Here is a 57,105-nt window from a genome sequence, read left to right on the forward strand (position 1 = left end):
CCCTACCTCTGAACAACCCCGACCGAGCCGCTTACACAGAGAACTTGACAAGCCCCGATCTTCGGGCTGTTCAGCTTCGCCGGCGCGGTCGCCGCCGACAGCATCGGCTCACGGCTCGGGTCGCACGGCCCCCGGATGGCGTCGACAGCGGCGCGTACCGCGTCCCGGATCCCGACCCGCATGGGCGGACTGCCCTCGGGGGTACGCCCGCCCGGGAACCACGCCGCATCCACCGGGCCCGGCCCGAAGTCCGCGTCGGGTCGGCCCGCGTCCGCTGGCGGCGCCGGGGGTGCTGCCAAGCCGAACAGCACGCGCACGTCGGGGGTTCGGGAGTCCGCCACCCGTCAGCGTTCCGAGTCGTCTCGCCCACCGTCGTCCCGCGTACCGCAGCCGATGTCACCGAAGCCTGATGGGAGTCCGTCATGACCGCCACACCTGAGTACGCGCGCCCGGTCCGGTTGCCGCGCCGGTCCCGGCAAGGGGTCGTGATGGGGATGGACCCGTGGCAGCTCGCTTTCCTCGCGGTCGCCGCGTTGATCGTGCTGGTGTGCGTGAACCGGTTCGGTCCGCTCGGGCTCCTCTACGGGGCGCCGCTCTACTTGGGGTTCGGGGTGACGGCGCTCACCAGCATCCATGGTGTCTCGACTCCGCGGATGGCGGGGCTGTGGTTGATGAAGCAGGCCCGGCAGGCGGTGGGGGCGACGACGCACACGTTCCGGCCGGAGCGGCCACGGCTGGTGGGCACGTTGAACCTGCCCGGTGTGCGGGCGTCGATCCAGTTGTGGGAGGAGAACGGTGTCGCCGCCGTGTACAACCCGCACGACCGGTCGGTGTCGGTGATCGCCGAGCTGGAGGTGCAGGGGTTCCTGATGCAGGACCTCGCGGAGCGGTTCGACCTGGCCGAGCAGTTCGACCGTGTCCTGGGCCCGTTCACGCAACGCCCCGGGATCAAGCGGGTGACCTTGCAGGAGCGCACCCTGCCGACCACGATCCGCGCCGCCCGCGAACATTACGACACCGTCCGCCGGGTTCACATCCTCGACCCCGATTCCCCGGTCGCGCACAACTATGAGGAGGTGATGGACCGGTCAGAGCGGTTCGAGGTCGCGCACCGCAACTACCTGATCCTGACCCTGGACCTCGTCGCCCTGGGTGCGCAGTTGAAGGCCCTCGGCGGCGGTAAGGATGCGATCATCGCCCTGGCGCAGATCGAGGGCGGCAACCTCGCCGACGCCCTCACCTCCGCGAAGATCACGGTGCACCGGTGGCTGTCCCCCCGGGACGTGACCGCGCTGGGCAGGTTGGCGTTCGACCCGGAGTTCGCCGCGACCGTGCAGAACCGTCCCGACGAGGTCGCCGGCGTCGACCCGGCCGGGATCGGGCCGATGTTCCTGGACGAACCGAAGCACCGTAACGGGATCGTGGTCACCGACTCCGGTGTGCACACGACCCTGTGGGTGCACGAGTGGCCGCGGTCGGATTCCCCGGTCGGGTTCCTCGCCCCGGTCGTGTTCGCCCGGCACCCGCACACCGGTGAAGCCATCACCCACATCCTGTCGATCGTGCTGACCCCGGTACCGGTGTCGAAAGCGCTGAAACGGATCCGGGACGAGAAGAAGATCTGGCGCGGCAACGAGAAGCTGCGCGCGAAACGGGGCGCGGACGGGTCGGCGGCGGATGCTGCGGACTGGCGGGCCCTGGAACAGCAGGAGCAGGAGATCACCGAAGGGCACGGGGAGTTCCAGTACGGCGCCTACCTGACCGTGACCGCCCCCGACGAGGAGCAGCTCGATCAGGCTGTCGCGGGGATGCGCAACGCCCTGTCCCGGGCGGGCATGGAGGCGCAGATCCTGTACTGCCAGCAGGCGGAAGCGCTCATGGTCAACGCGCTGCCGGTCGGGCTGGGGATGAAGTGATGACCCGCCACGCCGCCACCTTCACCCCCACAGGCCTCACCCGGCGTCAGAAGCGGGAGTTGCACCGCGAGATCGACCGTGCCCATAGGGATGAGAAGCCTGCGCGCACGAGCCGGGCGGAGCGTGGGCTGCCCGACCCGGCGGTGCCGGGCCCGTTCGGCCCCGGGATCACGCAGGGCGGGTACTGGAATCTTGCGAGAGCGTGGATCCCGCCGCACGAGGCGACCTCTCAGCACATCGCCGGGATCTACCCGTTCGTCGCCGACTCCGGCCTCGGCCACCGCGGCCCCATCCTCGGGGTGGATCTGAACGCCGACGCCCTGTGGCACTTCTCCCCCTGGGAGGCCTATGGGGACACCACCGAGCGAGGCACGTTCTCCACGAACATCCTCGTGCTCGGCGCGTACCGGGGCGGGAAATCCGCCACGGTGAAGACCCTCGTCACCCGGTCGATCGCGTTCGGACACCAGGTCGTGGTCCCCTCCGACCCCAAGGGCGAATGGGTGACCGTCGCCGACGCGATCCCGGGTGGGCGGGTGATCCGTCTCGGCGGGGGCACCGGCGCCCGCCTGAACCCCCTCGACCGCGGGCCGCGGCGTACCGGCGCGAGCGACGATCAGCACGAGCAGATGGTCAAGCAGCGCAGGATCGGCACCCTCGTGTCTCTGATCGAGATGACTCTCGGCGCGAAGCTGACCGCGGTCGAGCATGCGGCGATCCTCGACGCGCTGGACCGGTGCATCACCCGCACGGGCGACCAGCTGACGCTGCGCGGCGTGTACACCGAACTGGGAAAGGTCGCCGGGGAGAAGGATGCCGCGTACGGTGCCGCGGACGGTGCGATCCAGCCGTTGTTCGTGCTGCGCCGGTTCGTGGAGGGCGACCTGTCCGGGCTGTTCGAGGACGAGTCCACGGTGTCCTTCGATCAGGACGCCCCGATCGTGGTCACCGACACCAGTGAGCTGTTCGCGCGCGGGGATCTTGCCGCCCAGCTCACCCAGGTGTGCACGACCGCGTGGATCCAAGCCGTCATCAGCGACCGTTCCGCGCACCGCACCCGGTACGTGGTCCGCGAAGAAGGATGGCGGGACATGACCTCCCTGGCGTCGCTGCAGATGTTCCAGCAGTGGCTGAAACTGTCCCGCCACTACGGGATCAGCAACATCGTCATCCTGCACAAGATGGGCGACCTCGACGCCGTCGGCGACCAGGGCTCCCTGGAACGCTCCCTCGCGTACTCGATCGTCGGGGACATTGAGAACAAGTTCATCTTCCGGGTCAACCACCAGGAACAGGCCGCGCTGCGCACCCGGCTGAATCTGCCCGCCACGCATGTGGAGATGGCGCGCCGGCTGCGGAAAGGGGAGTTCCTCGCCTACGTCGGGCAGTACTCGTACCTGGTGGACTGTTTCGCCACCAGCACACCGTGGGAGTACGACCTGTTCACCACCGACGACGCCCTCACCCTCGGTACCGACCCCGACGACCTCGCGTTCGAGTTCACTGACCCGGGCATGCTCGACGACTACTGGCCCGACCCGGCCCGTCCCGAACTGGATGCCAGCATCGACGGCTGGCTGCACCCCGACATCCCCCACATCCCCGATATCCGCGACCGTACCGAGGAGCACCGATCATGAGCACCGTCATCAGCCACCCCCGCGCATACGCGACCGTCACCGGGCATGCCGCGACCTTCGTCACCCCGGCCGGGCAGTCGGTGCGCCTCGACGTGGCCGCAGGGGACGACATCCGCCAGCTGATCGTGTTCCACGCTGCCCGCCATGCCCGCGAGTACGGGGCACCGGTGGAACTGGTCACCGCCGGTGACCGTGGGGAACACCATCTTCTTGTCCACCCCGACGGTGCATTCGCACCCGCCGACACACACGCCCAGCCGCCCGCCAGCGACACCGGCCGGCACACACCACGACACGGCACGCACGGGAAGGAGGTGAGCGAACAGGCTCCACAGTCGGACTCCCCCGCGCACACGCCGGAGCCGGCTGTGGAGTCGCCCGCCCGCCCGTCCTTCCTCACCCCCGCACCCACCGTGCACACCCGCGCCCGCGGGTGGCGGGGCGCCCTGTCCAGCATCGGCATCCGCATCCGCCCCTCCGCCGCCCACCGGCGCCGCGCCGAATGGACAGCCACAGTGGCGAGGCAGTGGGCGGGATGCCGGACCATCGCGGTCGTCAACGGGAAGGGCGGGGTCGGGAAGACGATGACCTGTGCGATGCTCGCCGCCGTATACGCCCGTGAGGGCGGGGGGAACGTGCTCGCCTGGGACAACAACGACACCCGCGGCACCCTCGGCTGGCGCACCGAACCAGGCCAGTACGACACCACCCTGCGCGACCTGCTCCCCGCAGCCCCCACCCTGCTCGCCCCCACCGCGGGGGTCGCGGACATCGCCGGGTTCGTGCATCACCAGCAGGCCGACCGGTACGACGTGCTGCGCTCCAACCCGGAACTGCTCGCCACCGACCAGCGGATCACCGCCACCGACTTCGACCAGTTGATGCAGGTCGCCGCACGGTTCTACCGGCTCGTGGTCTTCGACTCCGGCAACGACGAGTCCGCCGACCGGTGGCTGCGGATGATCGACTACTCCTACCAGCTCGTCATCCCCACCCTGGCCACCCCCGAATCCGCCGAGTCGGCCGCCCTGCTGCTGGACGCGCTCCGCGGCCGGGACGAACGCGGCGCCGCCCTCGCCGCCCACGCCGTCGTCGTCGTCACCCAACCCGAACCCTCCGCCGTGGCCGCGCGGCGCATCGCCGACGGGTTCGCCGAGCACTCGCGGGCCGTGCACATCATCCCGTTCGACCCCGCCCTCAAAGCCGGCCCGTTGCGGTTCGACCACCTCCGGGCCCGCACCCGCGACGCCTGGCTGAGTGTCGCCGCATCCGCCACCGAGACCCTGTGACACCGGGGGCATCATGAATCAGGGTCTGCTCGGCAACACGATCGCCGTGATTATCGCGGGGGCGGTCGTGCTGGCGGTCGCGTTCGGATTCATCGCCGACGCCGTCACCACGTTCGTGTGCGGTTCCCGCCCGGCGGCCGCGCACCTGTTCGCCGGGCTCTGGCTCGCGCTCACCGGCAACACCACCGAATACACCCCACCTGCCGGGTGCATCATCCCGGTCGTCGGGATCCGGGTCGCCGATGCCGCCGCCGTTCTCCTCGTGGCGGGGCTGACCGTGTGGGTGTTCGTTGCGGTGCGCCGGTACCGGGAGTCGGACCGGTCGTTCGTGACCGACCTGCGCACCCGCCCCGGGTTCGCCACGGCGTCCGAGATCCGCGACCACCTATCCGCCAAAGCGGTCCTCCGCCGCGCCACACAGCTGCGGCCCGACCTCGCCAAACCGACCGCCACCGATGTCGGCTGGCGGGTCGGGAGGTCCCGTGGGCAGGACGTGTACGTGTCGATCGAGGACTCCGTCGCCCTGGAAGGCCCGCCACGTTCGGGCAAGGGGTACCGGGTACTGATCTCCGCGATCGTGGACTGGTCCGGACCGCTGATCACCACCTCCACGACCAACGACAACCTGACCGCCACCATGCGGATGCGAAAGGCCCGCGGCGACGTGCACGTCTTCGACCCGCAAGGACTGTCCGGCATCCGGCACCCCCTCCGCGCCTCCCCCATCACCGGCTGCGAGGACCCGCTGGTCGCGATGCAGCGCGGCACCGCCATCATCACCGGCACCGCCCTGGGCGCATCCACCACCAACGGCGAATGGGCGCAAGCCGCCGGAGTCGTCCTCGGCCGGCTCCTGCACGCCGCCGCCGTCGGGGGCAAGTCGATCGCGGAACTCTACGACTGGGGCACCAGCCCCGCCCAAACCCGCGACGCCGTCGAGATCCTCAAATCCGACGGCACCCCCGGGTGGGGCGACAACCTCGACGCCACAATCAGCGGCGACGAGAAGCTCGTCTCCTCCATCTGGTTCGGCGTGCAAGGGGCGGTCGCACCGCTCGCGGTCCCGCAGATCCGCGACGCCCTCACCCCACGCCCCGGCGACCCTGTGTTCGATCCGAGGGAGTTCCTGGATGCCGCGAACACCCTGTACCTGATCGGGTCCTCGTCCGGCGCATCCGCCATGGGCGGATGGCTCGGCGCCCTCCTCGACGACATCGTCGAGGTCGCCCGCACCACCGCGCTCACCTCCCCCGGCTCCCGGCTTCCGCACCCGCTCGGGCTCGTCCTCGACGAGATCGCGAACATGTTCCGGTGGGGCAACCTGCCCCGGATCATGGCCGACGGCGGCGGCCGCGGCATCTGCACCTTCATCGTCCTGCAAGCCCTCTCCCAAGCCGAGACCTCCTGGTCCCGTGCCGAAGCAGACACGATCTGGGCGGCCGCGACTGCGAAGGTGCTGCTGGGCGGTGCCAGCCACGTCAACCATCTCCGCGATATCGAGTCGCTGCTGGGCACCCGCGAGACCCGCCGCGCCCAACGCTCCTGGTCCACCCGCGAAGCGGGCCATTCCACCAGCGAGCAGCATGAGCGGCGGCCGCTGATGTCGGTGGACGAGATCCGCCGACTCCCGGAGACGACCGGACTGCTCGCGTACCGCAACCGGCGCAGCGTGCTCCTCGACCTCGCCGGGTGGGACGAGCGTCGTGACGCCTCCTCGATCAAGTCCGGGAAGCGCGAGACAGAGCAGGAGCAGCAGGGCGTGTTCAGCGACGCCCGTCGCGGCACGCCCGCCGCCACGGGATCGACGACGGAGGCGGTGATCGAAGAGTGAGTAACCGTCGCAGGCCGAGCCTGGTGAACATGTACCGGTCGGAGTTCCTCCGCTCCACCGTCTGGTTCGCCCGACGCGACCGGTGGTTCACAGAGCAAGCAGCCATCGGTGGCGGCGAGTACCGGTGCGCAGCGTGTGGGCGAGCCGCGAGCAAGCGTCAGCTGGAACTTCACCACCTCGACTACTCGGGTGTCGTGATGGAGGAGGGCCAGTGGCGGGCACTGGAAGCTCACGACGACTTGGTGCCGATGCATCCCTATTGTCACGACCTGCTGCACCGGCTCATCGACCGCGACGAAGTGCTCTCACACCACCGCACCCGGCGCGATGCGACCCGGCACGCTCTCACCAAGCTCCAGCGCACACTGCGAACACCGGAGGAGGCGACACCATGACCGACTATGAAGAACCCCCCGACCCCGACGAACTCATCGCTGCACAGATGAGCGGCTTCGACCCCGGAGACCGGCACGGCAGCTCCGGCCTGATCGGGACCGAGGTCGTCAACTGGCGAACCCTGGACGACGCGAAAGCCCGCGCTGCGTGGAACGCCCTCCGGTCGTGGGTGGAATGGTTCACCGTGCGGTACCGAATCTCCGAGTCCGTCGTCCCGGACTGCTGGTACCTGCACGGGCACCTCGTCGAAGAGCTCTCCGCCCTCCACATCGCCCACGTCGCCTCCTTCGACGCGTCCGACTCCGGATACGGACCCATCGGGTGGCACGAACGACTCAGCCTCGCACTCCCCCGGCTCGGGCACGCCTACTACGGAGGCTGCTCGCGCGGGCACACCACCCTCAAACCCCGCTCGTGGGCCGGCACAGTCGACGAACAGGAATGGGACGCGTGGACCAGCCAGGCCCACGCCCACTGAGATGCCGCCTCGGCATCTCCCAGAGAAAGGAAGAAGGATGAGCACCAGAATCCCGGTCACCATCGAGGGCAACCTCACCGGTGACCCCGAGCATGCCACCGGAGAATCGGGCAACGAGTACGCCCGCTTCACGGTCGCGGTCAACGACCGCCGCCTCAACGAGACGACCAACCGCTGGGAAGACGCCGGCACCGTGTTCCACCGCGTCGTCGTGTTCAACCAGCAGGCCCGCCACGTCGCCAACTCGCTCCGCAAGGGCGACAGCGTGGTCGTCGCCGGCGACCTCCGCTTCGGCACCTACACCGACAAGGACACCGGCAACAGCCGCGAGACCCGCGACATCATCGCCGACAACATCGGGGCATCGCTGAAGTTCGCCGACGTCAACGTGCAGCGCACCCCAAAAGCTAACGGCCCCGAGGCATACGCCACGGGGCCGACAGCAACGCCGGCAGCCACCGGCGTCGGGATCGCCCGCTGACCCATCACAACACGAGAGCGGGGCGAGAGACATCGTACTCTCACCCCGCTCTCCGCATTCGGACACGCCAGCGTGATCGGGTAGGCACCTCCGCTGTAGTGCTCCAGGCTCGACACCGCTCACCGTCTAGGCACAGCAGCCATTATTGACGATCTCTCGGGCTACGTGATTCATCGAGGCATGATGCCCGGAGCAGCGCCTGTGCCCCCGAACGTCAACGATCGCGGATCATGCCGATCTCACCCACACCCGTGCTCATCGGTGGATCCAGATTCAATGACCCGTCCACACGATTCGCGCTTGTGCGAATGCTCCCGCAGGCGGGCGATGCCGCTCCTCACCTCGACGAGTTCGCATTCGACTACGGCAACCACACGTCGGATTCTTGTATTCGATCAATTTGCTGTCTAGAGTTCTGCTGTGCAGATCTTTACTGATCCCGAGCGGCCGGTTCCCCAGTATCCGATCGAGTCCGTCGATCGTGCGCTGCGGCTGCTCAAGCTGTTCAAGGACCATGGTGAGCTGCGGCTGGCCGATGCCAGAGATGCTCTCGGGGTCGGGCAGTCGACGGCGCACCGCCTGATGGCGATGCTTCAGTATCACGGCTTCGTCGACCAGGATGCGGTGAGCAGGATGTATCTCGCGGGCCCCGCGCTGCTGGAAGTGGGCCTTGCGGCGGTGCAGAACCTGAACCTGCGCGCGGTGGCGCAGCCGATCCTGCAGCAGCTGGCGGATGAGTCGGGAGAGACGGTCCACCTGGGGGTGCTGATGGGCACCGAGGTCCTCTTCATGGACGCGATCGAGAGTGAGGCCGCACTCCGGGTCAGCGTTCGCATCGGTCGTCAGATCCCGGCGCACGCGACCAGCCTGGGCAAGGCGATGCTGGCCGCCCTTCCGCAGGAGCGGGTCGAGCACCTGTACCCGGACGACGACCTCATCGCTGTGACCGAGCGGACGATCACGAAACGTGCCGACCTGTTCGACGTCCTGGATCGAGTGCGCGAGCAGGGCTACGCGGAGAACCTCGAGGAAGGTGAACCAGGGGTCGGCTCGATCGCCGTCGCCGTGCGCGATGGTGGCACATTGATCGGGGGCCTGAGCATCGCAGCCCCGCGAAGCCGGATCCGGAAGGCCGAGCGCGACCGATTCGCAGCTCTGCTGATCGACGCGGCGGCGGAGCTCGTGACCGCGTTGCACGCCGGCGCGCAGTGACGCGACAACCGCTCGGTGTCAACGACTCTCGACGGTTCGCACGAGGTAGTCCCAGACCGCTGAGATCGCCCGGGCGTTGTAGATGTGATCCCGTTTCGCCGCTGACTCGTCCGCGTCCGACCAGGTCGGCCAGCCTCCGAACGCGTTCGTCCGCATCTGCTGCTCGCAGGCCCGTTCCAGCAGGAGGGCGGTGACCGTCGCCGACTTGATGTCCGGACCGACCGTGACGATGCCATGGTTGACGAGGAACAGCGCGTTCCTGTCGCCGAGGGCGGCCGCAACCTCGCGACCGAGGGGCCTGGTCATGATCAGGTCTGCGGTCTTCGTGAAGCGCGGCACATCCGGCGGCACGAACAGGTTCGCCGCATGACTCACCGGTCGAAGCGATTGGCCGGACGCGGCCAGCGCGACCGCATGAGGGGCGTGCGTGTGGACCACGGCGCCGACATCGGGCCGGGCGAGCATGATCTCGGTGTGGATCGGGTACTCGTTGTGCCGTGTGCCGGCTCCGCTCTCGACATTGCCGTCGGGCGAGACGAGGTGCACGCGATCGGCGGTGACCTCCTCCATGCCGTACTCGGCCTCCTTGATCCAGACGCCCCTGCCGTCTGGGTCCCTCATCGAGGAGTGACCCCAGATGAGGTCGCCTTGATGGTTGGCCGCCAGGATCCGGGATGACACGGCGACAAGTTCTCTGATGTCTTCTCTCATGGGTCGTCGACTCCTTCGTGCGCGCCGGGGCGCGGCTGATGACGCCCGTCGCGCGGGCAGGGAAAGAGGTAGGGTCAGGCAGGCGCGCGTTCCGGGAGGCCGATCATCTTCCGGTACTCGTTCGCCGTGGCGGGCGTTCTCCCCAGCTGCGCGGCGATGTCGCGAGCGCGCGTCAACAGCTCGAGATTGCTGGCGAGGAGTTCGTCGCTGTTCGGGTATCGCCAGCAGCTGTCCTCGAGCCCGACGCGGATGTTGAGGCCCATCATGGTCGCCAGCGTCGTCAGGTACAGGCCTGCGCGCCCGGCGACGCAGACGGTGATCGAGGCGGCCGGGTCGAGCCCGCGGATCTGACGGACCATGAGGAACAGGTGCGTGGCCATGGACTCCGTGCCGTCGACCCAGGCGCCCGAGATCAAGGTGCGTCCGATATCTACGGGCAGCCCATACAGGATGATCCAGTTCGTGGGACCGAGCTTCGGATCGACGACCCCGGTGTCGAAGAGGCGGCGCTTGGCGAACTCGACCTCGCCGGAGCTGTGGATGACGATCTCGGGGCTTGCTCCATGATCGAGGATGGTCTTGACGGCGGGGGCGACGAAGGACTCGGGGTGGCCGGCGGCGCAGGGAGCAACCTCAGCCTGCCCGGTGGTCACCGGGGCGAGGCACTCAGCGAAGGTGCTGCCGTTGAGCACGTTGAGATTGGACACGAAGTCGCTGCCGAAGCGTTCCCGCAGCGGCTCGAGAACCATCCCGTAGGCCTCGGTGGAGGGCAGGTCGCGGTCGAGGCGTCGCCCGCTCGAGTCGGTGACCCAGGTGAAGTCGATGTGCACTCCGCATGCGCCGGCTTCGATGACCTCTGACGCCGAGTCGATGAAGTCCTGCAGATCCATCCCGTAGCCTCCGGCGACCTCGCCCACACCTGACCTGCCGGCGACGGCGACGTTGATGGCGATCTTCTTGGGAATGTCCCATGCGGGCTGGAGCGTGGCATCCGCCGTGAATGCGTACTCTTCCATCTCTGTACGGGCGGCCTCCCACAGGGCCGGGGGCGTGTCAGTCACGACGTTCTCCTTCGGGTCTGAATGGAACAAGTAGACCACCGCACACGAGTCTCCGCAACCCAGAATTCTGCATAGCAGACAGAAAATCCCATCTAGGCATTGCATTCTCCACGATCTCATGGTCTAGTTAGTTCTGTCACACAGACACGAAGTCCCAGTTGCTCGACTCATCGCGGTGAATGCGATCTAGCGAAGATGGACGACAGCTGCCTGCCCGAAACGAAGGAGTCTCCATGGCTGAGAACAGCGGCAAGCCCGTCGACGAACTGCTCAGGGAGTCAGGGTTCGACGGTGTGCACTGGCAGCACCTCGAGTACCCGGGGCTCGGGCCCGACGGGATCCCATGGGTGTGCGCTGAGCGCTCCGCCCGCTCGACGCTCGCCGATGGAAAGCTCAGCGTCACCATCGACCGGTTCGAGATCGAGCACGCGATCCAGCCCGTCGACAACTGCAAGCATGTTCTTCTGTCCACGGAGACGTTCGAGGTCCCGGCCGACGGATGGCTGTCGGCGTCTGCTCGGGTGAGTGCCGAGAACATCAATGCGACCCCGCGCGACTACCGTGACGGCTTCGCCACGCTCATCCTGATCGAGCCGTCGACCGGCTGGGTGTTCGACTGCGGTGTCACAGGAGATCAGGTGTTCGCCATCCACGAGAGGCTCCCGCTGCCCGATGTGACGGCGTTCACCCGGATCGTGCAGGACCCCCTGGCGCGAGTGACGCGCGGGCCGGGCGAACCTCACGAGTTCCGCATGGTGCTCGACGCGGCGAACCGCACGGCGACGTGGTTCATCAACGACAGGCTGGTGTTCGAGGCATCCGCCGTCGTGATCCCCGCTCGCGTGAACGTCGGCCTCGGGATCTTCACCCTTCACCCCACGGACGGCGAGCACAGCCGCTCGCTGCACGGCCAGGGAATCGCCGCGTCCTGGGAAGACATCCGCATCGACACCTCGCGATGAACCGATCTTCCTGTTACACCCCCGACTCAATCGATCGACAAAGGAGCCTCAGATGACAACGAACATCAGGCGCGGCAAGGTGCCGCACTCGCAGACCGGTATCACCCCGTATCTCGACGAGATCTACACCATCGAGGGATTCTTCGGCGACTGGGCGATGCTGTACCGCTCGCACAACGTCGGGCACCCCACCGAGTGGTCCAACGACAACCTCATGAACCTCGGCTCGGACACCAACCTCCTGGTGCCCTCCGACCGTGATGACGCCGCCGGCGCGCCGATGCCGCTGCTGGAGGGCGACGGGATCGTCGTCTCGCTCTCGCGCCGCAGCGCCCCGATGCCGTTCCTCGAGAAGAACGCCGATCACCACCAGATCCGCTTCTACCACCGCGGTGCGATGACGCTCGAGACGGAGCTGGGGCCCCTGGAGGTGGAGGCGGGCGATTTCGTCGTCATCCCGCGGGGCATGATGTTCCGCGAGGTTCCCAAGACCAACGACAACGCCGTCATGATCTTCGAGACGCGTGCCCCAGTGCACCCTGCCGAAGAGCTGTGGGACAGTGTGGGGTTCAGTGCGTTCGCGATGGACTACACGCTCATGCAGGTCCCCACACCGCAGGAGTGGACCGCCGAGGAGATCGAGGTCGCCACGGACGTGCGCGTCCGCTTCAACGGACAGTATGAGAAGCTCTCGTTCTCATTCAACCCGCTCCGCGACGTCGTCGGCTGGATGGGCGATCCGGTCATCTACAAACTCAACGTGTGGGACGTCCCGGGGATGGGGACGAACAAGGGGTTCCTGCCGCCTCCCAGCGGCGCCGTCCTGCTGGGCGAGCACAAGGAGTTCCTGTTCACGATCCAGGCACCCCGGCCCTACCCGAACACGCCCGCACCAGGCGGCAGCTACGGTGCGCCGGCCCACCGCAACGACTACGACGAGCTCTGGTTCAACCACCGCTCCGACCAGGCCAAGCAGACAGAGGGGCACCTCTGGCGGCTCGCGCCAGCCGTGGTGCACCCCGGCCTGAAGCGGCCTCCGGCTTACCCGGACAACCCGGTCGAAGAGGTCCGCGAGTGCAAGATCAACTTCGACACGCACTCACGCCTGGCATGGACGGACGAAGCCCGCGCCGCCTTCCTGCCCGATCCGCACGTCGCCGTGTACACGAGTCTCTACGGCGCCCACATCGGTGTGGTGCCGGAAGAGGCCACCCGACACGTCAAGAAGTGACGGAGCCCGACGATGAGAGTACTGACCTATGGCGCCACCGGCGTGCAGGGCGGCGCTGCGGCGCGACAGCTCGCGAAGACGGATCACGAGATCGTCGCGCTCCTTCGGGAGCCCGAGCAGCTCGGCTCGCTTGCCGACCTGGGCATCGTCGCCGTGGGCGGCGACGCGGAGGATCGAGCAAGCCTGGATGCCGCGACCGCCGGGGCGGATCGCGTCGTCTTCCACCTCCCGCTCGTCTTCGATCGTGAGACCGGCGTGCGGATGGCTCGCAATGTGCTCGAGGCATCCCAGGCCGCAGGTGTCGGCCTGGTGATCTTCAACACTGGGAGCATCGTCCCGTCTGAGCCCAGCCCGTACCTGCACCTCGATCTGAAGCGCCAGATCGTCGACATGGCCGAGGAGATCGGCCAGCCGATGATCTCGCTTCGACCGCGGCTCTACTACGAGGTGCTGGGCGAACCGTGGGTCAAGAGCGGTCTCGTCGAGCAGTCGACCTTGGCCTATCCGCTGCCCGCCGACCACAAGACGAGCTGGTGCACGGTCGAGGACGTCGGTGCGGTCGCGGCCGCCTGCCTGGAGCGCCCGGATCTCGCGGGCGCCGCGATCGAGGTCGGCGGACCGGACGCGCTCAGCGGGACCGACCTGGCAGACGCGTTCGGGCGCGCCACGGGCAGGCAGATCAACTACTACCCGCTGGCGGTCGCGGACTTCGAGAAGGGCCTCCAGCAGAACTTCGGCGACGCGGTCGGAACCGTCATCGCCGAGTCGTTCTACCACTTCGAAGACATCGGACCAGACGGAATGGTCATCCCGGACGCCGCGGCGACGGCCGCCGACCTCGGAGTGACACTCACCTCGATCGACGACTGGATCGCCCAGCGCAGCTGGGCGGACTGAGCGGACGGGAGCACAGACAATGGCGATGATCGCTCCTTCCGGACAACCGGACACGCAAGACTCGGCTGCCGCAGCGGTGCTGTTCAGCGAGTTCGGGCACGCGCTGGACACCAAAGACTGGCAAGCGTACGCAGCGCTCTACGGTCCCGATGGGTCATTGGCCCTCCCGGGCGGCAGCCCGGTTCCGCAATCCCGGCTCGAGGCGATCTGTGAAGCGGTGCTCGGTCGATTCCAAGAGACGCACCACATGATCACCAACGTCCTGTCCACCAGACAGGGCGCGGAGAATCACGTGACGGCGAACCTCCGAGCAGCTCACTTCTACCCCGATGACAGCCACGAGCCCTGGGTCGTGTACGGCCGCTACACAGCCACCACCTACCTGCGCGGGAAGAGTCTCGTCTTCAAGGATGTCGAGCTGGAGATCCTCTGGCAGACCGGGGATCAACCACCAGCTCCCAGGTAGCCCTTCGACGCTCACCCCCGCACACAGAGTAGTCCGAGCTCCTCCCTGTCATCCGTCGCGTTGTTTGACGATGGCGGCGTCACCCCCGGTGACGATTGGCGGGCGTGAGAACGCCCCCTGTCGCGCCGGCGGCATTCCGGCGGGGCGTTATTCGTCATGGTGACGTGGTTGTCGTCGCTCGTGACGGCGTGCTATTCGCTACTCCCGTGATTGCGCATTGCGCGGCGGTCAGGTCGACGATGCTCTTCTCGGCGGCGTAGGTCGCGATCAGCGCGGCGGCGAGGTTGTTGATCGCCCGCGGGTAGCCGCGGGCCGCCCCGTGGATCGCGGCGATCACGTCGTCGGAGAACAGCGCGTTTGGGCCGGCCGGCGAACTTCAGGTGGTGCCGGATGCAATCTCTGGTGTCCGCGACGCCCATCCCGGTGATCGTGTATCGGGTGGAGATGCGTTGATCGAGAGCGGCGAGGACGGTGAACTTGGGCCGCCGGCGCAGAGTGGACTGGCCAATCAGCAGTATCGCAAAGGGGGACCTGGTTCCATGCCGGTTACAAGACCTTGACCGCCGAGATCGAAGCGCAGATCCGATCGGACGCCTGAGTCGTAAAGAACGACCCGGACATCAACATCGCGCATTGGCGCTTCTATGCCAGTGCCGACACGAGCCAGTTGGTCGCGGACCCAAGGGTGCTGGATCTGCTTGAACAGTTCGACATCCACGGCTTCACCCGCCCCCACTAGGGAACAGAGAATTCGCTCTCACCGACCTGTCATTTCGGACGCGCGTACCCCACTTGGTCAAGACCGCAACGGCCGTTCCGCAACCCGATCGCGGATGTCCATGTGGGGTGCCGCGATGTCCGTGTCATGGATAGACCGCGCAGCATCCTGCACAGCCTCGCTGCGGCGATTCACCAGACTCTGGTAGCACTGTGACGCCGCTCCGTATCGAGCCGCGAGATCGTCGCGTGTGCCGCTGAGTGCTGCCGCGAGGTCGACACTCGAGGGTCGACCGTGCACGTCTGCGTGTTGGGCCGCAATCTGCCGATCGAGCTCGAGCAACCGGTGCCACGTTTCGCGCATCCACTCGGCCAACGCAACCAACTCCGCACCAGCAGGGTCCGGCGCGGGCCGTGCCGCGCGCCCGAGCTCCGCCCGTGCCGCGCGCACCGAGTCGTCGATGCTGACCTCGGGGATGCCGCGGAGCATGCTGTCCGCGATTCGCTCCCGGGCAGTAGCCGACGACGGTGCGATCGCGATGGCCTCGTTGTGCACGCGGCCGCGGGTCATGCCGACGTAGAGGCCCGCGGCATCCACTCCGGGACCGACGACGGAGGCGTCGGTGGTCTCTCCCTGGATGCCGTGCACCGTCGATGCGTATGAGAGGTGCATGTGCGCGGCGGCGTAGTCGCGGCTGACGGTGCGCACATCACCACTGTCGCCCATGCTGACCAGCTCGATTCCGGTCGCGGTGATGCGCTGGATGGTCCAGACCGCACGGTTCTCGACATCCGCTCCCTTGTCGTTTCGGCGGGTCTGCACGATGTCGCCTTCCAGCAGTCGCTGTTCGCCCTGCCCGACCGCGATGCGGTCCAGACGAAGCTGGCCGCTGTCGACACGGCGTTGCTGGATGGTTTCATTGATCGCGTCGGCCTCCTCGTTGGTGCTGGTGACCAGGGCGACCCGATGGTGGCCGGCGGTCCACCGGAAGTAGGCCTCGACCATGACATCGCGGGCTTGCACGTGATCGGAGACAGCATGGATGAGTCCGCGATCGTGGAGATCGGATGCCACGCCCAACGCGGCATCCTTCGATCCAGGTTCCCGCATCCGCAGCGTGAGGGCCGCGTAGTCCGGGTCGCGGAACCGGTGCACCGCGGTCAGTTCGACGACCGCGGTGGCGCGGCGGGTCATGCACGCCATCGCACCCGAGTGACCGACCGGGCGCGCCTGGAGGTGGTCGCCGACCATGGCGATGCCGGCTCCCGTGGCGGCCGCGACGGTGGCGAGCGCGTTCGCGGCGTGTAGGTCGACCATGCCCGCCTCGTCCACCACGATCCGGTCTCCTGGGCCGAGCGGAAACCGGCGTGCGCCGTCGTAGACGCGTCCCGTTGCCGGGTCGATGTCGCCGGGAGTCAGGCGAGTCCAGATGGCAGCGCCGGCGGTGTCGTGTCCCCAACGGAATCCGTGATCTGCGAGGAGTGCGTGCAAGCTGGACGCGGAGGTGCCGAGTTCGCGGCCGGCGACCGTGGCGGCCTTCTTCGTCGGGGCGACCACGACCATCCGATGCCCGTCTTGGGCGAGCACGCACTTCGCGACCCGCAGCATCGTCGTTTTCCCGGCGCCCGCGGGTCCGGTCACCGACACCAGCCGGTCCGTTCCCGCGATCGCCGCCGCGGCTCGCACCTGCCGTGCATCGAGTTCCAGAGCGTCCCGCAGCACGTCGCGGCCGGTCGCGATCACGGCTGCTTCGTCGGCTGCCTCCCCGGAGCGGGTCAGCTCGTCGAACCGGGCGGCGAGTTCGATCTTGAGCGCCGCGGTCGCGGAAGCCACGTACCCCTTCACGTGCGCGGGACGGTCCCCGTCGTCCGCGAGCAGATCGACAGTCAGCCCGAGAGCGCACCGGATCACCTCGTCGATCACGTCATGGAGGTCGGCTCGGTCGGCAATGACACCGGATGCCGCGACCGCACGTATCGCACCGGCTCTCACGTCGAACAGACTGAACCGTCCACCACAGCTCGCGGACCGGGCATCGGCCTCCACCACCGCGCGCGCCGCCAGCAGCGCGGTATCCAGCACTTCGGGTGACGGCCCCCGCACCGGCACGGCCGAGCGGGCAGAGCGGATGGCAGGGTCGATCGCGGCGAGTTCGTCGCCGATGAGCTGTTCCCACGCGGTTTCGTCGATGTCAGCGGGCTTGTTCGGGCGGGCCTTCGCCCACGCCATCCGGTCGATCTGGTGCAGCTGGTCGGGGCTTGGTTGAAGGCCCGGATGCTCGGAGCGCCACGCGGCAAGAAGCACCGCCCGGTTCGCCTCGATCTGCGTTGATCGGCGCGACAACGGTCGCACGGCATGGGCGAGCTCGGCGATCTCCCCGTCATCGTTCAGCGTGAACCCGTGCCGTGCCAGCGCGTGCCGCCACCGGGGGTCGGTGCGGGCGGCCAGCTCCCCCTCCGCGTTGATCAGGGTGTGCATCTTCATCGCGACTCGTGAGTCAATGTTCGACCACTTGCCGTCCTCGCCCTGCACCTTCACGCTCAGCCACAGATGCCGGTGAATGTGCGGGTCGAGCGCGCGCGACCGTCTGTGCTGCAGCTCGACCACCTCGATGCGGTGGAGGGCTTCCCGGATGCGCCCGCCGGCGCCGCGGCGTGCGTTCAGCTCGCGCTGCCACAGGGTGATGATCCGGTCGCGCAGGCGGTCCTGCAGCGCCTCGAACTCGGCCGCGAGCTCGGGGGTGATCAACGCAACGATGCTGTACGACTTCGGTGCATTGATCGTGCCATCCAGGATCAGGTCCGCGTCCGGAGACGTCAGGTCACGGCCTCGCCGCTCGTCGGTCTCCGGGTCACGGGCGTCGACCCAACGGCGCAGACCCTCCTCGTCGAGCGTGTCGGTATGGATCGTGCCCGCTTCGACGATGAATCGGGTGACACCACCGCCGTCTACGTCACCGTATGTGGCGAGCGCGTCGACACCGGCGGAGCGCAGGTGCGAGTCGCACGACCCCTGGAACGCGTAAGCGAGCGCCTGTCGAACCCCACGGGATCCGACACCCCGCTTCCAGCGCTCGAGACCACCGCGCATGGACCAAGGCTAGACCGGCTTTGCTGAACTCGCTACGAGTTACACAGAAAGTGCCTGCGTGCATTGCTGTTCGATTGCCCGATCCAGTTCGAATGCTCGGGCTTGCGGCGCGTGGTTTGCTCGTTCTGGCGGGGTCGGCGACCCGGGCGTCGTATTTGCGTCGGCGGTCGCTCATCGGACGTTCGTGCGGGCGGGTCATGCGCGCGGTGGCGGCTGGGCATCCACGGCAATCGCCTCGACACCCGGGCCACGTGCGCACGAGGACCGGCGTGCGTGCTCAACATAGGACTGTGGTAGACAGAGTCCCCTGCGATGTTGAACGTCAAGTTGCAGCTTGTTCGTCAACTTCGTCATTGCTCATCCAGGCGTAAGCGGCGTCAACTGCCCCTTCGTCAGTTCGGAGAATTCGCAAGCAGGTACGGACGAGGGAGTAGAACTGGTCGCCCCGGGCGTTTGCCAGCTCGACGTTGACGCCATAGTTCAGCGAGAGACTGGGCATCAGATGCATCGCGTGGAGCACATTGAGGCACGGCTCCATCGCATGTGTCTCAATTGACCACCATTCCGAGTTGGCGGCACGGCTCGCAACAAACGCCCGTTCCGTCCTGCGACCGGCCGCGCAGGTTGTGAAGACCTGGCATCCAGCCCCACAGTGTACGTGGTGATCGAGGCGAAGACCGGCGCGACAGCCAACGTCATCTGGAAGGACGACGCGACGGTCATCCCGCTCGTGATTCGCCCGAGCCACGTCGTCGGGCGCGCGTGCACACCACCGCCCGACTGCCGGTCGATCAACCGGGCCAACATGAAAGAGCACAAGAAGGCGTGAAGAAGCTGGCGCCGGCGCTCGCGCAGGACGACCGGTTCAAGGACGAGGCGGCGATCAGCGCGCAGCTATCAGCGCTCAATTTGGCCGCGGATAGCTTCTTCCAGAGCTTCGCGCTGCGCACGAAGCGGGAGGCACGGGAGAAGCTGCGTCAAACGAATCGCCGGCCCGGTCAGTCGCGCCGCGCCCGTGCAGGAAGTTGATGTAACAGCTAACATCTGTTACATGATCGATGTCGGACGCCTATCGTTGGATGAGCTGTCGGCGTTGCGTGCAAGCGTCACCAGCGAGATTCGCGCTCGGCAGGCACCCAATCGCACCTGCGCGGCGTGCGGGCGGCAGTTCACAGCACGGAGTGACGCTCAGTACTGCGGTACACGGTGCCGAGTTGCAGCGCATCGGCTGCGTCAACGGAAGGGACTCCCTATGAGCATCTCCGGCATCGGATACGAGGGTCTGACCCTGGACGCGTTCATCTCGAAGCTGCGCATTCGTGGCATCAAGACGCTCGTCGACGTCCGCCTCAACGCTATCTCGCGCAAGCGCGGCTTCTCGAAGCGCGCCCTCGCGGATGCGCTGGGAGAGGCAGGCATCGCCTATGTCCATTTGCCGGCGCTCGGGAACCAACGCGACAACCGCGCCGGGTATGGCGAGCTTGAGTCTGACCTCGCGAACGAGGCCCGCGACCGTTTTCGCAAGGAACTCCAGTCCGAGGCAGCCACGGCGGCGCTGCAAGAGGTCGCTGATCTCGCGCATGCGGGCGAAGTGGTGCTGTTCTGCTACGAGCAGGATGAGCAACACTGTCATCGCGAGCAGGTGCTCGAACAGGTGCGGCTGCTGATCGCCCGCGACCTGGTGAAATCCTAGAACAGAGTCGGTGCGGGATCGACCGCGTCCTCGGACCGCGGCCAGTACACGCCGAGGACACTGAACTTGCCCCGGCGAGCAGCGAGCTCGAAGTTTCCCATGTAGAACCCGGACTGACGTTCGGGCGCGAACATTTGCTCAAGGAACTTCTCGGTGACACCCGCCTTCACATCCTCGCCTCGATGGCGAAGCCGATTCTGCAGTGACGTCAGCTCCCAGTCGAGGATGCGGCCCTGGTGCCCGGGGCAGGCAGCGTCCGCGCACCGGTAACGGTAGCGAACCTTGAACTCCGGCTCCTTAAGGATGGCGGGAATCGAACCGCTCATCGGGATGAGTGCCGACGACTCCTTGTCGATACGCGCCTGCATCTTCGCCAACTGCTCTGGCGTCCACTTCGGATGCGGCTCGAACTCGAGCCGGTCGACATCCGCCGGGTACACGAGACCGAGGGATGGAGCCGACCCATCAGCGGAAGCGGCGCGCATCAGCTCGCAGGTAGTTGTGGGCTGTAGCAGTCCGATGATCTTGTGGCGTGCCTTCCATGGCGGGAGGTTCTCGACTACGTTCCAGGAGTCCTGCGTCGGGGAGTAGCTTTCGCGCCGCGTGTCGGAGTCCTTGCGCCGCACCTCCAGCTCGATGACGTCGTATTTCTTGAACTGGGCCTCGCCGTCGAGCCAGCGGAACGCGATCGGGTACAGCCGAATCCAGCTCAGCTCATCACCGTCGATGCGGACGCCGGCAACGCAAGACGTGTCCCCGTAGCTCGTCGAGGGCTGCGGCGTCGCCTTCACCGTGATCAGCACCCGCGCTCGTTCGCCTTCCACCCTCATAGCGCGAGCATATTCCCGAGATCGGACACCGCCGCGAAGAACACCGTGGTGAGACGGGAGTTCGTGCCATCATTCGATGTGCCCTTCGATGAAGAGTCCGCCGCCGCGCCGTCCTCCGTTCCCGCTGTCGCGTTCGTCATTGAGGACGCGGACTTGGTGATGCTCGGTATGAGTCCTGAGCGACCCGTTCCCACGCCACTGATCGATTTCTGTCGGGCTGCACTGGGGCTGCTTGCGCTGCGACCCGACGAAGTGAAACTCGTCATCGCGGGCGATTTTGTCGAATCGGTGAAGGCTCGGCTCGCCGATGGACCGTACCGCGACTCGTTCGACTTGGAACGAGGAGCTGGCTCCGTCGGGGCGAAGACGCTGGTCGTTGACGGCGAGGTGCATGTCGTGTTTCCGGCATTCCTCTTTCTCGACTCGGACGCTTCGCGTCAGCACCTCTCACTGGAGGACGCAGAGCAAATCGTGGCGAGTGATGAGGCGCGAGCCAGCATGGCACGGCGCACCGCAATCCACGAGGCGCAGCACGTCTCCATGGAGCAGGCAGGGGAGGACAACCCAGACTTGTCCGCAGCTGGCTGGGCGCGCCAGAACTTCTTGAACGTGGCGCATCAGGTGATCTCCGAATACCGCGCGGAGCTTGGCGTACCTCGCGAACTGCGAGAGGAGTACGAGACCGACTTCCCTTTGGAGAGTCTGCGCCATTTGCAGGCAGCACTCCAGCGCTACGTGGTCACCTACCAGGGGCACGGAGACGTCGATCGCCTTGCCTACGAGGTCGTCCAGGAGACACACCACATGTGGAAGGCGCTCGCCTATGTCGCGGCTGCTCGCCGTGTGATGGGGTCCGAGACTGGCGCGCCTTTCCCCGACGACGTCGCCGAGTCAGACCTATGGAGGCTCATGGCTGAGGACCATTGGGATGATCTCGAACGCCTCCTGAGCGACATCCCGCCCGGTGGGGTCCGGGTCGACCCGAGCGACCTCGAACGGTGGACGGATGAGCTTGCCGACACGCTCAATGCGTGGCTGACCGACTTCGGCTTCGTATGGGAAGACCTGGCGGATGGTCGGTCGAGGTTCTGGATGGAGCCAGCAGACTTCATCTTCTAGCTGCTGTCGCTCGCTCCTACGCGCTGACCGCTCGGTGGACCGAGCTCTTCGAGACGCCGAGCGCACGGCCGATCTGCGTAAGGCTCTGGCCCTCAGCGCGCAACCTCTTCGCGAGCTCGCGGCTCGCCGTCGTCATCACGCTCGGGCATCCGAGCTTCACCCCACGGAGACGTGCGGCGTCAAAGCCCGCTTTGGGCGCTCGATCAAGATGGCGCGTTCGAGTTCCGCCCTCGCGAAGAAGAGTGTCAGGAGGAACTGGCCAGCGGGCCCAGCGACGAATCGAGCCCTACGGCCGCGCTCCGCAGTGCCACCCCGCGCTCGCGCAGAACCTCGACGACCACACATGCCGAACGCGCGTCACGAGAGAGCCGGTCGAGCCACCGAACGACGAGTGAGTCGACTCCGCGAAGCTGTCCGGACGTCGTCGCCTTCCCGCGAGACCTTGGTGTCGGAGACAATCGTGATCCGGTTCTGGTCATGAACGCTGGCGACGACAAGTGTCATAGGACCTTGACCCTTGGCGAATTGGCGGGCTAGCGAGTCCCGCGGATGGGGTTTCGCGTGAGCCGCTCGCGGACCTGGGTGGGCAGTACCTTGTGGTCCCAGAGGGTGCGTGCGGCGAGATCAGAGGCTTGCACGTCGCCACTGGCAAGTCCGGGGCGCAGTGCCGATAGTGCCCGATGAGCGTCGTGTGCGATGTCCAGGATCACGTCCGTCCCGGACAGGTGCAGGTGTGGCGCCGCGATGGGCACCGCGTCGGGGTCGACGAGGAGGCTAGGGGCCACGACCGTGCTGACGGAGTCAGCCGGCCATTCATCGACTCCTTTGTCTGCAGCCATCGAGTCGAGGTGGGTATTGGCCTGGCGGACATAGTCCATGCTCAGCCGCTGGGTCGTCTGCTCGCTCTTGGCTTCCAGGGTGATCCACAGGTCTTCCCATACCCATGCCGCGTCAGCGCGCCCCTGGCCGGCTGGCTTGAAGGAGTCGGCGCCCAGGAACCTGCCCAGTTCGACTAGACCCACTTCGTATGGTCCCGCGTCGGACTGTGCGAGCTGCCCGAGCATGGTTTGTGCGCGCGAACCGAACGTGCTGCTTGACCGGAGCGGGCCGCCCAGCAAGGCGAGGATCCGGGTGATGGCGTCCTGGTCGCATTGTTCTGGTGCCGCAGCTTCCGGTGGCAGCGGCTGTACTTCACGGAGCCAGACCGTTCCGGTCGCGGCTGCATGGGCGAGCTTGAGGAGTTCCGCGGCGCGTGCGGTGGCGCCTGGTGTGCCGGCACTTGCCGCGAGGCTGAACCACGAACTGGCGAAGTATGCCCACAGGGCCCTGTAGGGCCTGGCAGCGGCGGCAGTGAGTCCCTCCATGACGCCAACGGCCGCGCGGGCGGCCGTGTCCCAGTCGCCGAGCCACGCGTGTCTCCACGCGACGACTTCATAAGCGGCACTGTCCGCGAGGGCCGCGGCAAGAGGTTGCGCGGTGCGTACGCCGCGGGCTCGAGCGTCCGCGATGGCCGGCTCGCCGAGCCTGCGCCAATCTTCGTCTTGCTCGAGGGCGCTGTGGGTGAGCGCCACAAGATTGCTGTAGCTGGTGGTGCTGGCCAGGAGGCCGAATTCGATCTCGGCTTGCAACTCGACCGGCATCGATTGCGTGTTGTCGTTGTCGGAGAGGTATCGCAGCAGCTCCTCGCCCAGGATGACAACCACGGCCCAGTCCTGTGGTCCGCGGGTGCAACGGCCGGCACCTTGCACGACCCGGGTGCGGATACGCTCCGCGAGCACATCGCTGGCTCGAAGCTTTCCGCTGAGGAAGCGGTCCTGCAAGTGTGACGCGGTGGGCACTTCCGCCATGATCATGAATCGACAACTCTGATCCGCCAGGTCCATTCCGTCGTACCGGTTCGCAGCAATGAGCGTTCCCCGGGCCGCAGCCTTGAAGGCGGTCACCGATGTGTCAGAGGCGACGAATCGCTCCGACGATGGCACGCCAAGGTGGTCAGCGATGGTGGTCGCGGTCGGCCGCCGCTGGGTCAGCACAAGCCGCTTCGCAGCGAGCTCGGCCAGTCGCTGCAGCGCGGTGGGTTCGTCAGGGATCTCCAGCCCGTCGAGTTCGTCGGGTGCGGTCGCCTCGACCACCGTTAGATCGGTGGCCGGGTCGAACTCTGCGAGGTCGGGGAATACGAAAAAGCGCCGACCGCTTCCCGTGCGCTCCCACGCCGCCGGTGAGGGGATACGGGCGATGGGCGAGCGTCCAAAGGCGCGTTCGAGCTCACCGGCTTCCCCCAGCGTCGCGGAGAGATAGATCCTCTGCGCCGGGTCCGTGTACGCCGCATGCTCGAACGTGGGTGGGATCATCGGCCGGATGTACCAGCCGGCCCGTGACACGTAGAACAGGCACGAAGCAAGGTTCGCTCGGAGCATACTGAACCGGAATCGCGCGTCACTGCCACTGGCGAATCCCGCGTCCAGAATGGAGTCGATCTCACCATGACGTTGGTGCACCGCTGACAGGGGCAGCAGACGCACTTCATGAGCGGTCGACGTGTCGGCGCCCTCTCCGCCCATTCTGGTCGCGAGCTGCGGGTCGATGGCGTCGCCGAACGCGTCGAACAAGTCGTGATACACGGTCGAACTGCGCTCTACCTCCAGCGCCCACGCCTCGGCGACATATCCCTCCGCGGCGTGTGCGTCATCGAAGATGAGAGTCTTGGCGTCCGCAAGGTGCGAGTGGGAGTTGAAGATGTGGGAGTACGTCGTGACGGCGATTGACTGCGACCTCGTGTACGTGGTCACCTGTCGAGGGTCCCAGCTTCGGTGCGAGTCGATCAGCGCGTGTGCGTCGATTCCTTGCCGCGCTGCCGCCTCGGCCACTTGTAGCGCGAGTTGCCTTGTCGGGCAGGCGTACACGACCCGCTGCCCCAGACTTCGTCGACGCCACTCGCCGACGAGCAGCCCGACCAAAGTCTTGCCTGAGCCGGTCGGCAACTCGAGGGCGATATCTAGCGTGTCCAGATGATCTCGCTGGTAGTCACGAAGCTGATCCACCTGATGCGACCATAGCGCGCCCACCCCGTCCCTCCGGCGCGGGAGTTCACCGAACAGGATCTCCGGCGTTGCGGCGGCGACCTGCGACCGTCCGGGTGTCGGAAAGACGGGACGAGCGGGTCGGGGAACATTGGTCATCTGGGAACTTTCAGGCAAGGGCAAGTGGCATGTGGCAAATCTACCGACCACAGAGCGCTGCGTGACTTAGGCGCCCACACCGGAGTCACCTCGATCGCTACTCTCAGAGCATGACGACAGGTCTAGCAGCTTGACCAGCGGCGGCACGGCCTCGTGAACGCGCCGAAGCTGCACCATTTCGTGCCGCGGTTCTATCTAAAGCGGTTTGCAGATCGCGACGGCAGGCTGTGGGTGTGGGACCGCATTGCCGATCGGGTGTATGCGACCAACCCGTCCGCGATTGCGGCTGAGACCCATTTCTACTTCCATACCGACCTTGCCGAGCACGGCCACGACCCCCTGACTATGGAAAGTCAGTTCGCATCACTGGAAGGCACGGCTTCCGTGCTCACGGAGAGGTGGCTTGGTTGGATCCGTGCCCATCACCCCGGGGACACTCTCGAGGTCTCGCGGGATGATCGCGACACCGTCGGCCTATTCGTCGCGCTCCAGTTTCTGAGGACAGCGGACACGCGGGATACCTTGGCGAAGTTCGCCTCCCGCAACGGCGCGCCGGCGCCGACCGGTGCGGAAGCGCGTGGGATTCATCTCAATGTGCTGTGGGACGAAGACCTCGTGGACAGCATCGCCTCACGGCTGATCGACTGCACGTGGGTCTTCGCGAAGAATGGCTCCTCCACTCCCCTGGCAACCTCAGACAATCCCGTGGCGTTTCGGACCGATGACAATCGGATGTGGCTGAAGCGAGCGATCCTGTCGGAAGGGACGTACCTCGTCTATCCGCTCGCTCCGGACGTCATCATGTACGGCTACCCCACTGACGGACGATATGGAACTGCCGCGGTCGCCCGGTTCAACAATCAGATCTCGCCCGTCGAACTCTCCGACGGCATGGTCCGTAGCGAGAACACCGCGCAAGTGTTTATGGCATCCCGTCACGTCCTTTCCGCGCAGCCGGACTTCGCTTGGGCCGAGGACTTCGCGCGAACCATCGGCACGGACTCCTACGCTCCACGGCAGAGTTGACGCCGGGGGTGCCGCGCGGCTCTCGGCATTTGCCCGGGCATCATGGGATCAAAGCGAGTCAGGTTCTGTGGTTCTGTCATAGAGCGCTCCCGTTCTGATCACGGTCAAGGCCTTCCCAGGGCCTTCGGAAAGGTACGGTGACACGGTCTGCGTTTCCGGCGTGTGCCTGGACACGCACCGGCGCGAAAGCCAACCCCGACCGGATGCCTCGCCCCGCGACACCGAGAACGCGTTGCGGTGGGTGCTCGGAAGTGAGTAGGGACTTTCCTTGACACGTGAGTGAGTTCTCCCGTAGCGGACCCCGCAAGGCCGCCTGCGCGTCTGTCCGCAATTGCTCCGGCGTCACCCCGCAGCGGCCGCCCGCTCCGCTTCCCCACGCGTCTTCTCGTAGAGCCCCATCGCAACTAATACCTCCACGATCGCCCCGAAGTCGCCTTTCTGCAACAGCGCCTTCATGGCGTTGCTGTGCCCGGCGGCTGACGCATACATCACATCCTCAAGCTCAGCGACGATCGTCGGTGATGTCTCGAAGTCGATGGCCGTGTTGGCCATGGCTTCGGCTTGGATCTTGGGGTTGTCGACCACGTGGCGGAGGATCGTCTCGGCGGCACTGACACCGTTGACTTCATCGACGTCTGACCCGGCGAAGAGGGCGTTGATCTTGTCGAGCACGTCTTGCAACAGCCCGTACTTCGCCTCGCGCGGCTGCGCCGACCCGGCCGCAGTGATCCCGGCCAGCTCGCCCGATTCACCCGGCGTCAACTCCAACGACTGCGCCTCGAGTTTGCGGAGCCGGTAGTGGGTGAGCACGATGTCGTCTGTGTTGATCGCGGTGGCGTCCGGTTCGTCGCGTTCGATCGCGCGCCGGTAGACGCGCAGGAAGATGGCCCACTTCTCGATGTCGGTGTCGCCGTAGTCCATGATCTGCGACAGGAAGTCGTAGGCCCGCACGAACGCGAACACGGTGCTGCGGAACTCCTCGAGCCGCCCCTTCTCCAGCTCGTCGCCGTCGTCGACCGCGGCCCGCCACCGGTCCCAGAACACGTCGCGGGAGGCCTTGATGTGGGAGTACAGGGTGTTGTGACTGTGCTTTGTGAGCCAGGCATCCACCACCGCGTCCACATCGTGGGTGTCGATGATGTTCATCGCGCGCAGTTTGCCGAGCATGTCGTGGATGATGTTCGGGTCGCTCGGCATCGTGAGCTCGGCGTCCTCGAAGTACACCTGGAATGCGGCACGGATCTCGTCGGGATCGTTGACGAAGTCGATGACGTACGTGTTCTCCTTGCCGGGGATCACCCGGTTCAGCCGCGACAGGGTCTGCACCGCGGTGATCCCTGACAGCTTCTTGTCGACATACATTCCCACTAGCAGCGGCTGGTCGAACCCGGTCTGGAACTTGTTCGCGACGATCATCACCTGGAACTCGTCGCCACCGAACGCCACCTCGAGCTTGCGCCCTTTCAGCCCCGGGTTCATGGATGCCTCGGTGAACTCGTCCGGGCCGGACTCGGTATCGGTCACTGCACCCGAGAACGCGACCAGCGCCCCGATCTGCCTGTCGAGGTGGTGCTCTTTCAGGTAGGCGTCGATGGCGAGCTTGTACCGCACGGCCTCCTTGCGTGACCCGGTGACGACCATCGCCTTCGCCCGGCCGCCGAGCTCGCTGCGCACGTTCGTGCGGAAGTGCTCGACGATGATCGCGACCTTCTGCGCGATGTTCGTGGGGTGCAGCCGCACCCACCGCATCACCTCGCTGCCGGCCTTCGCCGTGTCGATTTCGACATCCAGCCTGGTCGCGGTGTCGGTGTGGGCGAGGCGGAACGCGAGATCGTAGGTCAGGTAGTTCTTCAGCACGTCGAGGATGAACCCCTCCTCGATGGCTTGCTTCATCGAGTACAGGTCGAACTCGCGCTTCACCCCCGTCTCATCTTCGCGGCCGAAAAGCTCGACCGTCTTGCCCTTCGGGGTCGCCGTGAACGCGAAGAACGAGATCGTGCCGATGCCGACCTTGCGGGCCATCACGTCGGCGAGCACGTCTTCGACGTCGATGGATGCCTCCTCTCCGGCATCCGGATCGTCCGAGGTGTTCGCACCCGCCGTGAGGACCTGCTTGAGGGATGCCGCCGCCTCACCGCTCTGCGACGAGTGGGCCTCGTCGGCGATGACCGCATAACGACGACCCGCAAGGCCCGCGTTGCTCTCGATGGTCGTGAGCGCGTGCGGGAAGGTCTGCAGCGTCACGCCGATGATCTGTTTGCCGGCCAGCAGCGCGTCGGCCAGCTGCGCGGATTTAGACGCGTCACCGCCGCGGGTGATCGCCTGGAACACCCCGGACGTGGTCTCCAGTTGCTTGACCGCCTTCTGCAGCTGCCCGTCGAGCACCTGCCGGTCGGAGACCACGATGACACCGTCGAACACCTTCGTGCCGTCCGGATTGTGCAGCTGAGCCATGCGGTGCGCGGTCCACGCGATCGAGTCGGTCTTGCCCGACCCGGCGGAGTGCTGGATCAGGTAGTTGCGGCCCGGGCCCTCGTCGAGCACCGCGCGCTCGAGCTTCGTGACCGCCCGCCACTGGTGGTAGCGGGGGAACCGCAGTGCCCTGTCGTACGTCTTCTTCCCGTCGATCGGGTCGGTCTTCTCATCGAACCGGTAGTGCAGAAACCTGCCCACGAGATCCAGCCACGTGTCGCGGTCGAGGATCTCTTCCCAGAAGTACGCGGTCGGGCTCGTGCCCGGGATCGCGGCGTTGCCGGCGCCGTTGTTCTTGCCTCGGTTGAACGGCAGGAACCGGGTGTTCGAGCCGTCGAGCTTGGTGGTCATGTGCACTTCTTCGTTCGTGACGACGAAGTGCACCAGCGCGCCGCGGCCGAAGGTGAGCAGCGGCTCGCCCTCGGGTTTGCGGTCGTGCGCGTACTGCGTGAGGCCCGCGGCGAGGTTCTGGGTGAGGTCGGTCTTCAGCTCGATGGTCGCGACCGGGATGCCGTTGACGAACAGCACCAGGTCGATCCGGTTGCCGTGCTTCGTGGAGTACTCGACCTGTCGCATCACCCGCAGCCGGTTCGCCGCGAATCGCTCCAGTGTCGTCGCGTTCAGCGTCGTCGCGGGGCGCGCCTGGAACAGCGAGAACTTCGCGTTGAGCGCCCCGACGTTGCTCTTGAGCACGTTGAGCGTGCCGCCGCCGTTCATGGGGTCGGTCGTCTGGGCCGCCGCGATGCGATCGAGGATCTGCTTTCGCCCCAGCTCACGCGACGCCTCCGTCGCCAGAGGCTTAACGAGCTTCTCGAGCTGCTCGGGCTGCGTCTGTTCGAGCCACGCGAACACGTCCGCCGGGAACAGGGCCCGGTCACGGTCGTAGCCATCGTCGTTGCGCGAGTACTCCCAGCCACGAGCCGCCAGGTACTCGCACAGCTCGACCTCGAACGCGTCCTCGTGCTGGATCCCCATCGAAGCCTCTCACTTCTCCAACGCCGCGGTCGCGGCATCCACCAGTCGACGCGCGTGCTGCACGGACCTTGTCGCGTCTGCCTTCGTCGGAAGCCGATTCCCATACGACTGGGCCGACTTCACCTCGAGCAGTGCGTTCAGGTGCTTGGCCGTGCCCGCGTCGGTCGCGACCCGCAACGCGTCGACCGCATCCCGGTGCGAGTCCGCCGCCACCTTGTATCCCAGCACGTGGCCGCAGATCGCGTCGCTCGCGGCGATGCCCGCGCTCACCGCGACCTCGGCCGCGTGCTTCCACTCGTGCGGGGTCTCCCCACCGAGCTGCAGCTCCGCCGACACAAGTCGCGTCTGCATCCCGAAACCGGATGCGCACCGCTGCGGTGTCTATCGGCTGCCGCCGCGGGCTGATCCGCGGCGTCACGACGCATGCCTAAGCGGAGCCGGCAACGGGTCGCCGTACAGGTGGATGCCGTCGGCACGCACATTCGCGACCAAGGGGTCGTCATCGGCGATGCGCCGGGCCAGCTCCGACCGGTCGACGTAGAACACCTGAGCTTCGTTGCCCGTGACGCGTTCGACATGCTCGGCCAGCCGATACGTGAAGTCGGCGCGCGCGTCGTCATCGAACCCGTCAGGGAAGACGAGGAACAGGTCGATGTCGGAATCAAGACCCGACTCCCGGCGCGCCACCGACCCGTAGACCACGGCGCTCACCCTCCCCTCGGCCGGTACCTCGTCGCCGACGTTGTCATCGAAGAAGCCGCGGATGATGTCGAACGCGCGCTGCCGCGCGGATAGCCCCGACTCGATGACCGGCCAGAGCACGTGCTCCCGGTTCGCTCGGTAGATGATCGATGGCGGGTTCGGCTCCGCCGTCACCACCCCGACCCGCACCAGACCCGTCAACGCGCGGTGCACACTCGACGTCGACCCGACCCCCGCGAGCGCATGAACCTGCCGGCCAGAGAATCCCGCGTCCGCGCGCGCGAGCACCCGCAACACGGCCGCCTCCACCGCGGTCGTGAGCCCATCCAGCGGCTCACTCAGGTTCATGTGACGATAATGGCACGCTTGTCACGAAAATGGAACGGTCCCTCCGCCCGCTGGTCGTTGAGCGAGCGAAGCGAGCCGGAACGCAACCGTCTACGCCGCGCCTCGAACGTCGATCTTGCCAGTCACCGCCGCCGAAATCAGCGCCGCTCGCCGCTCCCGCGACAGCGCGATCGCCTCCCGCGCATCCGCGATCGCCGCGTCGATTCCGGCGGTCTCGCGTTCCACTTCGACCACGATCTCCCTCTGCTCTGCGACGGGCGGTATCGCAAGCACGAACGACTTCAGCGCCGAAATGGGCAAGTTGTTCGCGAGGCCTTCCGCTCCACTGATTGCGCCGAGGATCTGCCGGCGATAAATCGTCGAATTCAGGTACAACTCGGCAAAGCCAGGGATGACCAAAGGATTGAGGTCAAGCCGGAAGGTCTTGTCGGAAAGGATCAGATTGAAACGAAGGTCCCGCACCAGGGCAGCCGAGCCCACCAGTGCAGGGCTGCCGCTCGCGCGGTTCACAATCAGGTCTCCTACGCGGACTCGGATCTCGTCGTCGAGCTGAAATCCGTCAGGCAATCTCTTGTGGTCGAGATCATTGAAGACCCCACCGTTGACGCATCCAGCTCGAAGCACGCCAGCAGAGTCAGAATCAGACAGTCCCGACTCGGCCTGCGGGCTCACTCCCTGCACGACCCGGCGTACGACCCGTCTCAGAGAAGCGACAGTCCAATCCCTCGGAGTCTCTCCCAGCCACTCGACGCCACTATCCATCATCGGAACGGATGGGTCGAGTCCCTTGGTGACGGCGTGGGTGATCGTCGCGGCGCGGCGCTCGGTGAGCAGCCCGATGAGCTCCTCCTGATCCGCGATGAACGCATCGATCTCCGCCGTCTCCCGGTCCAGATAGACCGCGATACTGCGTTGCTCGACCGTAGATGGGATCGGCACGGGCAGCGCACCGAGCGCGGAGGCCGACAGCTCAAGAAAGGTAGTGCCCTGTCCGCGCCGCGTGAGTTCCATCCGTGCCGCCTGCATGACGAACAAGACGAACTTCGGGTCGAGGCCGCCGTTAGGCACGATGCCCTTGCAACCTTGGTTGAATGCGATGTCCCTCGCGGCGAGAGCCGAGTACCCGATAGGAGCGCGAGTCGAGAGAATGATCGACCCGGTCGGCGCTGATGCCGAGCCAGAGGAGAGCCCGACTCGGGTCAGCGTTCGAGCTGTCTCATCAATAGTTCCGCCGTCCACCGCGTTCAAGTCCACTGGCGTAGCCCACGGGACATCTCCACCCCAATTGTCCGGATCGGGGGTCGGCGTGCCGCCGTTGATGATCGTCGCAACACGGCGAAGTTGAGGCAACGCCCAGCCGAGAGGGATGTCCCCGAGCCACTTGACCCCACTGTCCTCGTACTCGGGATACGGCTTCAGCGCCGTCACGCCTTCACCGTCTCGAGCCTCGCCCGGATCCTTCCCAACACAGCCTCCAGGTCGGCGTCGATCTCCTCGAGCGACCGCGGCGGCACGTACTGGTAGAAGTGGCGGGTGAAGGGGATCTCGCAGCCTTCCTTGGTCTTCGACTCGTCGATCCACGCGTCGGGCGCGAACGGCTTCACCTCGCGGTCGAAGTAGTCGTGAACGTCTTCGTTCCACGGCACGTTCTCGATGTCGCGCAGCGACGGGTCGGGTTCGGGGCGCTTCTTCGCGTCAAGCACGATGGGTGCGTTCTCGTCGCGCTCCGACAGGGCGGAGAGCAGCGCCTTCATCTGCGGGGCTGTGAGCGAGATGCCGGACTCGGCGAGCAGGGCTGTAACGCGCTTGCGGAAGGAGGGGAGGTCGGTGGTGGGCGTTTCGTCTCGCTTCGCTCGCTCAACGACCGGCTGGAGGTCGACTTTCGCTAGGGGTTTCGCTTCCGCTGCAACGGCGAGGCGCTCGGGCGTGAGTGCCCAGTTCAGGCGCAGGGGACGCTCGACGGTGATCGTGCGGTAGAAGAAGTCGGTGGTGTCGAAGGTCTTCGAGCGCGCGGCATCCGCTTCTCCCTCATACAGCCGCACGATCTGGGCGATGTCCTCCGGGCTCAACTCGTTGCGCTTTGAGCCGAGGCCCTTGCGCATCTTGCGGAACAGCTTCGATCCGTCGATGAGTTGCACGTTGCCGGCGCGCTCGGCGGTCTTCTTGGTGGAGAGTACCCAGATGTAGGTGGCGATGCCGGTGTTGTAGAACATGTCGGTCGGCAGCGCGATGATCGCGTCGAGCAGGTCGCGTTCGAGCACCCACTTGCGGATGTTCGACTCGCCCGAACCGGCGCCGCCGGTGAACAGGGGGCTGCCGTTGAGGACGATCGCGGCGCGGCCGCCGCCGTCTTCGGCGCTGCGCATCTTTGAGATCAGGTGCAGCAGGAACAGCATCGACCCGTCCGAGACGCGGGGAAGGCCCGGGCCGAACCGGCCGGCGTATCCCCGCACCTGGTGCTCTTCGGTGACAGCCTTCTGCTGCTTCTTCCAGTCCACACCGAACGGCGGGTTCGACAGGCAGTAGTTGAACGTCTTGCCCGCATGCCCGTCGTTGATGAGGGTGTCGCCGAAGAAGATCGCGTCGACCGACTGCCCCTTCACCGTCATGTCAGCCTTGCAGATCGCGTACGACTGCGGGTTGATCTCTTGGCCGGCGAGTGTCAGCGTCGCGGACGGGTTCGCGCTGGTGATGTGATCGTCAGCGACGGACAGCATTCCCCCGGTGCCCGCGGTCGGGTCATACACCGAGCGCACCACGTTCGGCTTCGCGAGTGTCTCGGACTCCGGGGCCAGCAGGATGTCGACCATGAGCTCGATCACGTCGCGCGGGGTGAAGTGCTCGCCGGCGGTCTCGTTCGAGTCTTCGGCGAACTTGCGGATGAGCTCCTCGAAGATGTGACCCATCTCTTCGTTCGGCACCGTCGCTGGCGATAGGTCGACCGCGGCGAACCGCTGTGTGATGAGGAACAGCAGGTCGTGCTCGTCGAGTTCGGCGATGCGGTCGGCGATCTTGTACTTGTCGAAGATGTCCTTGACGTTGTCGGAGAAGCCGGTGACGTAGTCGAGCAGGTTCGCCGCGAGGTTCTCGGAGTCGCCGAGGGCCGTCTTCAGGTCGAACCGGGACTCGTTCCAGAATGAGTACTCGTGCCCTGCCTTGTTGCGCAGCAGTGACGCCCGCACTGGGATGCCGTCCTTGGTCGCCTGCTCGACGGCGGCGAACACGGCCTGCTTTGTGGGGGCGAGCACCGCGTCGAGCCGCCGCAGGACGGTGAAGGGGAGGATGATGTCGCCGTACTGGTGCTTCTTGAAGCTGCCCCGCAGTAGATCCGCGATCGACCAGATGAACGTGGCGTGGTTGTTGCTCAAGTCCTTCCGCCCCCCATCGACACAGGTACTCGAATCCTATTCGCCACCGTTCCACACCGGCACCGGGCGCCCGAGGGAAGATCGTGAGACGGACAGCCCCCGCCCTGTCTCCGAAACTCGTGGATCACCTTTTCGACAGCGACCTCTAGCATGGATGCCAGGAGGGACGATTGGCGGAGAACTCACCGTGGCGGGTCAACGATGTCGTCACATACGAGCGGATGCGTGAGGCCGCGTCAGCGCTGACCGCCCTGCTGCTTCAGGCGATCGACCGGGACCCCCGGCATGCGGATGAGGTCCGTCGTGAGATCATCGAGCGTCGCCGTGAGGTGCTGTCCACCGACGGGTACGACCGCGCATCGGTGGTTGCCCTGTCGGAGCGGATCGATGCCAGAATCCGGGAGCTCTCGGGAGCCGCGTCGTGAGCGAGTGGGAGCTGGGCGAGGCGGAGCTGTCGGCGATCCTGGAACGCGACATCCTTCCCGCATGTTTCCCCTCCGAGCAGGCGAGCGCGACGCCAATGCTGGTCGTGCTGGCCGGGCAGCCGGGTGCGGGCAGATCCCGGGCCGTGCGTGTGGCGATGGCGGATCACGGTGATGATCTCGCGGTCATCAACAGTGATGATCTGCGCGCGTTCCACCCTCGCCTTGGTGAACTTGAGCGCAGCCGTTTGCCAGAGGCCGCGCAGGCCCTTGGCCGTGCCACCGCGTCGTGGGTGAGCGGGTGCATCCGGTACGCACGGAAGAACCGCCGATCTCTGCTGCTCGATGGGAGCTTCAACGACCCATCTGTGGTCATCGCGACCGCCGCACGCTTCGCCGCCGAGGGCTTCCGGACGCGGGTGGTGGTGGTCGCGTCGCGTCGGGCGGAGAGCATGCTGTCCGTGCTCTCACTTCACCTGCGCAGCGTGCAGGCAGGCGAGCCGGCGCGTTCCGTGAGCGGTGAGGTGCATGACCGCGGGTTCGACGCGACACGGACGCTGGTCGCGGAGCTTGAGGCTGCGGCATCCGTCGACCGGCTCACCGTGGTCAGTCGTGACGGGCGTATTGTCTTCGATGCCGATCGTGCGGGGGGCGACGATGCGTTCCGTGGCGCGGGTGCGGCGCTGGTGGCTGCGCAGTCGGCGCGGATGGGGCGGTTTGATGCGACGCAGTGGTTGAGCGAGCTGAACCACGTGACCGGCTTCGCGGCGTCGCGGCGTGACCTGCCGCGGGATGTCACCCAGGTGCTGGTCGAGCTGCACGAGACGTCGCTGCGGGAGGTGATCCCCGAGCTGCATGTCCCCGCGGATGGGAAGTTTGCCACGGCGATGGAGCAGAGGACGGTCGCGCGCCTTGTTGCTCTGCGCCGGGCGCTGCAGACTGAGCCGACGGTGGACGCGGCGGCGCCGGTGGTGGCGCCCACCGGTCCCGAACGCGGGGGCATCTCGCGATGACCCGGTTGGTCGGCTACACGCGTGAGCTGCTGCCCGGCGAAGGGACCACGACGGATGCGGATGAGTTGCGTCGCGCGGGGGCAACTGAGGTGTTCGCTGAGGAAGATGGGCCGGATGCCGGCACCCGTCCGGTGCTCCACGCATGCCTCGAGTCCCTCGAGCCTGGCGACCGCCTCCTGGTGACCTCCGCGGTCCGGCTGTCGGTCACCGTCCCGCACTTTCTGTCCACGATGGCGCAGCTCGGCACGCGAGGGGTGTGGTTTCGGTCGTTGGCCGAGCCGGCACTGTGCACCGGTGACGGCACGGTCGCGGACACCGCAGAGTTGTATGCGGAACTGGAGGCGTTGAAGCGACGGCTGGTCAGTCTGCAGACCCGGGCGGGGATGGCGACGGCAGCGACGAAGGGACGTCGACCGGGCAGGCCTACGGTGATGACCCCGGACCGGGTCGCGATGGCGATCGAGCTGCGAAACCTCGGCCGACCGACCAGCCACATCGCCCGGGTACTCGGAGTCAGCCCGAACGCCGTCCAGCGGGCGCTCGCCGCAACACCCCCTGCCGACTCCATGTAGTGATCGTGCCGCCGCCTTGTTGACTGCATGGTGGCGTTTGCTGGCAGTGGCGTCGTTGCGCGACCGGAGGGGTGCGCAGTGCCGAGTCCGAGGATTACCGGACGGAGCGCAGCGAGGGAGGATATGCCGCAGGGCCGGAACGGAGCACCGTGGAGGGAGCTACGATCGGCGGCCAGGAAGCGGTTCCGCGACCGGGCTGATCAGTGATCTCCGGCGAGCTGGGCGAGGGTCGCCAGGAACCCCCTCCGGTCCGCCGTCGGGTCGGTGATGAGCAACCGGATCCTGGTGCGCAGCTCGTCGACGATGGCGGGGTGAGCCGCGAGCGGTGCGAGACACCACGCGAGGTCCTCCTCGACGGTGTAGCCGGGCTCCTCCGCCTCCTTGCCGGGGTAGTAGGTGAAGGCGCTGATCGCGACCCGGTACAGCACGGTCTCGGTGTCTGCACGGTCGATCATCGGTCGCTTCCCGTTCGGGGTTGTGGCGGTCATCGGTTCATTCCCATCGTGGTGGTCGGGGTGAGTATGGGGTGCGGGGCGGCAGGGTCACCGTCGTGCGGCCGCCGGCGTGGTTCGCGGCGGAGCCGGTCGTTGACCTGCCGTCCGATCGCGTCGAGGCGTGCCTCCTCGATCTGCGCCGCGGTGAGCCGCGGCTTTGGCTTCGGGCCGGGGCGTGCCCGGTCGAGCTCCTTGTGAAGTCGTGCGAGTTCTTCCCGCTGCTCGGCGAGGTGGTAGGCGGCACGGGCTCTGCGGCAGTCACGCTGCCACGCATCCACCCACTCGGGTGGTGTGGGCAGGTCCTGGTCGCGGATGCGTTGCATGTCCGCCCGGCTGCGCGGGCGGGCGAAGAACTCATCGGCAGCTTCCGCATGGGCCCGGATGCCCGCCGGGTCGACGGGGTGCAGCCGGCGGACGGGGAGCCCGGCATCCCGTCGCCGCTTCTCCCGGTCACGCAACGCCTGCTGCTGGGCGAGAGCCTTCTGCTTGTTCGCCGCGTACCGTTCCCGACGCTTCGCCTTGATCTCCTCAGCGTGCTCGGCGTAGTACCGGGCGCGACGCTCCAGCGCGGGCTGCGGGTCGCGGCGGTACTGGGCCCGTTTCCTGGCGTTCTCGGTCTCTTTGTGCCGGTCACGCCACCGCTTCGCGCGGGCCCGGCGAAGTTCCCGGTACCGCTCGGGGTCCTTCTCGCGTTGCGTTTTGCGTTGCTGCCGCTGATACTCGAGCTGCTGCTCCCGGTTCTTCGCATAGTATTCCCGCGCGTACGCACGGCGATCCTCCCGGCGCTGCCTCTCACGGTCATACAGTCGCGCCTGGGCGCGGGCGATCTGCCGGCGCACCTCATCCGAATGCTCGTCGATGCGATCCAAGGCTTCGTCGTCAGACACGGTCATCATCTCCTCATCCGTGGACCGCCCGCCGGCGGTGTGCAGGTCGGTTCGAACAGGGGCGTCGTGCGCTGAGCGGGTTCATCGGGCCCCCCCCGAGGTACTGGGCGAGCCGTCTGATCTTGTCGGGCTGGAAGCCCGACCAGTGGTTGTGGTCGTCGACGACCACAACGGGCGCGCTCGTGTAGCCGAGGTCACCGGTGACGTAGTCGCGGGCTGCGGCGTTCTCATCCCTGGTGAGGTCGACGTCGGTGAACGGGATGCCAGCCGCGGTCATCACCTTCTCGGTGAGCGCGCACTGCGGGCACGACAGGCCGGTCGTGTACACGGTGACAGTGGTCATCGGGTCCGCCCCGCTCGTCTCTCCGAGCCGGTGGGCGCTCCGTCTCGGGGAGGTTGCTCGCCCGGGGTGGGGGCGAACCGTGGCGCGGCTACTCGATGGGCGGCGTCCCCTCCCGCGCCCACCCGTGTTCGGTGTTCGCCTGGTCCTCGGTGGTGTCTTCCCACTCCGCCCCGGTCAGCTCCGGGGTCAGTGTGATGCCGAAGTCCTCGAACGCCAGCTGCCTCGCCCGCACCCGCGCGTCGCCTACTCGTGCCGCCTTGTCGAGATGGTCCTCGCCCGGCAGGTCCGGCCCCTCCAGCTGGGGCGTCAGCGTCGCGATCCGCGTTGCGATCTCCTCCCCCATCCAGGCGAAGAAGCTCTCCGGGTGCTCGGTCTGCCGGTACGCGTCGGGACGGTGCGTCTGCCAGTGCCGCATCGCCACCAGCCCGTACTCGTTCATCCGACCTCCTTTGCGCGGCATCGCGGCCTCCAGCATAAGAACCGGCAGCAGCGGGGTCCGGAACAGGCGTGGAGTGTCGGGCCGGTGCTGGACGGTCCCCGTGACGAGCAGACACGACGCTCACCAGCCCCTCGCCCGCGCCGCGCCCGTCGGTGCTGCCGGCACCACCGCGTCACTGTCCGGGTGCGTCGTGGCGCGGATGTCCCGCAGGTCGGATGCCGCCGGCCCCGGGACTGCGGAGGCACGGGAGTTCGCGGCATCCATCGTTCGCAACGCCCGGGGTTCGGAACGTGCGGAGTCCCTGACCGCGGGAGTGTGGGAGTCCGGAGCCTGCGCTGTCCGTGACTGCGGAAGTGCGGAAGTGGGTGACGTCGGGAGGCCCGGGCTTCGGAGCTTCGGGAGTCGGGGAGTCACGGACTCCCGGAGTTCGTCCTCCGTGGATCCGCGGAGCGCGTCGGCGTGGGTGAGGAGCAGGTCGATCGCGACGCGGATGAGGGTGTTCTCAGTGATCCGCTCTGCCTTCACCGATCGCTGGCGCATCACGGTCTTCACGAGCGCGGAGAGCGCGGCATCCTGATCCGCCCGCACCCGCGCGTCCTTGCGTGTCAGGCGCGCGAACTTCGCCAACCCACGCTCGTGCGCCGGCACCTCAGCCTCGACCCGGGCCCGGGCGTCGTCGAGCTTGCCGGCCAGATCTATCATGCCCATGCTCACCACCGCCCGCCCACGGCCGGCTGCACCTGCGCCGGCGCGACCTGCGCGGACATCTCGTAACCGACCCGGGTGACGTCGGAGATGACCCCCGCGGTGCGCCGGTTGTCACGCAGCGTCGTGACCAGCTGCCCCAGCACGGGCGCGTCGGACTGCGACTTGAACTGACGTAGGTACGCATCGAACCGCGGCACACCCCACGTGGTATCGAGCAGGCTCTGCCAGACGGGCAGCTGCGACCGGATACGCCCATCGATCCGGTTCAGCAGCACCGCGTACGGGACGTGTCGGGGCTCGATCAGCCGGGTGATGGTCCGCATCGTGGGTTCCACCGCGAGCGGTTCCGGTGTCAGCGGGACGACGGCGTAGTCGGCGGCATCCAGCACCGTCTCCAGCACCGGGGTGTCCTCGAGGTTGCCCGGGGTGTCCACCAGAACGAAGTCGTACTCGACCCGCAGTTCACGCAACCTGGCCAGCACGCGCGGGTTCTGGTCACCGGAGAAGTCGAACGGCAACCGTTCGCGCACGTTCTCCGCCCACCACACCGTCGACCGCTGCCGGTCCACATCGACCACCAGCACCCGGTACCGGCGGGACAGTGCCGCGCCCAGCTGCATCGTGACCGTGGTCTTGCCGACCCCGCCCTTCTGGTTCGCGATGGCGATGATCCTCATGCCGACCTCCCGAACTCCCGCAGTTGCGGATCTCAAATTCCTATTGACATTACTAAACCTCTTATGCGTATGGTTAGTCAAGAGGTTCTGCGGAACGCAATCGCGGTAAGGCAAACTAAGGGGGTGAAGGTCGACGTGAAGACACCCGCCGGCACCACGATGACGTCACAGGACGCCACCGAACCCGTCGGGGCCGCGTTGCGTATCGCACCCGCATTCGTCGCCACCGCGGCAGACGACGCGGCCGGGATCGAGACCACGATCGAAGCGCACTACAGCGCGGAACGTGGGCGATACGTCATCACGACCATCGTCAACCGCGCCATCGCCCCGGACTTCCGCGAGGAACGCCTCAAGCACACCGCCCTCCAGGGTCTGCTCCAGGCAGCGATCCCCCACTGCGTCTCACTGCAGCTGGACGACAGCGACGACGCGGCGTGGACGACCATCGCTGACCTGACCTCCACCGAGGGCAGGATCATCCCGCCGTGGATGGCACAGGCCGTCGTCAAGCGTGGGATGAAGGACGAACGGTGGGCGGTCATCGAGATCCTCTACGGCACCGCCGCCCTCGCGGACCTGCCACCCGTCAAGCTCATCTCAGTCGAGCTCGACGTCCCCGAACGCACCGCCTCCGACTGGATCCAGAAAGCCCGCGCCGCAGGATGGCTCGCCGGCATGACATCAAACGTCGGCCGACCAGCCAATGGTCATTGACAACCTGCGAACGCTTCCTCACACTCCCGGCCGCAAAGCAGATCGCGAGCGGGAGCGCCGCACCGACCTCGAGTGCCTCTTCTACTCCGAGTCCGAGACCGCCGCCCTTCTCGGCATCCACCGGACCACGCTGCGCTCGCTGGCACTGGCGGGCCGGGCACCGGTTGAGCCGATACGGCTGACCGAACATCGACGCGTGTATCGACGCATCGACGTACACCGACTCGCCGGGGTCGAACCTTGAGCATCGAGCGACGCCGCACCAGTTCGGGCGCGGTGCGCTACGGCGTTCGCATCAAGCACCAACAGCGAGTCGTCGGCTACAAGACATTCGACCGCAAGGCAGATGCCGAAGCATGGGAGCGCGAGCAGTATCGCGCCATCCAGTTCGGTGAGTTCACACCCCCAAGCCAGAGCGACAAGACGTTCGCGCAAGTCATGGACGAGTTTCTCCGAGCGCGTGTCGGGCAGGTGGTGCCTCACACCTGGCGAACCGATCGGGACAACCTTGCCAACACGCCGCGCACGTGGGCCACTCTGCCCATCAGCGCCATCTCCGAGAGCGACGTCGCAAACCATCTCACCGCGGAGCTTCGAACCAAGGCTCACTCCACCGTGTCTCGGGCGCGGACGTCCCTGAGCGCTCTGTTTCAGTTCGCCGTTCGCGAGCGGATGCGGCTGAAGAATCCTGTGCGCGCCGTCCCCATGCCCTCCGGAGATCAAGCCGCCGAAGTCGAGGACGAGGTGAACGCCTTCACAGATGACGAACTGTCCGCGACACTCGCCGCGCAGACCCAGTTGAATCCCTGGATGGCTGAGGTCACCGAGTTCCTCAGCCTCACTGGACTGCGATGGTCGGAGTTGCGCGCTACGCGCGTCGATCATCTCCAGGACGTCCCCTACCCCGCGCTTCGAGTCACTCGAGCACAATCGGACGGCTACGCCGAGAAGGGCACAAAGAACAGAACGTCGCGCCGGGTGCCGCTGACCGCCCGCGCACATGAGATCGCGCGCTCCCGCGCCAGCGGCCGCGCCGCGAAGGAGTACCTGTTCGTATCTAAGACCGGCAAGCAGCTGCGCGGGAATCTGTTCCGGCGATACGTGCGGTGGGCCAACACCGCTCCCGGGCACACGATCCACGATCTCAGGCACTACGCAGCATCGCACTGGCTGAGGTCAGGCATCCCAGTTCACCAGGTCGCGCAGTGGCTTGGTCACAGGAACGCCTCAACGACGCTGCGCATCTACGCCCACGTACTCGGAGAAGCCCAGGAGGTCGCGGCCCTCCGACACCTTGACGGGTTGACGCCGGTCCGCACTGAGTCCGCACGGCCCGCTTCAGGGCCAACCATCAATCCGGGCACTGGGAGTCAGAGTGGCTTGGGAATCAGCCACTGACCAGGTATTTTCTGGCGGAGACGGAGGGATTTGAACCCTCGGTCCCCTTACGGGGACTCCACCTTAGCAGGGTGGTGCACTAGGCCTGACTATGCGACGTCTCCAGGCATCCGGCTCTCAAGCACCCGATGCGCCCAGTAATCATAACCGGTCCCGCCGGCGAGGCGGAATCGCCGGCCCCTCTGGTCGCCTCCCTCGTCGCAGGCGGCACGACAGGCCCGCATTTCGCCGCGCTCAGACCCCTACCGCTGCGGGTTGGTGCAGGTCACCTGGGCGGCGGTCTGCCCGGTGATCACGTCCGGCAGGTCCACGGCTTCCTCCGTCGGCGGCGGCGACGAGGTCGCACCCGGCGTCGGCGACGCGGTGCCGGTGGGTGTCGGCGAAGCCGACGGCGTGGGCGTGACCTCGCCCTTGACGGTCTGCGAGTCGGATGCTCCGGGGCTGGTCTTGCCGGTGAGCTTGATCGGCTTGTTGTCGGCGAGCGCCTTGAACAGCACATCGGCCGAGTCGGTCAGGGGCAGCACGCGCTTGCCGCCCTCGGCGTATCGGGTCGGGTACTGCACGAACACGATGTCGCCGTAGTCGACGTCCTTGACCGCCATCGCGATCTGCACCATCCGCGTGGGGTTGGCCAGGGACTCGCTCAGCAGCAGCTGCTTGCTGGTCACCTGCTGCATCGCGGTGGTGGCGAGGTTGAACAGCGTGCCCGGGTTCGACAGCACTGCGCCGGACTGGAGCTTGCGCACCATCGACGACATGAACTGCTGCTGGTTCGAGATGCGGCCCAGGTCCGAGCCGTCCGCGATGCCGTGCCGCACGCGCAGGAACTGCAGCGCCTTGCTGCCCTTGAGCGTGTGGGTGCCCTCGGTCAGGTGCAGGCCGGTGTGCCGGTCGCGGATCTCACCCGCGACGCAGACGTCCACGCCCCCGATGGCGTCGGACATGTTGATCACGCCGGTCCAGCGGATCGCGCCCGCGAACTGGATGTCGATGCCGGTCAGCTGCTCGACGGTCAGCACGGTGCACGCGAGCCCGCCGTACATGTACGACGCGTTCATCATCTGCGAGCTCATCGCGGAGTACCGTCCGCCCTCGCCGTCCGGGCAGGAGGGGATCGGCACCATCATGTCGCGCGGGAACGACACCACCGTCACCCGCCGCGGGCTGTCGCCGATGTGCACGAGCATCGTCACGTCGTTGCGCTCGCCACCGTCGTCGTGCTTGCACCGCGGGAAGAGCTTGAGGTCCTGACCCTCGCACGAGTCCGTGCCCACCAGCAGCAGGTTCACGCCGCCCTCGATCTCGCCGATCGTCGGCGGCAGCTGCACGTCGTCCTCGAGCTTGACCGCGTGGTCGGCGACCGTCTGGGTGGCGTTCCACAGGGCGAAGCCGGCAGTGCTGACGCCGCTGACGAGCGCGACGATGAGGACGACGGCGAGGATCGTGGCGATCTGCCCGAACGGGTTCGGCGAGGTCAGTCGCGCATGCTGCGCCACCGGACGGCGCGTGCGGCGTGCGGGCCTCGACGTTCTCACGGGGTCCTCTCGGGGGGTGGAAGAACCTGCAGGTGGATGCTTCGGCAGCCGCTCCGGAGAACGATCGCCGCTTCAGCGGAGGGTGTGGGATTCGAACCCACGGGACATCGCTGCCCACTGGTTTTCAAGACCAGCTCCATCGGCCGCTCGGACAACCCTCCCGACGGAACACGAGGCTCCGCCGATCGGGTCGAGTCTACCGATCGGCCGCGCAACATCCTTCCAGCGCCGGCTGTGGGGAAACTGAGCGCCCGCACCTCACTCCAGCACGGCGCGCGGCCCGTGCTCGGTGGCGCCCAGGGAACGCAGGATGGCGGCCACGCCGCCTTCCTGCACGGACGTGGTGATCTCGCCCGCGGCATCCAGCACTTCCTGCGGACCCTGCGCCATCGCCACCGCGCGGCCGCCGTTCTCGAGCGCCCAGCGGAACATGCCGACGTCGTTGCGGCCGTCGCCCATGACGAGCACGTCCTCCGGTGCGATGCCCAGCCAGCCGCGCACCAGCTCGAGCGCGGTGCCCTTGTCGACGCCGTGCGGGGCGATGTCGAGCCACGCTGACCAGCCGATCGCGTACGAGACCTGGTTCAGGCCGATGCTCTCGACCAGGTGCGAGAAGTCCTCTTCGTCCTGACCGGGCGAGACCACCACGATGCGCGAGACCGGCGACCGGCCCAATTCGTCGAAGGTCACCCGCTCGGCCTGGGCGAGGTTCCAGTCCTGCATGTGGTCGGTGTAGAGCCGGTGGCCGTCGGGCTGTTCCACCATGTAGTTCGCGTGCGGCAGATGCTCGCGCAGCAGATGCAGGACCGGCACCGGGTCGAAGGTCTCGATATGCGCCCGCTCGTAGGCCAGGTCGTCCGCGTCGACGCGGCGCAGGACCACCGCGCCGTTCGAGCACACGACGTACTCGGGCGCGAGCTCGAGGACGCGCAGGATGCCTCGGGTCGAGGCCCAGCTGCGCCCCGTGGCGACCATGACCTCGTGCCCGGCCTCGCGCGCATGCCGCACGGCGGCGACGACGCCGGGGCTCAGCGACTCGTCTTCGAGGATCACCGTGCCGTCGATGTCGAGGGCGATCAGCAGCCGCCGCGTCGTGAGCTCGTGCTGCGCGACGCCCTCGACGACCTCGACGGCCTCGGCCCGCGGGACGACCTCGACGCTGCCCGTCTCGGGCAGGTGCGCACCCGGAGTCAAGACACCGGCTCCAGGACGTCCATGCCGAGGTAGGGGCGCAGCGGCTCGGGCACGACGACCGACCCGTCCGGGCGCTGATGCGTCTCCAGCAGCGCGACGATCCATCGTGTCGTGGCGAGCGTGCCGTTCAAGGTCGCCACGTGCTGCGTCCTGCCGGTCTCGCGGCGGTGGCGGATGTCGAGGCGTCGCGCCTGGTACGTGGTGCAGTTCGAGGTGGAGGTGAGCTCGCGGTACGCACCCTGCGTGGGCACCCAGGCCTCGACGTCGTACTTGCGCGCGGCGCTGGAGCCCAGGTCGCCCGCGGCGATGTCGATCACGCGGTACGAGAGCCCGAGCGCCTGCAGCATCTCCTCCTGCCAGCCCAATAGCCGCAGGTGCTCGGCCTCGGCGTCGGCCGGATCGGCGTAGACGAACATCTCCAGCTTGTTGAATTGGTGCACGCGGATGATCCCGCGGGTGTCCTTGCCGTGCGAGCCCGCCTCGCGCCGATAGCACGACGACCACCCCGCATAGCGCAGCGGGCCGCCGGACAGGTCGATGATCTCGTCCTTGTGGTACCCCGCCAGCGGCACCTCGCTCGTTCCCACCAGATACAGGTCGTCGGCTTCGAGCCGGTACACCTCGTCGGCGTGCTCGCCGAGGAAGCCGGTACCCCGCATGATCTCGGGCCGCACGAGCGTCGGCACGATCATCGGCGTGAAGCCGTTCTCGAGCGCCTTGTTCAGCGCCATCGTCATGAGGGCGATCTCGAGCCGCGCCCCGACGCCGCGCAGGAAGTAGAAGCGCGCTCCCGAGACCTTGGCGCCGCGCTCCATGTCGATCGCGCCCAGCAGCTCGCCGAGGGCGAGATGGTCGCGCGGCCCGTCCGGGAAGGACGCGGGATCGAACGACGGGATGTCTCCGACCCGCCGCAGCTCGACGAAGTCGTCTTCCCCGCCGGCGGGGACGCCGTCGATGATGACGTTCTCGATGCGGCCGATCACGTCCTCGGCAGCGGCTTCGGCATCCGTCACCCGCTGCTGCGCGAGCTTGACCTTCTCGGCCAGACCCTTGGCCTCGGCCACGAGCGCCGCCTTCTCCTCCTTCGGAGCCTTGGCGACGGTCTTGCCGAACGCGTTCTGCGCGGCCCGCACCTCTTCATAGGCCGCGATCGCGGCACGGCGCTCGCGATCGGCGGCGAGTGCGGCATCCACCGTCTCGGGCGAGTGCCCGCGCGCGATCTGAGACCGCTTCACCAGGTCGGGGTCGTCGCGCAGCAGCAGAGGATCGATCACCCAGCCCAGTCTAGCCAGGGGCCTCACGACGCTAGGGTTTGTCCATGGCCGAGCGAGCGCACCCGCAACGACGCGCCGCGCTCGTGTACAACCCGATCAAGGTCGACAAGAAGGCGCTGCGCACGCTTGTGACCACGCAGGCGGCTCAGGCCGGCTGGGGCGAGCCGCTGTTCTTCGAGACCACGGTGGACGACCTGGGGCAGGCGGTCACGCGCGAGGCGGTCGACGCCGGAGCCGACGCCGTGCTCGTCGCCGGCGGCGACGGCACCGTCCGTGCGGTGGCGGAGGCGCTCACCGGCACCGACGTGCCGCTCACGATCGTGCCCAGCGGCACCGGCAACCTGCTGGCCCGCAACCTCGACCTGCCCCTGGCAGAACCCGAGCACATGGTGCGGTCCGCCTTCGACGGCGACAGGATCGCCATCGACGTGGGCATGGCGACGATCACCCACCCCGGCAGCGAGGCCGAGGAGCATGCGTTCGTCGTCATGGGCGGTATCGGCCTCGACGCCGCGATGATCGCCAACACCAATCCGCAGCTGAAGAAGGCGGTGGGCTGGGTGGCGTACGTCGACGGCGCGGCCCGCTCACTGCCCGGTGCCCGCCCGTTCCGCATCGTGTATCAGGTGGAGGGCCGCCGCATGCACACCGCGCGCGTGCAGAGCGTGCTGTTCGCGAACTGCGGGGCGCTGCCGGCGGGCATCTCACTCGTGCCGCAGGCGTCGATCACCGACGGCACGCTCGACATCGCCGTGATCCAGCCCAGCGGGTGGTTCGGGTGGCTGGGCGTGTGGCGCAAGGTGTGGTGGGACAACAGCGTGCTGCGCCGGTTCCGGGCGGGGCGGCTGGTGCTGCAGCGCCGGGGAAGGGATGCCTCGGTCCGCTACCTGCGCGGCGGCGGCATCGAGGTCGCGGCCGAGAAGCCCATCGCGGTGCAGCTGGACGGCGACGAGTTCGGCGAGGCGACGCGGGTCGCCTGCCGGGTCGTGCCCAGCGGGCTCGTGGTGACGCTGCCGAACGGCCACGATACGTCCGGCTTCTAGAATCTTTGTTCGCCTCCTCTCATCAGTTTGCAGCAAATCGACGGGGATGTCGGTGGTGGTCGTCATACTGGGTTCATGACGATCTTCGAATCTATGCGCGACGCGATGAAGCGTCTCGCGGTCTTCGAGGAGCTGGATGTGGATGCCGCGGCCCTGCCCTCCGCGGTGGTGTCGCTGTCGGATCGCTCGGTGCGGGATGCGCTGACCGAGGTCGTGACGCTGTCCCGGCAGGTCGACACGCTCACGTCGGTGCTGGCGGGCGTCGCGGCGGCCCGGTCGGGCCGAGAGCACGGGCATGGCGGCCTGGTGCAGGAGACCGGGCACCGCACCGCGGTGGAGTTCATCCGCGACGTCGCAGGAGTGACCCGGGGTGAGGCGATTCGAACAGTGAAGGTCGGCGAGTCGCTCCTGCAGGGCGCCGCGCGCACGCCTGACTCCGAGACCCCCGACGAGCAGGTCCCGGCGGAGCGGCCGTGGCACCACCCGGTCGATGACGCGCTCCTGGCCGGGTCGATCACGACCGTGCAGCATGACGCGATCATGCGTGGGCTGGGACATCCGGCTCCTGAAGCGGGCCTCGAGGATTCCGAGGCCGCAGTGGCGTGGCAGGCGGCGGCGATGCAGCTTCTCGACGAGGCGCCGACCTGCACCGTGGAGGACCTGGCCGCACGAGCGCGTGCGCTGCGGGACCTGGTCGACCCGCAAGGGGCGCAGACTCGCCATGCGGAGGCCTTCGACCGGCGCTCGCACCGGTTCTGGACCGACCGCGACGGAGTCCGTCACGGCCGCGTCGTGTACGACCCCGAGATGGGCGCGTGGATGGAGCAGCTGCTCTCCACGGCCCTGTCCCCGCGCCGCGGCGGACCCCGGTTCGTCGCCGACGACGAGAAGCGGGGCGCCGACGACCTTGCGACGGACCCGAGATCGAATGACCAGCTGGCGTACGACCTGCTGGTCGACCTGCTCCGTGCCGGCGTGGCCGCGCAGCATCACGATGTGTACGGAGCCAATCAGGCCGGCGTCCGATTGGTGACCATGAAGGACGCCGTCACCGGTGAAGAGGCGCTGCGGGATGCGTTCGGGCGGCTGATCGCCACCGCCTGCACCGACGACGGGCACCTCGTGATCCCCGGGCCGGTGCTCGAGCACGCCCTCTGCGTCACGGGGACGGTGGATCTGACGACCGACACCGCCGGGAACCCGCTCGATGTGGGACGGGAGCTGCGGCTGTACACCAGGAAGCAGCGGATCGGGCTGGCCGCCCGCGACGGGGGGTGCGTGTGGCCGGGTTGCGATCGGCCGCCGCAGATGTGCGAAGCGCACCACATCGACGCCTGGGCAGAAGGCGGCGCCACCGATTGCGACCGCGGCGTCCTGCTCTGCCGGTACCATCACCTGAGCCTGCACAACAACGCGTGGCGGATCACCCGCACCGGCACCGAGCCCTTCGTGCTGCACCCGCCCCCGCACCTGGGGCAAGAGCCGATCGTGCTGCGGTCGACATCCCCGCTCCGGTGGCTGTGGGATCCACCACCCGACAGACGCTCCTGGCGCATCGCCGCCTGACGAGCCCCTCCCGGCCTGAGCGAGCCGGCCATCAGCATCGCGCGCGGGCGCGGAATAGCGCGGGCGCGGGGCGGGGTTGAGGGTGGGGATGACCATCTCACCTCAGCTGTCCGTCCTCGACCTCGTCCCGGTGCGCACCGGGCAGACCAGTGCACAGGCGGTCGCGGCATCCCTCGACCTCGCCCGCACCGCCGACCGTCTCGGGCTCACCCGCTACTGGTTCGCCGAGCACCACAACATGCCCGCCGTCGCCTCGACGACGCCACCGGTGCTCGTCGCCGCCGCGGCCGCCCGCACGGAGCGGATCCGGGTCGGCTCGGGCGGGGTGATGCTCCCCAACCACTCGCCGCTCGTGGTGGCGGAGCAGTTCGCCGCCCTCGAGGCGCTGGCGCCCGGGCGCATCGATCTCGGCATCGGCCGGGCCCCCGGCAGCGACCCGGTCATCACCCAGCTGCTGCGCATGTCGGGCACCACCAGCGACGTCGAGCGCTTCCCGGACCACGTCCGCGACATCGCCCGGCTCGCCTCGCCGGAAGGAGCCGTCGTGCAGTTCGCCAGCGGCGGCACCTACGACATCCACGCGACCCCCGCCGCCACCTCTGCTCCGGAGGTGTGGCTGCTCGGATCCAGCGACTACTCGGCCCAGCTGGCAGCGGCGCTCGGCCTGCCCTATGTGTTCGCGAACCATTTCTCGGGGCAGGGCCTCGAGCGCGCGCTCGAGCTGTACCGCTCGCAGTACCAGGCGACGCCCGAGCACCCTGAGCCGCGCACCTTCCTCACCGCGAACGTCGTGGTCGCACCGACCACGGCCGAAGCCGAGGAGCGCGCCCTGCCGCAGCTGCGCATGATGGCGCGGCTGCGCATGAACAAGCCGCTGCGCCCCCTCGAGACGGTCGAGGAGGCGCAGTCGGGGTCGGCGGAGTTCGACGGCCTCGCCGACTCGATCATCGCCGGCACCCGGTCGACCTGGTTCGTCGGCGAGCCTGCCCCCGTCGCCGCCGAGCTCCGCGCATTCGCCGAGCGCTGGGAGGTCGACGAGGTGATGGTCTCGCCGGTCGCGGCGGCCCGCGAGGCAGAGCCGATGGATGCCTCGCCCGGCCGCACGCAGACGCTCGAACTGCTGGCGGCTCAGCTCAGCGAGTAGAACCGGAAGAACGCGAAGTCCTCGATGGGGAGGACGTCGACGTCGGCGAAGCCCGCAGCCCGCGCATACTCGCGCAGGGTGTCGGGCCGCATCACCGTGCCGGTGGCGGCGCTGGGCTGGTGCGACATGCCGTCGGGCAGGCAGCAGACCAGGCTCAGCGCGTACATCAGTCGCTCGATCTGGCCGCCGGGGGCGACCAGCTGCTCGCCGACGGCTTCGTCCATGATGACGACCGGGCCGTGCGGCGTCGCCGCGCGCATCGCGGCGAGCACATCGACCGGCCGGGGCATGTCGTGCAGGCACTCGAACGCGAAGGCCGCGTCGAACGGCCCGTGATCGGCCAGCCGATCGGCGTCGGTCTCGTGGAAGACCACCCGGTCGGACAGGCCCTCCTGTGCGGCGTTGTGCCGCGCCATCTCGACCGAAGGGCCGTCGATGTCGAAGCCCTCGACCCGCAGCCCCGGGTAGGCGCGCGCCAATTCGATGGACGACCACCCCGCGCCGCAGCCGACGTCGGCGACCCGGGCACCCGGGCGGGAGAGGACGCTGTCGAGCTCGGGGGCACCCGTGAGGAAGCCCGGCAGCTGCGCGAACCAGGGCCGGTTCATCTGCGCCTGCGCGATCCGCGCGACGTCGCCGAGCTCAGCCCAGCTGACTCCCTCCCCGGTGCGGTACACCTCCGTGAGGCGGTCGACGGGGGTTGCCGCGGCCAGCCGCGCGAAGGGCGCGAGGTAGGCGAGGCTGCTCTCGTCGGTGAGCACTTCGGCTGCGCCGGCGGGCAGCTCGAAACGGCGCTCCTCGGCGGAGCCGCCGGCATCGTCGGCGATGCGCAGGATGCCGCTGACGGCCTGCTGCTCGAGCCACTCGCGGACGTAGCGCGGCGAGGTGCCGGTGCGCGCCGCGAGCTCGGCGGCCGTGCTCGGGCCGTGCTCGACGAGGCTCTGGTACCAGCCCATCCGCTCGCCGAAGTACACGGTCATCACGTCGGCCCAGCCGAGGATGGCGTCCATCAGCCGCTCTGAGAAGGCTTCGGCGGACTCGTTCGCCGGGGCGGACGTTTCGATGATGGTGGACATGTCTGCTCCGTTCTGAAGGCGGCGTTCTGCCGCGCGGATCCGACGCTACGGACGGCGCGCAGCAGCGCACATCGGCAGAACCATGCAGATGTCACACGCCGATGGGGCGAATCATGCAGTCAGCGACTGTTCTCGCGCCACCAGGAAGCGGCCGCGGTGCGCGAGCCGACGCCGATCTTCGCGTAGATGTTCGCCAGGTGCCGGCCCACCGTCTTCTCGCTGAGGAACAGGGCGTCGGCGACCTGCCGGTTGCTCGCACCCTCCGCCACGAGGGCGAGCACCTCCGCTTCGCGGGCGGTCAGCGGACCGGTGGATGCCGCAACGGGCACCGCCGTGCGGACGGCGTCCGGGTGGGCACCCAGACGCTGCACGATCTCGTCCGCCGCGCTCTGCGCGCCGGCGGCCGCGATGCGGTCGCCGAGCACCTCGTGCGCGCGCGCGAGCAGCGCGAGCACCCGGGCGTGCTCGAACGCCTGTCGCTGCCGGCGGAAAGCGTCCTCCGCCTGGCGCAGCGCCGCCAGGGCACGACGCGCGTCGCCGTCGGCGAGCGCGAGCATCCCCTCCGCGTGGTCCGCCCAAGCCCGGAAGCCGGGACTGCGGTACTCGTCGGCGGCGGCTCGCAGCTCTGCGGCGAGGTCGCGGGCGTCGGCGACCTGTCCCTGGCTCAGGGCGATCTCGACGCCGGCCCGGAGCAGGCGCACCCGCGCCATCGGGCCACGACTTGCCAGGGCCGCCCGGATGGCCATCCACGCCGCAGCGCCGTCGCCGGTCTGCAGCGCGAGCAGGGCCTCGCCGGGCTGAGGGTCGATCCCCGACTCGCGCGCCTGCGCGAACGCCTCCCGTGCGGCGGCGGCCGCACCGCGCAGCCGCCGCAGCTCGCCGAGCTGATAGAAGCCCTCGCCCGCGATCCACGGGTTCCCGCCGGCGAGGTCCATGCTCACCCGCGACAGATGCGTCTCGACGTCGTCCCAGTCGCCGCGCGCGCTGCGCAGCTCGAGCCGGTGCACCCGGCAGATGCCGGCATAGATCGCGTCGCTTCCCAGCGTCCGGCACCAGTTCTCGGTGGCGCGGGTCCACTCGTCCATGCGCCGGTACTCGGCCAGCTGATGGCAGACGTGCATCACGGTGCAGTAGATGTCTCCCGCCCACTCCGCGGGCAGCTCGTTCGCGAGCACCGGGAGCATCGCCTCGTCGAGCTGGGCGAAGCCGCGAGCGGTGTCGCCGGCGCGCAGATTGTCCAGGCCCGCGACCACGAGGTTCAGCGCCTGCACGGACGGCGTCGGGAACCGACGGGCGAGATCGGCGAGCCGGGCGATGTGCGGCTGCGCGGACTCGATGCCCTCCATCGCCTCGGCGGCGGCCTCGATGTAGGCGAGATAGGCGTGCGGCGGGCCGTCGGGCAGATCGGCGAGCAGGCGCCGGGCCCGGTTCAGCCAGGCCGCCCCCACGGCCATGTCGCCGCGCGTGTACCAGAGCATGCTCAGCTGCAGCGCGTTCATCGCGGCCTCGTCCATGCGTCCGGCATCGCACAGCCCGCGGAAAGCCGCCTCGGCCGCCGAGAGCGATTCCGGCACCCGGCCCACGAGCCAGCCGCTGCGTGCGAGCATCACGAGATCGTCCACGCCCAGCCCGTCGTCTTCGGCGCGCGCGCGGCTCAGCAGGTCGTGCGCGCTCGCCCAGTCGGCGGCGTCGTAGGCGCGACGACCGGCCACCACCAGCTGGTCGCGGTCGGGCATGCTCCAGGGTACGACGACCCGCGACTGCGCTACCAGGCGATCAGTCGGCGCGGGCGCACGATGATCGCGAGCGAGTAGTCGTCGGTGAGGCGCTGCACGGTCCAGCCGAGGCGGTCGAGGCCGGCCTGGTATTTGGCGAGGTACTCGTCGCCGATCCGCTCCATCCACTGCGCCGCGTCGAGGTCGGAGAACTCGGCCACCCCCTGCAGCACCTGCAGGTGGTCGCCGTGCTCGCCCGACTCGAGGTGGAACATCGCCCGCGGGTCGGCACGGAGGTTCTTCGCCTTCGCCGCGTGCGGCTGGCTGAAGGTCAGGACCGCGTCGTCGTGCCACAGGAACCACACCGGCACCGCATGCGGGTAGCCGTTGCGTCCGGTGCTGCCCAGCCACCCGATCTCCTCCGTGCGCAGCCTCTGCAGCGCGCGGGCGTGCACGTCGTCCGCCGGATCGAGCCGGAAGACCGCGTCACTCATCGGGCTCGCCCGAGATGAGACCGCGCAGCCAGTCGCGCGCCTCGACGAAGACGTCGTCGGAGTAGCGCTCCGGATAGCGGACGATGGCACGGTCGGCACGCGGGTACGAGCCGAGGAACAGCACCTTCGGGCTGAACCGCCGCAGACCCAGGAGGGCGTCGGCCATCCGCTCGTCGAGGATGTGGCCGTCGGCGTCGATGACGAACCGGTACCGCCCCAGCGCATCGCCGATCGGCCGAGACGCCAGCAGCGACAGGTTGATGCCCCGTGTCGCGAACTGCTCGAGCATCTCCATCAGGGCGCCGGGGTACTCCTCGGGCAGCTCCACGATGAGCGACGTCTTGTCGGCGCCGGTCGGCGACGGCGGCTGGGCCGCGCGGGCCACCAGCACGAAGCGGGTCACGGCGTTCTCGTTGTCGCCGATGTTCTCGGCCAGCACCTCGTACTCGCCGTGCTCGACGACGCCGGGCGCCGCGATCGCCGCGTCCGCGTCGCTCGTGCCGTCGAGCAGACCCGCGGCGCTGGCCACGTTGCTCGCGGCAGGCAGGTGGGCGTGGGCAGGCAGCGTGTCGGTGAGCCAGCGCAGGCACTGGGCGTAGGCGACCGGGTGCGCCGAGATCAGCGAGACCTCGTCGAGGCCGGTTCCCGGCCGGGCCACGAGCACGAAGTTCACCGGCACCAGGTACTCCCCGACGATGCGCAGGCCCGGCATGGTCGCCAGGGCGTCCTGCGCGGTGGAGACTCCGCCGTCGATGGAGTTCTCGATCGCGATCATCGCGGCATCCGAGCGGCCCTCGACGACGTCCGCGAGCGCCTCGCCGACGTTCCGCACCGGATTCCAGCGCTGTCCGCGGGCCTCCGGCACCTGCGCCAGAGCCGCCTCGGTGAAAGTCCCGGCGGGCCCGAGGTAGCTGTAGGTGCGGAGTTCGGATGCCTCTGGCTCGCTGGTCACGGGGTTCAGCCTAGTCAGGTGCCGGAGGAGACGGCGGTGGGGAGACAACCGTTCGGGCAGAAGGCAGACTGGGCGCATGACTCGCGCAGGACAGCCCGCCGAAGCATCCGATCTCATCGACGTCGACGCCCTGATCGCCGCCTACTACGATCGCCGCCCCGACCCGCGCGATCCGGCCCAGCGGGTGGCGTTCGGCACCAGCGGCCACCGCGGGTCGGCGCTGAGCGGCAGCTTCAACGAGGATCACATCCTCGCCACGACGCAGGCGATCGTCGACTACCGGCGCTCGCAGGGCATCGAAGGCCCGCTGTTCCTCGGCCGCGACACGCACGCGCTGTCGCTGCCGGCCGAGCGCAGCGCCATCGAGGTGCTCGTCGCCAACGGCGTGGACGTGCGTGTCGACTCCCGGGACTCGTGGGTGCCCACCCCCGCGCTCAGCCACGCGATCCTCACCCACAACCGACAGGCTCAGGGAGCGGACCCGGGCCGCGCGGACGGCATCGTCGTCACCCCCTCGCACAATCCACCGCGCGACGGCGGCTTCAAGTACAACCCCCCGAACGGAGGCCCGGCCGACACCGACGCCACCGGGTGGATCGCCCGCCGTGCCAACGAGCTCATCGAGTCCGGGCTGACGGAGGTGCGGCGCACGCCCTTCAAGGACATCGACGAGGACTCGCTGGGCACGTACGACTTCCGCGAGGGCTACGTCGCCGACCTCGAGAACATCATCGACATCGACGCGATCCGGCGGGCCGGAGTCCGCATCGGCGCCGATCCGCTGGGCGGCGCGTCCGTCGACTACTGGGCGCTCATCGGTGAGCGGTACGGGCTCGAGCTCACCGTGGTCAATCCCGACGTCGACCCCACCTGGCGGTTCATGACGCTCGACTGGGACGAGAAGATCCGCATGGACCCGTCCTCCCCTGCCGCGATGGCGGGGCTCATCGGCCGTCGCCACGAGTACGACATCCTCACCGGCAACGACGCGGACGCCGACCGGCACGGCATCGTCACGCCCGACGCGGGCCTGATGAACCCCAACCACTACCTGGCCGTCGCCATCGACCACCTCTATTCGCACCGCCCCGGGTGGCCGGCCGACGCCGCCGTGGGCAAGACCCTCGTCTCGTCGATGATCATCGACCGGGTCGCCGAGGCCCTGGGCCGGCGGCTGTACGAGGTGCCGGTGGGCTTCAAGTGGTTCGTGCCCGGCCTCCTCGACGGCTCGATCGCCTTCGGCGGCGAGGAGTCGGCGGGCGCCTCGTTCCTCCGGATGGACGGCACGGTGTGGACCACCGACAAGGACGGGATCCTCCTCTGCCTGCTCGCCGCCGAGATCCTGGCCGTGACCGGGAAGACGCCCTCGCAGCGCTACGCCGAGCTCGAAGCCGCGTTCGGGTCGTCCGCGTACCAGCGCGTCGACGCGCCCGCGACGCCCGCACAGAAGGCGGAGCTGGCCAAGCTCTCGCCGGATGCCGTGACCGCCACCGAGCTGGCCGGCGAGCCGATCACCGCCAAGCTCTCACATGCGCCGGGCAACGGCGCCGCGATCGGGGGGCTGAAGGTCGAGACCGCCGGTGCCTGGTTCGCCGCGCGCCCGTCCGGCACCGAGGACGTGTACAAGCTCTACGCCGAGTCGCTGCGCGGCGAGGAGCACCTGCGCGAGGTGCAGGCCGAGGCACGTGCCGTCGTCGACGCCGCGCTGGGCGACGGGTAGGCGCGCTGTTCAGAGCCCCTGTGCGAGCCGGTGGTAGACCTGGTTGGCCCGCAGCTCCTGCCGGAAGCCGCGGACCGTGGTGTCCTCGTCGATGACCAGGAGCTCGACGCCCGCCATCTCGGCGAAGTCCCGGAACACCTCCACTCCCACGGCGGTCGTCATCACCGTGTGGTGCGCGGCGCCCGCCTCGAGCCAGCAGGTCGCGCTCGTGGCGAGGTCGGGCTCGGGGCGCCACACGGCACGCCCGACGGGCAGCTTCGGCAGCTCGGGCGCCGCGACGTTCTCGACGACGTTCGCGACGAGGCGGAAGCGGTCGCGCAGGTCGCTCATCGCCACCACGAGCGCGGGCCCCGGATCGGCCGTGAACACGAGCCGCACCGGATCGTCCTTCCCGCCGATCCCGAGCGGATGCACCTCCAGGCGCGGCCGCGCGGTCGTCAGCGACGGCGCGACCTCGAGCATGTGCGCGCCGAGGATCCGCTCCTCTCCGGGGGTGAGGTGGTAGGTGTAGTCCTCCATGAGGCTCGCCCCACCGGGCAGACCCGCGCCCATGACGTTCGCGACCCGGACCAGGATCGCCGTCTTCCAGTCGCCCTCGGCCCCGAAGCCGTACCCCTCGGCCATCAGTCGCTGCACCGCGAGGCCGGGCAGCTGGGTCAGTGCTCCGAGATCCTCGAACGTGGTGGTGAATGCTCCGAAGCCGCCCTCCTCCAGGAACGACCGCAGGCCGACCTCGATCGCCGCCCCGTCGCGCAGGCTCTGATGCCGGTCGCCGCCGGGGAGCAGCTCGGGCTGGATGTCGTAGAGGTCGCGGTACTGCGCGACGAGGTCGTCGACGCCCTTCGCATCGGCGGCCGCGACGGCGTCCGCGAGCTCGTTGACCCCCCAGGTGTTCACCTGCACGCCGAACCGCAGCTCCGCTTCGGTCTTGTCGCCCTCGGTGACCGCGACGTACCGCATGTTGTCGCCGAACCGCGCGAGCTTGAGCGACCGGGCCGCCGCCCAGCCCGCCGCGGCACGCTGCCAGTCCTCGAGCTGCCGCACGACCGCGGGATTCGACACATGGCCCACGACCGTCTTGCGGGCCACGCCCAGGCGGCTCTGGATGTAGCCGAACTCCCGATCGCCGTGCGCGGCCTGATTGAGGTTCATGAAGTCGAAGTCGATCTCGGCCCAGGGCAGCGCGAGGTTGGCCTGCGTGTGCAGGTGCAGCAGGGGCTTGCGGAGCGCCTCGAGACCGCCGATCCACATCTTGGCGGGGCTGAACGTGTGCATCCACGCGATCACGCCGATGACGCGGTCGTCGCTGTTGGCGTCGAGGGCGAGGCGGCGGATCGCGTCGGCGTCGGTGAGCACGGGCATCCACACGATCTTCACGGGCAGCCCCGTCAGGCCCGCGACGACCTCGCGCGACTGCTCGGCCACCTGGCGCAGCGTCTCGTCGCCGTAGAGGCCCTGGCTGCCGGTGGCGAACCACACCTCGTAGTCGTCGAGGGCGGGCGCGAGGTGCGTGCTGGTCATGACACTCCTTCGGTGACGGGCAGGGCGGTGACGGCGGCCTCCTGCACGGCGAGGCCGGCGCGGAAGCGGTCGAGGTAGGTCGCGAAGCCGGCGACGTCCGCCGGGTCGGG

The 57,105-nt window shown here is 67.9% G+C and carries 54 protein-coding genes and 2 tRNA genes (1 of these 56 only partly in view); 26 read left to right on the forward strand and 30 right to left on the reverse strand.

Translation table 11 applies throughout. From position 1 onward, the window contains the following. Positions 1-422: 422 nt before the first annotated feature. The 8 genes from ACIWQI_RS02950 to ACIWQI_RS02985 all read left to right on the forward strand — a co-directional run bounded on the left by ACIWQI_RS02950 (position 423) and on the right by ACIWQI_RS02985 (position 9,243). Positions 423-1,916, forward strand: coding sequence for an SCO6880 family protein (locus tag ACIWQI_RS02950; RefSeq protein WP_396655601.1), 1,494 nt, complete (start codon positions 423-425; stop codon positions 1,914-1,916). Beyond that, positions 1,916-3,556, forward strand: coding sequence for a hypothetical protein (locus tag ACIWQI_RS02955; RefSeq protein WP_396655603.1), 1,641 nt, complete (start codon positions 1,916-1,918; stop codon positions 3,554-3,556). The genes ACIWQI_RS02950 and ACIWQI_RS02955 overlap by 1 nt, the downstream gene beginning before the upstream one ends. Then, complete coding sequence (locus tag ACIWQI_RS02960; protein ID WP_396655604.1) at positions 3,553-4,845, forward strand: ParA family protein; 1,293 nt, start codon at positions 3,553-3,555, stop codon at positions 4,843-4,845. The genes ACIWQI_RS02955 and ACIWQI_RS02960 overlap by 4 nt, the downstream gene beginning before the upstream one ends. A gap of 13 nt (positions 4,846-4,858) precedes the next feature. Continuing rightward, entirely contained in the window at positions 4,859-6,676 is a 1,818-nt protein-coding gene (locus tag ACIWQI_RS02965) for a type IV secretory system conjugative DNA transfer family protein (protein WP_396655605.1), read from the forward strand. Continuing rightward, complete coding sequence (locus ACIWQI_RS02970; RefSeq protein ID WP_396655606.1) at positions 6,673-7,071, forward strand: hypothetical protein; 399 nt, start codon at positions 6,673-6,675, stop codon at positions 7,069-7,071. The genes ACIWQI_RS02965 and ACIWQI_RS02970 overlap by 4 nt, the downstream gene beginning before the upstream one ends. Next, positions 7,068-7,550 (forward strand): hypothetical protein, encoded by a 483-nt coding sequence (locus ACIWQI_RS02975; RefSeq protein ID WP_396655607.1) that lies wholly within the window; start codon positions 7,068-7,070, stop codon positions 7,548-7,550. The genes ACIWQI_RS02970 and ACIWQI_RS02975 overlap by 4 nt, the downstream gene beginning before the upstream one ends. Before the next feature lie 37 nt (positions 7,551-7,587). Continuing rightward, positions 7,588-8,031, forward strand: coding sequence for a single-stranded DNA-binding protein (locus ACIWQI_RS02980; protein ID WP_396655608.1), 444 nt, complete (start codon positions 7,588-7,590; stop codon positions 8,029-8,031). A 420-nt stretch (positions 8,032-8,451) separates the two neighbouring features. Continuing rightward, positions 8,452-9,243: an IclR family transcriptional regulator gene (locus ACIWQI_RS02985; protein ID WP_396655609.1), complete on the forward strand. Its 792-nt coding sequence runs from the start codon at positions 8,452-8,454 to the stop codon at positions 9,241-9,243. 18 nt (positions 9,244-9,261) lie between these two features. Here ACIWQI_RS02985 and ACIWQI_RS02990 read toward each other — a convergent pair whose 3' ends face one another. After that, positions 9,262-9,954: a class II aldolase/adducin family protein gene (locus tag ACIWQI_RS02990; protein ID WP_396655610.1), complete on the reverse strand. Its 693-nt coding sequence runs from the start codon at positions 9,952-9,954 to the stop codon at positions 9,262-9,264. Between the two features lie 74 nt (positions 9,955-10,028). Then, positions 10,029-11,015, reverse strand: a complete 987-nt coding sequence (locus ACIWQI_RS02995; protein ID WP_396655611.1) for a 3-keto-5-aminohexanoate cleavage protein — start codon at positions 11,013-11,015, stop codon at positions 10,029-10,031. A 233-nt stretch (positions 11,016-11,248) separates the two neighbouring features. On the opposite strand from ACIWQI_RS02995, the gene ACIWQI_RS03000 reads away from it, so the two are divergent. The 4 genes from ACIWQI_RS03000 to ACIWQI_RS03015 are packed head-to-tail and all read left to right on the forward strand — an operon-like array spanning position 11,249 to position 14,571. Further along, complete coding sequence (locus ACIWQI_RS03000) at positions 11,249-11,977, forward strand: DUF6081 family protein (RefSeq protein ID WP_396655612.1); 729 nt, start codon at positions 11,249-11,251, stop codon at positions 11,975-11,977. A gap of 52 nt (positions 11,978-12,029) precedes the next feature. Beyond that, positions 12,030-13,208 carry a homogentisate 1,2-dioxygenase gene (locus tag ACIWQI_RS03005; protein WP_396655613.1) on the forward strand — a complete coding sequence of 393 codons (1,179 nt, stop codon included), beginning with the start codon at positions 12,030-12,032 and terminating at the stop codon, positions 13,206-13,208. A 12-nt stretch (positions 13,209-13,220) separates the two neighbouring features. Continuing rightward, a complete protein-coding gene (locus tag ACIWQI_RS03010) occupies positions 13,221-14,105 on the forward strand; it encodes an SDR family oxidoreductase (protein WP_396655614.1) in 885 nt (294 codons plus the stop codon). A 25-nt stretch (positions 14,106-14,130) separates the two neighbouring features. Continuing rightward, the gene (locus ACIWQI_RS03015; RefSeq protein WP_396655615.1) at positions 14,131-14,571 is read left to right on the forward strand and encodes a nuclear transport factor 2 family protein; all 441 of its coding nucleotides are present in this window, start codon (positions 14,131-14,133) and stop codon (positions 14,569-14,571) included. Positions 14,572-14,725: 154 nt separating this feature from the next. Here ACIWQI_RS03015 and ACIWQI_RS03020 read toward each other — a convergent pair whose 3' ends face one another. Together ACIWQI_RS03020 and mobF are read right to left on the reverse strand one after the other, a co-directional pair. Beyond that, positions 14,726-14,908: a hypothetical protein gene (locus ACIWQI_RS03020; protein ID WP_396655616.1), complete on the reverse strand. Its 183-nt coding sequence runs from the start codon at positions 14,906-14,908 to the stop codon at positions 14,726-14,728. Between the two features lie 459 nt (positions 14,909-15,367). After that, entirely contained in the window at positions 15,368-18,379 is a 3,012-nt protein-coding gene (gene mobF, locus ACIWQI_RS03025; protein ID WP_396655617.1) for a MobF family relaxase, read from the reverse strand. Between the two features lie 661 nt (positions 18,380-19,040). On the opposite strand from mobF, the gene ACIWQI_RS03030 reads away from it, so the two are divergent. From ACIWQI_RS03030 to ACIWQI_RS03040, 3 genes are all read left to right on the forward strand, one after another. Next, positions 19,041-19,208, forward strand: coding sequence for a hypothetical protein (locus tag ACIWQI_RS03030; RefSeq protein ID WP_396655618.1), 168 nt, complete (start codon positions 19,041-19,043; stop codon positions 19,206-19,208). Next, a complete protein-coding gene (locus tag ACIWQI_RS03035) occupies positions 19,205-19,408 on the forward strand; it encodes a hypothetical protein (protein ID WP_396655619.1) in 204 nt (67 codons plus the stop codon). Before ACIWQI_RS03030 ends, ACIWQI_RS03035 begins: the two co-directional genes overlap by 4 nt. Positions 19,409-19,631: 223 nt before the next feature. Continuing rightward, a complete protein-coding gene (locus ACIWQI_RS03040) occupies positions 19,632-20,072 on the forward strand; it encodes a DUF488 family protein (protein WP_396655620.1) in 441 nt (146 codons plus the stop codon). On the opposite strand, the gene ACIWQI_RS03045 is transcribed toward ACIWQI_RS03040, so the two are convergent. Beyond that, a complete protein-coding gene (locus ACIWQI_RS03045; protein ID WP_396655621.1) occupies positions 20,069-20,902 on the reverse strand; it encodes a hypothetical protein in 834 nt (277 codons plus the stop codon). The genes ACIWQI_RS03040 and ACIWQI_RS03045 overlap by 4 nt on opposite strands. Positions 20,903-20,965: 63 nt before the next feature. Here ACIWQI_RS03045 and ACIWQI_RS03050 point away from each other — a divergent pair, with 63 nt between their 5' ends. Continuing rightward, complete coding sequence (locus tag ACIWQI_RS03050; protein WP_396655622.1) at positions 20,966-22,021, forward strand: hypothetical protein; 1,056 nt, start codon at positions 20,966-20,968, stop codon at positions 22,019-22,021. 16 nt (positions 22,022-22,037) lie between these two features. Here the strand turns inward: ACIWQI_RS03050 and ACIWQI_RS03055 are convergent, their stop codons facing one another. From ACIWQI_RS03055 to ACIWQI_RS03065, 3 genes are all read right to left on the reverse strand, one after another. After that, a complete protein-coding gene (locus ACIWQI_RS03055; protein WP_396655623.1) occupies positions 22,038-22,157 on the reverse strand; it encodes a helix-turn-helix domain-containing protein in 120 nt (39 codons plus the stop codon). 109 nt (positions 22,158-22,266) lie between these two features. Then, entirely contained in the window at positions 22,267-22,500 is a 234-nt protein-coding gene (locus ACIWQI_RS03060) for a recombinase family protein (protein WP_396655624.1), read from the reverse strand. A gap of 54 nt (positions 22,501-22,554) precedes the next feature. After that, complete coding sequence (locus ACIWQI_RS03065; protein WP_396655625.1) at positions 22,555-25,200, reverse strand: DEAD/DEAH box helicase; 2,646 nt, start codon at positions 25,198-25,200, stop codon at positions 22,555-22,557. Positions 25,201-25,353: 153 nt separating this feature from the next. Here ACIWQI_RS03065 and ACIWQI_RS03070 point away from each other — a divergent pair, with 153 nt between their 5' ends. Then, a complete protein-coding gene (locus ACIWQI_RS03070) occupies positions 25,354-26,226 on the forward strand; it encodes a DUF4238 domain-containing protein (RefSeq protein WP_396655627.1) in 873 nt (290 codons plus the stop codon). A 342-nt stretch (positions 26,227-26,568) separates the two neighbouring features. Here the strand turns inward: ACIWQI_RS03070 and ACIWQI_RS03075 are convergent, their stop codons facing one another. From ACIWQI_RS03075 to ACIWQI_RS03095, 5 genes are all read right to left on the reverse strand, one after another. Further along, a complete protein-coding gene (locus tag ACIWQI_RS03075; RefSeq protein WP_396655628.1) occupies positions 26,569-29,673 on the reverse strand; it encodes a type I restriction endonuclease subunit R in 3,105 nt (1,034 codons plus the stop codon). A gap of 9 nt (positions 29,674-29,682) precedes the next feature. Further along, a complete protein-coding gene (locus ACIWQI_RS03080) occupies positions 29,683-30,024 on the reverse strand; it encodes a hypothetical protein (protein WP_396655629.1) in 342 nt (113 codons plus the stop codon). 63 nt (positions 30,025-30,087) lie between these two features. Continuing rightward, on the reverse strand, positions 30,088-30,723 hold the full coding sequence (locus ACIWQI_RS03085) for a nucleotidyltransferase domain-containing protein (protein WP_396655630.1): 636 nt from the start codon (positions 30,721-30,723) through the stop codon (positions 30,088-30,090). Between the two features lie 90 nt (positions 30,724-30,813). Further along, a complete protein-coding gene (locus tag ACIWQI_RS03090) occupies positions 30,814-32,151 on the reverse strand; it encodes a restriction endonuclease subunit S (protein ID WP_396655631.1) in 1,338 nt (445 codons plus the stop codon). Beyond that, positions 32,148-34,091, reverse strand: coding sequence for an N-6 DNA methylase (locus tag ACIWQI_RS03095; protein WP_396655632.1), 1,944 nt, complete (start codon positions 34,089-34,091; stop codon positions 32,148-32,150). The genes ACIWQI_RS03090 and ACIWQI_RS03095 overlap by 4 nt, the downstream gene beginning before the upstream one ends. Before the next feature lie 170 nt (positions 34,092-34,261). Here ACIWQI_RS03095 and ACIWQI_RS03100 point away from each other — a divergent pair, with 170 nt between their 5' ends. The 3 genes from ACIWQI_RS03100 to ACIWQI_RS03110 are packed head-to-tail and all read left to right on the forward strand — an operon-like array spanning position 34,262 to position 36,098. After that, a complete protein-coding gene (locus ACIWQI_RS03100) occupies positions 34,262-34,516 on the forward strand; it encodes a hypothetical protein (RefSeq protein WP_396655634.1) in 255 nt (84 codons plus the stop codon). After that, positions 34,513-35,526, forward strand: coding sequence for a zeta toxin family protein (locus ACIWQI_RS03105; protein WP_396655635.1), 1,014 nt, complete (start codon positions 34,513-34,515; stop codon positions 35,524-35,526). The genes ACIWQI_RS03100 and ACIWQI_RS03105 overlap by 4 nt, the downstream gene beginning before the upstream one ends. Before the next feature lie 5 nt (positions 35,527-35,531). Beyond that, positions 35,532-36,098 (forward strand): recombinase family protein, encoded by a 567-nt coding sequence (locus tag ACIWQI_RS03110; RefSeq protein ID WP_396655636.1) that lies wholly within the window; start codon positions 35,532-35,534, stop codon positions 36,096-36,098. A gap of 200 nt (positions 36,099-36,298) precedes the next feature. On the opposite strand, the gene ACIWQI_RS03115 is transcribed toward ACIWQI_RS03110, so the two are convergent. The 6 genes from ACIWQI_RS03115 to ACIWQI_RS03140 form a co-directional block, all read right to left on the reverse strand. Continuing rightward, positions 36,299-36,553, reverse strand: a complete 255-nt coding sequence (locus ACIWQI_RS03115) for a hypothetical protein (RefSeq protein WP_396655637.1) — start codon at positions 36,551-36,553, stop codon at positions 36,299-36,301. Positions 36,554-36,582: 29 nt separating this feature from the next. Next, positions 36,583-37,485: a hypothetical protein gene (locus ACIWQI_RS03120; RefSeq protein ID WP_396655638.1), complete on the reverse strand. Its 903-nt coding sequence runs from the start codon at positions 37,483-37,485 to the stop codon at positions 36,583-36,585. A 7-nt stretch (positions 37,486-37,492) separates the two neighbouring features. Then, positions 37,493-37,822, reverse strand: a complete 330-nt coding sequence (locus ACIWQI_RS03125) for a glutaredoxin family protein (protein WP_396655639.1) — start codon at positions 37,820-37,822, stop codon at positions 37,493-37,495. Between the two features lie 88 nt (positions 37,823-37,910). Continuing rightward, on the reverse strand, positions 37,911-38,261 hold the full coding sequence (locus ACIWQI_RS03130) for a hypothetical protein (protein ID WP_396655640.1): 351 nt from the start codon (positions 38,259-38,261) through the stop codon (positions 37,911-37,913). A 120-nt stretch (positions 38,262-38,381) separates the two neighbouring features. After that, the gene (locus ACIWQI_RS03135; protein WP_396655641.1) at positions 38,382-38,969 is read right to left on the reverse strand and encodes a hypothetical protein; all 588 of its coding nucleotides are present in this window, start codon (positions 38,967-38,969) and stop codon (positions 38,382-38,384) included. A 2-nt stretch (positions 38,970-38,971) separates the two neighbouring features. Beyond that, complete coding sequence (locus ACIWQI_RS03140) at positions 38,972-39,646, reverse strand: ParA family protein (RefSeq protein ID WP_396655642.1); 675 nt, start codon at positions 39,644-39,646, stop codon at positions 38,972-38,974. Between the two features lie 123 nt (positions 39,647-39,769). Between ACIWQI_RS03140 and ACIWQI_RS03145 the strand changes: the two genes are divergently transcribed. Then, positions 39,770-40,363 (forward strand): hypothetical protein, encoded by a 594-nt coding sequence (locus tag ACIWQI_RS03145; protein ID WP_396655643.1) that lies wholly within the window; start codon positions 39,770-39,772, stop codon positions 40,361-40,363. A 240-nt stretch (positions 40,364-40,603) separates the two neighbouring features. Further along, positions 40,604-41,761 carry a tyrosine-type recombinase/integrase gene (locus ACIWQI_RS03150; protein WP_396655644.1) on the forward strand — a complete coding sequence of 386 codons (1,158 nt, stop codon included), beginning with the start codon at positions 40,604-40,606 and terminating at the stop codon, positions 41,759-41,761. A 12-nt stretch (positions 41,762-41,773) separates the two neighbouring features. Here ACIWQI_RS03150 and ACIWQI_RS03155 read toward each other — a convergent pair. The 5 genes from ACIWQI_RS03155 to serS form a co-directional block, all read right to left on the reverse strand. Then, positions 41,774-41,865, reverse strand: a tRNA-Ser gene (locus tag ACIWQI_RS03155). 138 nt (positions 41,866-42,003) lie between these two features. Further along, positions 42,004-43,296 carry an LCP family protein gene (locus ACIWQI_RS03160; RefSeq protein ID WP_396655645.1) on the reverse strand — a complete coding sequence of 431 codons (1,293 nt, stop codon included), beginning with the start codon at positions 43,294-43,296 and terminating at the stop codon, positions 42,004-42,006. Between the two features lie 76 nt (positions 43,297-43,372). Continuing rightward, positions 43,373-43,457 (reverse strand) — tRNA-Ser (locus ACIWQI_RS03165). Between the two features lie 97 nt (positions 43,458-43,554). Then, positions 43,555-44,490, reverse strand: coding sequence for an HAD hydrolase family protein (locus tag ACIWQI_RS03170; RefSeq protein ID WP_396655646.1), 936 nt, complete (start codon positions 44,488-44,490; stop codon positions 43,555-43,557). Next, positions 44,487-45,764 carry a serine--tRNA ligase gene (gene serS / locus ACIWQI_RS03175; RefSeq protein WP_396655647.1) on the reverse strand — a complete coding sequence of 426 codons (1,278 nt, stop codon included), beginning with the start codon at positions 45,762-45,764 and terminating at the stop codon, positions 44,487-44,489. Before serS ends, ACIWQI_RS03170 begins: the two co-directional genes overlap by 4 nt. Positions 45,765-45,808: 44 nt before the next feature. Here serS and ACIWQI_RS03180 point away from each other — a divergent pair, with 44 nt between their 5' ends. From ACIWQI_RS03180 to ACIWQI_RS03190, 3 genes are all read left to right on the forward strand, one after another. Then, entirely contained in the window at positions 45,809-46,807 is a 999-nt protein-coding gene (locus ACIWQI_RS03180; protein WP_396655648.1) for a diacylglycerol/lipid kinase family protein, read from the forward strand. A gap of 75 nt (positions 46,808-46,882) precedes the next feature. Further along, on the forward strand, positions 46,883-48,373 hold the full coding sequence (locus ACIWQI_RS03185; protein ID WP_396655649.1) for a DUF222 domain-containing protein: 1,491 nt from the start codon (positions 46,883-46,885) through the stop codon (positions 48,371-48,373). An 88-nt stretch (positions 48,374-48,461) separates the two neighbouring features. Further along, complete coding sequence (locus tag ACIWQI_RS03190) at positions 48,462-49,517, forward strand: LLM class flavin-dependent oxidoreductase (protein WP_396655650.1); 1,056 nt, start codon at positions 48,462-48,464, stop codon at positions 49,515-49,517. Here ACIWQI_RS03190 and ACIWQI_RS03195 read toward each other — a convergent pair. The 4 genes from ACIWQI_RS03195 to pheA all read right to left on the reverse strand — a co-directional run bounded on the left by ACIWQI_RS03195 (position 49,502) and on the right by pheA (position 53,754). Beyond that, positions 49,502-50,593 carry a class I SAM-dependent methyltransferase gene (locus ACIWQI_RS03195; RefSeq protein WP_396655651.1) on the reverse strand — a complete coding sequence of 364 codons (1,092 nt, stop codon included), beginning with the start codon at positions 50,591-50,593 and terminating at the stop codon, positions 49,502-49,504. The genes ACIWQI_RS03190 and ACIWQI_RS03195 overlap by 16 nt on opposite strands. A 119-nt stretch (positions 50,594-50,712) precedes the next feature. Beyond that, a complete protein-coding gene (locus ACIWQI_RS03200) occupies positions 50,713-52,329 on the reverse strand; it encodes a LuxR C-terminal-related transcriptional regulator (RefSeq protein ID WP_396655652.1) in 1,617 nt (538 codons plus the stop codon). Between the two features lie 29 nt (positions 52,330-52,358). Continuing rightward, positions 52,359-52,802: a pyridoxamine 5'-phosphate oxidase family protein gene (locus tag ACIWQI_RS03205; protein ID WP_396655653.1), complete on the reverse strand. Its 444-nt coding sequence runs from the start codon at positions 52,800-52,802 to the stop codon at positions 52,359-52,361. Beyond that, positions 52,795-53,754: a prephenate dehydratase gene (gene pheA, locus ACIWQI_RS03210; protein WP_396655655.1), complete on the reverse strand. Its 960-nt coding sequence runs from the start codon at positions 53,752-53,754 to the stop codon at positions 52,795-52,797. The genes ACIWQI_RS03205 and pheA overlap by 8 nt, the downstream gene beginning before the upstream one ends. Before the next feature lie 76 nt (positions 53,755-53,830). On the opposite strand from pheA, the gene pgm reads away from it, so the two are divergent. After that, the gene (pgm, locus tag ACIWQI_RS03215; RefSeq protein ID WP_396655656.1) at positions 53,831-55,474 is read left to right on the forward strand and encodes a phosphoglucomutase (alpha-D-glucose-1,6-bisphosphate-dependent); all 1,644 of its coding nucleotides are present in this window, start codon (positions 53,831-53,833) and stop codon (positions 55,472-55,474) included. Positions 55,475-55,483: 9 nt separating this feature from the next. Here the strand turns inward: pgm and araA are convergent, their stop codons facing one another. Both araA and ACIWQI_RS03225 read right to left on the reverse strand, forming a co-directional pair. After that, positions 55,484-56,995, reverse strand: a complete 1,512-nt coding sequence (araA, locus tag ACIWQI_RS03220; protein ID WP_396655657.1) for an L-arabinose isomerase — start codon at positions 56,993-56,995, stop codon at positions 55,484-55,486. Continuing rightward, positions 56,992-57,105 carry the 3' end of a xylulokinase gene (locus ACIWQI_RS03225; protein ID WP_396655658.1) on the reverse strand. It continues 1,500 nt past the right edge of the window, so 114 of the gene's 1,614 nt are visible here — the last part of the coding sequence; the start codon falls outside the window, past its right edge — the gene reads right to left on this strand; it ends in the stop codon at positions 56,992-56,994. Before ACIWQI_RS03225 ends, araA begins: the two co-directional genes overlap by 4 nt.

The sequence above is a fragment of the Microbacterium sp. genome (assembly GCF_044508325.1).
GTDB lineage: Bacteria > Actinomycetota > Actinomycetes > Actinomycetales > Microbacteriaceae > Microbacterium.

Excerpts from the sequence above, each read along its gene's own strand:
- ACIWQI_RS02950 (WP_396655601.1), top strand. The coding sequence starts at position 423 with ATGACCGCCACACCTGAGTACGCGCGCCCGGTCCGGTTGCCGCGCCGG.
- ACIWQI_RS02955 (WP_396655603.1), top strand. The coding sequence starts at position 1,916 with ATGACCCGCCACGCCGCCACCTTCACCCCCACAGGCCTCACCCGGCGT.
- ACIWQI_RS02960 (WP_396655604.1), top strand. The coding sequence starts at position 3,553 with ATGAGCACCGTCATCAGCCACCCCCGCGCATACGCGACCGTCACCGGG.
- ACIWQI_RS02965 (WP_396655605.1), top strand. The coding sequence starts at position 4,859 with ATGAATCAGGGTCTGCTCGGCAACACGATCGCCGTGATTATCGCGGGG.
- ACIWQI_RS02975 (WP_396655607.1), top strand. The coding sequence starts at position 7,068 with ATGACCGACTATGAAGAACCCCCCGACCCCGACGAACTCATCGCTGCA.
- ACIWQI_RS02980 (WP_396655608.1), top strand. The coding sequence starts at position 7,588 with ATGAGCACCAGAATCCCGGTCACCATCGAGGGCAACCTCACCGGTGAC.
- ACIWQI_RS02990 (WP_396655610.1), bottom strand. The coding sequence starts at position 9,954 with ATGAGAGAAGACATCAGAGAACTTGTCGCCGTGTCATCCCGGATCCTG.
- ACIWQI_RS03000 (WP_396655612.1), top strand. The coding sequence starts at position 11,249 with ATGGCTGAGAACAGCGGCAAGCCCGTCGACGAACTGCTCAGGGAGTCA.
- ACIWQI_RS03005 (WP_396655613.1), top strand. The coding sequence starts at position 12,030 with ATGACAACGAACATCAGGCGCGGCAAGGTGCCGCACTCGCAGACCGGT.
- ACIWQI_RS03010 (WP_396655614.1), top strand. The coding sequence starts at position 13,221 with ATGAGAGTACTGACCTATGGCGCCACCGGCGTGCAGGGCGGCGCTGCG.
- ACIWQI_RS03015 (WP_396655615.1), top strand. The coding sequence starts at position 14,131 with ATGATCGCTCCTTCCGGACAACCGGACACGCAAGACTCGGCTGCCGCA.
- mobF (WP_396655617.1), bottom strand. The coding sequence starts at position 18,379 with ATGCGCGGTGGTCTCGAGCGCTGGAAGCGGGGTGTCGGATCCCGTGGG.
- ACIWQI_RS03040 (WP_396655620.1), top strand. The coding sequence starts at position 19,632 with ATGAGCATCTCCGGCATCGGATACGAGGGTCTGACCCTGGACGCGTTC.
- ACIWQI_RS03045 (WP_396655621.1), bottom strand. The coding sequence starts at position 20,902 with ATGAGGGTGGAAGGCGAACGAGCGCGGGTGCTGATCACGGTGAAGGCG.
- ACIWQI_RS03055 (WP_396655623.1), bottom strand. The coding sequence starts at position 22,157 with ATGACGACGGCGAGCCGCGAGCTCGCGAAGAGGTTGCGCGCTGAGGGC.
- ACIWQI_RS03060 (WP_396655624.1), bottom strand. The coding sequence starts at position 22,500 with ATGACCAGAACCGGATCACGATTGTCTCCGACACCAAGGTCTCGCGGG.
- ACIWQI_RS03065 (WP_396655625.1), bottom strand. The coding sequence starts at position 25,200 with ATGACCAATGTTCCCCGACCCGCTCGTCCCGTCTTTCCGACACCCGGA.
- ACIWQI_RS03075 (WP_396655628.1), bottom strand. The coding sequence starts at position 29,673 with ATGGGGATCCAGCACGAGGACGCGTTCGAGGTCGAGCTGTGCGAGTAC.
- ACIWQI_RS03080 (WP_396655629.1), bottom strand. The coding sequence starts at position 30,024 with ATGCAGACGCGACTTGTGTCGGCGGAGCTGCAGCTCGGTGGGGAGACC.
- ACIWQI_RS03085 (WP_396655630.1), bottom strand. The coding sequence starts at position 30,723 with ATGAACCTGAGTGAGCCGCTGGATGGGCTCACGACCGCGGTGGAGGCG.
- ACIWQI_RS03115 (WP_396655637.1), bottom strand. The coding sequence starts at position 36,553 with ATGATCGACCGTGCAGACACCGAGACCGTGCTGTACCGGGTCGCGATC.
- ACIWQI_RS03120 (WP_396655638.1), bottom strand. The coding sequence starts at position 37,485 with ATGACCGTGTCTGACGACGAAGCCTTGGATCGCATCGACGAGCATTCG.
- ACIWQI_RS03125 (WP_396655639.1), bottom strand. The coding sequence starts at position 37,822 with ATGACCACTGTCACCGTGTACACGACCGGCCTGTCGTGCCCGCAGTGC.
- ACIWQI_RS03130 (WP_396655640.1), bottom strand. The coding sequence starts at position 38,261 with ATGAACGAGTACGGGCTGGTGGCGATGCGGCACTGGCAGACGCACCGT.
- ACIWQI_RS03135 (WP_396655641.1), bottom strand. The coding sequence starts at position 38,969 with ATGGGCATGATAGATCTGGCCGGCAAGCTCGACGACGCCCGGGCCCGG.
- ACIWQI_RS03140 (WP_396655642.1), bottom strand. The coding sequence starts at position 39,646 with ATGAGGATCATCGCCATCGCGAACCAGAAGGGCGGGGTCGGCAAGACC.
- ACIWQI_RS03180 (WP_396655648.1), top strand. The coding sequence starts at position 45,809 with ATGGCCGAGCGAGCGCACCCGCAACGACGCGCCGCGCTCGTGTACAAC.
- ACIWQI_RS03185 (WP_396655649.1), top strand. The coding sequence starts at position 46,883 with ATGACGATCTTCGAATCTATGCGCGACGCGATGAAGCGTCTCGCGGTC.
- ACIWQI_RS03190 (WP_396655650.1), top strand. The coding sequence starts at position 48,462 with ATGACCATCTCACCTCAGCTGTCCGTCCTCGACCTCGTCCCGGTGCGC.
- ACIWQI_RS03195 (WP_396655651.1), bottom strand. The coding sequence starts at position 50,593 with ATGTCCACCATCATCGAAACGTCCGCCCCGGCGAACGAGTCCGCCGAA.
- ACIWQI_RS03200 (WP_396655652.1), bottom strand. The coding sequence starts at position 52,329 with ATGCCCGACCGCGACCAGCTGGTGGTGGCCGGTCGTCGCGCCTACGAC.
- ACIWQI_RS03205 (WP_396655653.1), bottom strand. The coding sequence starts at position 52,802 with ATGAGTGACGCGGTCTTCCGGCTCGATCCGGCGGACGACGTGCACGCC.
- pgm (WP_396655656.1), top strand. The coding sequence starts at position 53,831 with ATGACTCGCGCAGGACAGCCCGCCGAAGCATCCGATCTCATCGACGTC.
- araA (WP_396655657.1), bottom strand. The coding sequence starts at position 56,995 with ATGACCAGCACGCACCTCGCGCCCGCCCTCGACGACTACGAGGTGTGG.